This is a genomic window from Streptomyces rubellomurinus (genome assembly GCF_000961885.1).
Taxonomy (GTDB): domain Bacteria; phylum Actinomycetota; class Actinomycetes; order Streptomycetales; family Streptomycetaceae; genus Kitasatospora; species Kitasatospora rubellomurina.
Map to the genome: position 1 here is coordinate 1 of NZ_JZKH01000055.1, position 52,160 is coordinate 52,160.

The following is a 52,160-nucleotide window of genomic DNA, read 5'->3' on the forward strand; positions in this document are numbered from 1 at the left end:
GACCCCGACCGCCCCGGCCGGGCCACGCTCGCCAACGGCACCACCCCCGCGGTCGGCATGGCCGCCGGGGTGCTGGCCGCCACCGCCCTCGTGCAGTACGCCCCCGCCCCCACCCGCACCGTCTACCTGCTGCTCCTCCTCCTCTTCACCGCGCAGGCCGCCGCAGTCCTGCTCACCCCCGAGACCGCCCGCCCCCACCCCGGCGCATGGCGCTCGCTGCGCCCCGCGATCGCCGTCGCCCCCGCCTCCCGGCCGGCCCTCGCCCTCGCCACGCCCGGCATCGCCGCCGCCTGGGCCCTGGGCGGCTTCTACTCCTCCCTCGGCCCCTCGCTCGCCCGACTCATCGACCCGCACACCGCCCCCGCCACCGGCGGCCTGGTCTTCTTCACCCTGACCGCCGCGGCCGGCCTCGCCGGCCACACCGCCCGGGCGCTGCCCGCCCGCACCGTGAGCCTCGCCGGCACCGCGCTCCTGGTCCCGGGAGCCCTGCTGACCCTGAGCGCCCCCCACCTGCACAGCCTGTCCGCGCTGTTCGCCGGCACCGCCCTGGCGGGCGCGGGCTTCGGCGCCGTCACCCAGGCAGCCCTGCGCCTGCTGCTGCCCCCGGCCGCCCCCGGCGAACGCGCCGGCACCCTCGCCGCCTACTACGTCCTCAGCTACCTGGCCATGAGCATCCCCGCGGTCCTCGCCGGCCTGCTGACCAACCTGTACGGCCTGTGGACCGCCGTCACGCTCCACGCCGCGACCGTCGTCCTACTGGCCCTGACCGGCCTCGCCCGCACCGCGCGGCAGCCGCGCACCGCCTGACCGGGCCCCGCCGCCCCGCCCCGAAACCGCCCCGCTGCGCACCGGCCACCGCCCCGCACCGGCCACCGCCCCGCACCGCCGAAAGGACCCACCGATGAGCACCGCCACGCCCCGCCCGGCCACCCCCTCCACGACCACGGGATGGAGCCTCGGCGACATCACCGTGCGCCGCATCGACGAGATCGAACTGCCCCGGGAGACCGGCCCCTGGCTGCTGCCGGCCGCCACCAAGGACGTCCTGGACGAGGCCGCCTGGCTGCGCCCCGACTTCGCCGACGCGGACGTCCCGCGGCTCGCGAGCCACAGCTTCGCGGTCGAGGCCGGCGGTCTGCGGATCCTCGTCGACACCGGCATCGGCAACGGCAAGAACCGCGCCAACCCGGCCTGGAACGCCCTGGACACCGACTTCCCGCAGCGGCTGACGGCGGCCGGCTTCCCTCCCGAATCCGTGGACCTGGTGATCACCACACACCTGCACACCGACCACGTCGGCTGGAACACCCGCCTCGTCGGCGAGGACTGGGTCCCCACCTTCCCCCACGCCCGCTACCTCACCAGCCGCACCGAGTGGGACCACTGGGCCGGCACCGACCTGGACGAAGCCCGCGCCCAGATGTTCCGCGACTCCGTCCACCCCGTCCGCGACGCCGGACAGTACGACCCCGTGGCCGTGCCCGAGCAGGGGCACGAGGTGGCGCCGGGCGTCCTCCTGGTCCCGGCCCCGGGCCACACCCCGGGGCAGGTCGCCGTGGAACTGCGCGGCAGCCACCGCCGGGCGCTGATCACCGGCGACAGCATCCACCACCCCGTCCAGCTGTCCCACCCCCACGTGCACAGCTGCGTCGACACCGACCCGGCCCAGGCCGTGCGCACCCGCGCCCGGCTGCTCGAAGCCCTGGCGGACACCGACGCCCTCCTCCTGGGCACCCACTTCCCGCAGCCCACGGCCGGCACCGTCCGCCGCGAGAACGGCCACTACCGGCTGCTCGCCGAGCCGGGCACCGACCTGCCGCCCACCGCGGCCTGACCACGCGGCCCGATCACGCGGCCCGATCACGCGACCGGCGCCGCCCGGCCGCCCCCCGCGGGCCCGCCGAGCAGCCGCGGCGCCTGCGGCCACCTCAAGCAGACCCCCGGCCCTTACGGCCTCGGCTCCTGCGCCACTCCACCCTCGACCGAGAAGGAGAACCTCCATGCCCACCGCCGAACTCACACCACCGGAGGCCGCCCGCTGGGCCGCCCGCGCCGGACTCGTGCTGCCCGCCGAGCGCCACGCCGCGGTCGCCGCGGTCGCCAACCACATCCACAGCGTCGTCGCGGTCCTGCGCGAGCTGGACTTCGCGGACGTCCCGCCCGCCGCCGCCTACCGCGCCGGACAGGAGGAACACCATGCGGCCGCATGAGCTGTCCCTCGCCGCCGCCGCCGACGCGATCCGCGCCCGGCGACTGTCCCCCGTCGAACTGGTCGACTCCGTCCTCGACCGCCTCGACCGGGTGGAACCGCACCTCGGCGCCTACGTCACGGTCACCGCCCAGCAGGCGCGCCGGGCCGCACGCGAAGCCGAACACGAAGCGGCCCACGGCCGTTACCGGGGACCGCTGCACGGTATCCCGATGGCACTCAAGGACCTGATCGACGTCAGCGGGATGGCCACCACGGCCAGCTCCCGGGTCCGCGCCGGCCACCGCGCGACAGCCGACAGCACCGTCGCCACGCGCCTGAACGCAGCCGGCGCCATCCTGCTCGGCAAGACCCACACCCACGAGTTCGCGTTCGGCCTGACCACCCCGCAGACCCGCAACGCCTGGGCCCGCGACCGGGTCGCCGGCGGCTCCAGCGGCGGCTCCGCGGTCGCCGTCGCATCGGGCACCGCGACCTTCGCCCTGGGCACCGACACCGGCGGGTCGATCCGGGTGCCCGCCGCGCTCAACGGGGTCGTCGGCCTCAAACCGACCTACGGCCTCGTCCCCCGCCACGGCGTCACCTCCCTGTCCTGGTCGCTCGACCACGTCGGTCCGATCACCCGCACCGTCGAGGACGCCGCCCTGGTCCTGACCGCGCTGGCCGGACACGATCCGCGCGACCCCGCCTCGCTGCCCCAGCCCGCCACGCACTACCGGCCCGGTACCGGCACGGACCTGACGGGGCTGCGCATCGGCCTGCCGCGCAGCTACTACTTCGACCACGTCCACCCGCAGGTGGAGGCCGCCGTTCGGCACGCCATCGGACAGCTGGAAGCCCTGGGCGCACGCCTCGTCGACGTCGACATCCCGATGACCCGCTACATCCAGGCCACCCAGTGGGGCCTGATGGTGCCGGAGGCCGGCGCCTACCACGAGGGCAGCCTGCGCACGGTCCCCGAGCTGTACCGGGACGACGTCCGCGTCCTCCTGGAAGCCGGCGAACTGATGACCGCCGGGGACTACCTGCGCGCCCAACGCTCCCGCACACTCATGCGCGCCCAGTGGGCACGGATGCTGGAGGAGGTCGACGTGATCGCCGCCCCGAGCGTCCCGACGACCGCGGTCGGGGCCGGCGAGGAGACGCTCACCTGGCCCGACGGCACAGTCGAGAGCGTCTCCGACGCCTACGTGCGCCTCTGCGCCCCCGCCAACATCACCGGGGTGCCCGCCCTGACCGTCCCGGTCGGCCACGACCCGGCGGGCCTGCCGATCGGCATGCAACTGCTCGGCCGCCCCCTCGGCGAGCCCGTCCTCCTACGGGTCGGCCACGCCTACGAGCAGACGCAGCCCGCCCGGGCACTCGCCCGCGCGGCCTGACGAACGCCCCGGGCGGCGGGCCCCCGCCGGCTTCGCCACCCGGGGCGGGGCGGCACCCGACCCGAGCGCCCGGTCGGCTGCCGCGCCCACGCCGCAGCCCCTCGGCTTCGCCATCCACGTTCGCCATCCACACCGCGACGATGCCGGCGGCCGACGTCTCTGGTACCGGTAATGGGGACGGCACCGCACCCGAGACGCAACGCACCCCCGGCGCACGGGAAGGCCGGGCATGCCCGGCCCTCCCGTCCGCTTCCCGCACGAGAAGGAGGAACGCCCCCGTATGAGGAAAGCCCTGAACGACCTCGACGCCCGGCTGTTCGTCACCGTGGCCTCCCGCCGCCTGCGCGGCACCGACCCGTGGCTCTCCCGCCTCAGCCGCGCCGCCGACCACGGGAAGCTGTGGATGGGCGGCGCGGCACTGCTGGGCGCCACCGGCAACCGCACCGCACGGCGGGCCGCCCTGCGCGCGACCGGCTCCCTCCTGCTCGCCTCCGCCCTCGCCAACATCGCCGCCAAGGGCCTCACCCGCCGGCCCCGCCCCGCCCTCGACCCCGTGCCCGTCGTGCGGCGCCTGCTCAAACAGCCCGTCACCAGTTCCTTCCCCTCCGGGCACTCGGCCTCCGCCGCGGCCTTCGTCACCGCCCTCGCCGTCGAATCACCGCTGCTGGGCGCCATCGCCGCTCCCGTGGCCGCCGCGGTGATGGCCTCACGCGTCTACGTCGGCGTCCACTACCCCGGCGACGTCCTGGCCGGAGCCGCCCTCGGCGCGGGGACGGCCGCGCTCACCCTGCGCTGGTGGCCCCGCCGCAGCGACCACCCGGCCGACACCGCCGCCCCCGCCGTCCGGGCCCCCGCACTGCCCACCGGCGCCGGCCTGCACATCGTGGTCAACGGCGCCTCCGGCGCCACCCCCCTCACAGCCCCCGACAGCCGCGGGCGCTCCGTCGAGGAGGAACTGCGCCGGGAACTGCCCGACGCCGACATCCGGCTGTGCGAGGACGGCGACGACCTGGCCGCGCTGCTGGAACGGGCCGCGGCCCTCGCTAAGCAGTCCGGCGGGGCCCTGGGAATCTGCGGCGGAGACGGCAGCGTCAACCTGGCCGCAACCGTCGCCGTCCGGGAACACCTTCCGCTGGCGGTCTTCCCCGGCGGCACACTGAACCACTTCGCCGTCGACCTGGGCACCCACAGCCTGCGCTCCACCGCCGACGCCGTCAAAGCCGGTACCGCCCGCGCCGTCGACATCGCCTCGGCCACCGGCGACCACGGGCAGCGGCACGTGTTCCTCAACACCTTCAGCATCGGGATCTACCCCGAACTCGTCCGGGCCCGCGAACACCTGGAGGACCGCCTGGGCAAGTGGCCCGCCCTCGCCGTCGCCCTCGTCCGCGTCCTGGCCCGCGCCGAACCCGTACGGCTGACCGTCTCCGGCGTCCCCCGGACCCTGTGGATGCTCTTCGCCGGCAACGGCACCTACGACCCGCCCGGCTTCGCCCCCACCCACCGCACCAGCCTGGACGGCGGCCGGCTCGACATCCGCGCCGTCGACGGCAGCCACCCCTTCGCCCGCACCCGCCTCCTGTTCGCCTTCCTCACCGGCACCCTCGCCACCTCCCGCGTCTACCGCGAGGCACGCCTGTCCGCCCTCGACCTCACCGACCTCCACGAGGTCCGCCACCTCGCCGTCGACGGCGAAGCCGTCCCCGCCCCCGACCGGCTGCGCCTGTCCAAGGCCACCGCCGCACTGACCGTCTACCGGCCCGAACACCCCGCCATCCCCTGAACACCCCGCCCCCCGGCGCGAGCGCCGGGGGGCTCGGGGGGCCACGGCGTCGTCGCCGGCGCGGACACCGGGCCCCCAGGTCCCCAGGCCCCCAGGTCCCCAGGCCCCCAGGCCCCCAGGCCCCCACGTCCTCAGGTCCGCGACGGCCGGTCGTCGCCGGACCCCGCACGACGGCGCGAGCGGCGCCGGCGCAGATACCGCACGAGGAACGCGACGGCCACCAGAACAACCACCGTCACCGCCGTGACCCGCCCGACGGTGCCCTCCACCCTGGTGTAGACGGCTCCGGCGAAGTAGCCCAGAAGGGTGAAGCCGACACCCCAGGCCGCACCGCCGAGGGCGTTGTAGAGCAGGAAACGCCGGTACGCCATGCGGGAGACACCCGCCAGGGACGGCACCAGGGGACGGAAGAAGGCGACGAACCGGCCGAAGAAGACGGCGGCCGGCCCGCGCCGGCGGATCAGCTCGCGGGCCTTGTCCACCCGCTCGCGGTGGCGCCGCAGCGGGCGGGTGCGCAGGAGCGCCGGGCCGAGGTGGCGGCCGATCTCGTAGCCGGCGGAGTCCCCGAGGACGGCCGCGCAGACCACCACCAGGACCATCCAGCCGACCGAGACCCTGCCCTGGTCGGCGAGGAAGCCGCCGAGGACGGCGGCCGTCTCGCCCGGGATGAAGAAGCTGAAGAACAGGGCGTCCTCGGCCAGGACCATGGCACCGACGACCGCGTACACGACCGGGCCGGACAGGCCGTCCAGCCAGTCGATGATCGAGTGCATCGGCCACACCTCGTCGGGGATCGGAGCCCCTTCCCGCCCAATGTAACGCCCGCCCCCGGCCCCCGGCCCCGCGTCCTCCCCGCCCCGGGCCCCGGCCCCGCGACGGTGGCCTTCCCCCAGCCCAGGGGACGGGCAGCCGGCCGCACGCCGCGCTACGGCCGGTGACGGGACAACGTGCGGCACCCGGTGCAGCGCCGCGCTGCTGGACCTCGTCCTTAGCGTCGACCGGGAGGAGTTCGTCCTGGTGGAGAGCGACCCCGCGAACGGACTCCCCATCGGCATCCAGTTCGCCGCGGGGTACGGGCGCGAGGACCTGCCCTTCCGGCTCGCCGGGCAACTGGAGCAGGCGGCCCCGGCACCGGGTGACGTCCTCGGGACGACGGAGCCTGACGCCTCGTCAGACGGCGCGCGTGACGCGTCGTCAGGCGGCGCGACTCCGTGCGCCGGCGGGCATCCGCCAGTGCGCGCAGCGGCAACCACCGTGACCACGAAGGACGAGACTCCTCACACGAATCACGCGAACGCCACGTACGGAACGCCGGACGTCGCAGGTAAACGGCAGGGAGATCGTTGTGTCTTTGGTTCGTCAGCGTATGGCCCGCGGCTGGCGCGCGATGCTGGCCGCGCTCGCCGGGGTGGTCCTGGTACTGGCCGGCACACCCGGTCCGGCGCAGGCCGCGGAGACGGAGTGGATCAGTCTCGACGGAAATCAGTCACGGGTGCTGTCGGCGGTGTACTCGGTGACGATCAACGGTGCCACGTACGACGTCGCCCGGGGCACGGACAGCAACATCTGGTTCCGCTACAACGGCGGGAGCTGGCACCCGCTCGGCGGAAACAACGCCTCCCGCACCACCTCGCCGCCGCGCATCGTCGAGTTCCCCCCGGGGCGCGCGATGGTCGTCATCCGAGGCACGGACGGGGAGATCTGGTACAGCCAGGCGAACAACGGGTCCCTGAACTTCTGGACGGACTGGGTGCGGCTCCCCGCCGGTGCCAACGCGATCGGCAGCCCGATCCTCACCATCAGCTCGGCCACCCGGGACCTCATGATCGAGGCACCGAACACCTACCGGCGCATCAACACCACCTTCCTGAGGAACTACAACGGAACACTGACCTCCAGCGGCTGGCGGGTGGACTCGCACGCGCTCCTCGGCACCAACGCCACGGACATCGAGGGCGACAGCCAGATCGCCGTCTACGGCACCGAGTACTACCGATCGGTGCTGCGCAGCTTCTTCACGGGCACCGACCACCACGTGTGGCGCGAGACGACGGATCCCACGACCGGCGCGGTCCTGGACCTGTCCGAGGTGAACGGCGGCGGCGAGTGCGCCAGCGGCGTGGGGGCGGCGCGGCTCGGGAACCAGTCCACCGTGGTCGGCCCCGGTCAGCCGGGCTACGCCGAGCAGCAGCGCGTCATGATCTCCTGCATCGGAAACGACGGATACGTGTGGGAGACCACGTCGAGCGACGGCGGCCGCACCTTCGACGGCTGGCGCCGCCCGGCCGGTTCCCCGGCCCCGTCCGCCTCGACACCGGCGGTGTTCCCGACACCCCTGGGGAACACCTCGTGGACGATCACGATCAGGTGGAACGGCGCCAGGAGCGGCCTGTTCCCCGACAACGCGGTGATCTCGAAGCGCATCTGGTAGACCCGCCGGCCGCAAGCGGACGAGACCCGGCGCGCCCTGCCCCCAACGCACGCCGGAGGGCGTGAACCGCCGAGCCTGCTCAGGGCGGGCTGCCGACAGCCCGCCCTGCCGCCGCCCGTCCTCGGCCGTGCCGGGCGAACACCGCCGCCTCGACGCCGTCGAGCTATTCCGGGGCCCGCTGCGCCCGGTCGTCGCCGCCCAGGCTCTCCAGCAGGGCGCGGGCCCGTTCCTGCGGGTGCTGTTCCGCAGCGACGGCCCCGGCACCGACTCCTGTGTGTGGGCGGGTCAGCCCGCTGCCCCCACCGTCGGCCGGACGGCGACCGCATCGATCTCGAAGAGCATCCCCGGCAGGGCGAGCGAGGCGACCCCGCTGAGCGTCTGCGCGGGCAGCCGGTCGCCCCAGGCCCCTGCCAGGGCCTTGCCGAGGACGGCCAGCTTCTCCGGGTCGTGGTCGACGATGTACGAGCCGAGCCGGACCACGTGCTCGAAGCCGAGGCCGACCCCGGCGAGGGCGGTGCGCAGGTTGGCGAGGGCGAGCTCCACCTGGGCGGCGAAGTCGCCGGGCACGACGTGCCCGCTGGCGTCGGAGGCGTACTGGCCGCCGATGAACACCGGTTCGCCGGGCGCGGAGGCGGCGTGGCTGTAGCCGAACGGCGTCGGGTCGTGCAGGCCGGGCGGGTTGGTGATGGTGCGGGTGTCGGTCATGGGGTTCCTTCCCTGGTGTCGGGCCGGGCTCGGTGCCGGGCGGTCTACGGCTCGGACCGGGCGGCTTTTGCCCGGGCGTCGCGCCAACTCGGCGACTCCAGGAAGTGGTTGTCGAAGAGGTCCTGCTTGGCGAGCAGTTCCTCGACCGTCGCCTCGCCCGCGCGGATCCGCTCCAGTAGGCGGAAGTAGTCGAAGCGCTCCACCCCGGGGGTGATCACGATCAGCAGGTCCGTCCCGGAGTCCGGCGCCGCCGCGAAGGCGTGCGGCAGATGGGGCGGCACCACCACGAGGTCGCCGCTCCGGGCGGTGACCACCTCGGTCCCGACCAGCACCTGGGCCGAGCCGTCGACGACGAAGAACAGCTCCGAGGACCCCCCGTGGTAGTGCGGAGTGGCGCCGTCCTTGCCGCGCCCCAGCGTGACGCGCAGGGTGCTCAGGGCGCCTCCCGTGGCGCTGGAGTCCGCCAACAGCCGCCCCTCGCCGCCGAGCATCCGGATGGTCTCGGCTTCGTCGCCCCGTACCACCACGGCTTCCGGTCCGATCAACGTCATTGCCCTCTCCCCGCAGCGAGCGATCCGATAGTTCCCTGCCTGATAGTACTGCGTCTAACTATCTCCCATCGAATAATATGCCCCCATGGATCACGTGGACGTCATGCTCGACCAGTGGAGGCGGGAGCGCCCGGACCTCGACCTGGCGGCGGTCGGCACCATCGGCCGCCTCGGCCGCTTCGCGCTGCTCGCGGGCCGGGTCATCGAAGAGGTGTTCAAACAACACGGCCTCCAGCGCGGCGAGTTCGACGTTCTCGCCACCCTGCGCCGCTCCGGCGCGCCGTACGAACTGATGCCCTCCGAACTCGCCGCGCTGCTGCTGATGTCGCGGGCCGGCATGACCAGCCGGATCGACCGGCTGGAGTCGGCGGGCCTGGTGGAACGCAGCACCGACCCGGCGGACCGGCGCAGCGTCCGCATCGCCCTCACCGCGGCCGGACGCGCCCTCGTGGACGCCGCCTTCACCGACCACGCGGCCAACGAGACCGCGCTGCTCTCCGGCCTCTCGGGCGAGGAACGGGCCACCCTGGACGGGCTCCTGCGCAAACTGCTCGCCGACGTCGAGGGCGCGGAGAACCCCGCGCCCTGACAGCCCGCCCGACGCCACGCCCGAGGTGCGCGACGCCGGCGAGGCCGTGAAGGCGGAGGCGAGCTGTAGTTCGCGAACGGCGGCCCGCGGGCCGGTCGAGTCACGTTGAGTAGTGTGACGTGGCAGGCCAACTGTCGGCCAGCCCTTCGTCGCTCGGGCCCGTGCTGCACGGCCACGCCTCCCTTCCCGCCTGCTGCTGCCCGGCTGCTACCGCCCGGGCGCCGAGGCCTTCATCACGTGGGGCTACCCGGACGAGGAGACCCACCGGCCAATCATGACGTGCTCCGGCCAATTCCTGGTCGAGCGTCCGCCATCCGCGTAAACCGTGCGGCACACGCCCTCCATCGCTGCCAGAGTGCGGTTCTGATCGAACATCAGGCGTGATTCGGGGGAAACATGACGCACCACCAGGGGGCGGAAGGCAACAGGCTTCGGGACGGTCAGGACGGCGACCCGGTCAGGCGAACCCGCCTCAGCCGTCAGACAGGCCTGCGGATCACCGAGCTCGCCTGCCATGACGATCACCAGTCATTCAGGCAGGCGACGACCGGCACGCCCGATGACGCAGTACTGATCGTCTCGCTCGTCCGCTCGGGGGGTTTCCTGCTGCGCACGGCCGGGAGTGAGGACTTCATCGACCCGACGATGGGCTTCATGGTGGCTCAGGGCGGCGAGATGTCCATCGCCCACCTGCCCGGCATCCGCGATCTCAGCACCGTCCTGGAGTACCGCCAGGACATCCACGGCGAGTGTCCGGCGGCGGGCGCCGCGGGTGTCCTTCGGATCACCGCCCGCGTCGATGTCGCCCATCGAAGCCTGGTGGCCGCCTGCAGGGCGGGAACGGACGCGTTCGAGGTGGCCGAGCGAGTTCACAGCCTGATGGCCCGACTCGCCGGAGCCCGCTCACCCGCCCACGGCGGCCGCAAGGCATCCACCGCGGCAGCGCACCGCAGACTCGTCAGTCGGGTCTGCGCCGCGCTGACGGACGGTCCGCCCACTCTGGGGCTGGAGGAGCTGAGTCGGGAGGCCGGATGCTCGCCCTTTCATCTGAGCCGGGTCTTCCGGTCGGTCACCGGCCATACCCTCACCGGCTACCGCAATCAGCTGCGGGTGCGCGCGGTGACGGAGGAACTCGCCGCAGGACAGCCGCTGCGGGAGCTGGCGGCGAAGTACGGCTTCGCCGACCAGGCGCACATGACCCGCGTGTTCCGGCGCAGTGTCGGCGAACTGCCGGGAGCCGTGCGGGCCCTGCTGCAGCGGCCGCATCCCGCGGGCAAGGAGTGAGCAGGACCGTTCGACGCCCGCGACCACCGCGCCCCGAGGCCGGCTGCGCATCGGTCGGCCATGACCAGGTGCCCAGGCCGCCCTCGGTGGACACGGCGGCGCGGCAGGCCCGCCCGACGAAGTGCCTGGACGGGCCTGCCGCGCAGCTCGGATCCCGGGGTGCTGTTCAGTGCTGAGTGATCGATGCACAGTCCGGGACGTTGTTCAGGTGCGCGTCACCGCGGAGGTAGATGTTCGAGATCCATCCGGAGTTCTCGCCGAGGATGACGTACGTCCACCAGTTGTTGCTGCCGTAGACCGGGTCGGTGACGGTCTCGCCCGTAGCCTGGCAGACCGAGTTGAGCGTCTGCGCCGGAAGGGTCATGGTGCTCCCGTCCCGCCAGGGGCAGTTGCGGATGTGCACGGTGGTCCAGACGGACACCTGCGAGGTGACGTCGCTCGGGGACGCCGACTTCATCGCCCTCGACGGCAACCGGCGTCTGAGGGCGGCCCAGCGGGCCGGACTGCCTACCCTGCGCGTCGACCTCAACGACGAGCTCGCAGCTACGGCGTCCGACTTGGTCGAAGCGGCGCTCGTTGCCAACGTCCACCGCGAGGACGTCGCCCCGTTCGAGGAAGCCCAGGCCATCGAGCAGCTCGTCAACGAGGTGTACGGCGGTAACCAGGCAGCCGTTGCGCGGAAGCTCGGCAAGTCCGCCGCATGGGTCGGTCAGCGGCTGGCGCTCCTCCACCTCGCTCCTGAACTCCAGGAACTCGCGAGTGCAGGAGACCTCGCGATCGAGGACGCGCGGAAGATCGGTGCCGAGGCGAGGGCTGGGAAACTCGCGCCCGGCGACCAGATGGCGCGGGCGCAGCAGGCGCAGGCGGCCGCGGCAGACAAGCAAGCGGCGAAGGCGGCGGCCAAGGCCGGGCGTGGGAAGGGTGCCCAGGCCTCCTCGCAGGACGGGGAAGCGCCGAGCAGCGTAAACGGCGTTTACCCTCCGGCCCAGACGGAACAGCGCTCGAACAGCGAGCAGGCGCAGCGCTCGGGTGTAAACGGCGTTTACTCCCCTGCCCTGCCGGAGCAGCCGAAGGCCAGCGATGGTCAGAGGCCTGGCGTGGTCACAGTGCGGCTTCTTCCAGCGGACCCCAGGGAGAGCGCGACGGCGATTCTTGCTGCGATGGACCACCGCCAGGCCGTTCAGCTGGCGTCGGAGCTGCTTGAGCTCCTGAAGCGTGAGGCCGAGCCCCAGGCCGTGTGAACCGGCCTGCGCCCGCTGGCTCGCCCGGTCCTGGGCGCAGGTCGGCGGTGTGCGAGGAGGGCTAGAGGATCCCCCCTGGCGATCCAGGCCGTGGCGGATCCCGAGGCGTCGGCTCGGTGGTGGGGTGAGGTCCTGGACGTTCCCGTGAAGCTGGACGTCAGCGACACCGGGGCCGTCTACGCCTGGGTGGAGATCGGCGGGGTCGGGGTCGGATTCCACCCCGCCGACGACGAGCGCAACCCCCGGGCGGCAGTCCGGTCGTGTACTGGGCGGTGGACGATGTCGATCAGGTCCGCGAGCTGCTGCTGGCAGCCGGCTGCGAGCACCATCGTGGCCCGCTGACCATCGAGTCCGGGCGTCGCGTCGCCCAGCTGATCGACCCCTTCGGCGTCGTGATCGGGATCGACGGCTTGTAGCAGCATGGGCAACGCCGGTGCCCTGCTGGACCCTGGTGGCCAGAGGGGCACCGGCGTTCGGCGTTCACCAGCCCAGACCGTATCTCCAATTCGGCCGCCGCCGCGTACGCGCGACGGCGGTCTTCGGCAAGCGGGCGGTCTTTACGCGGTAAAGACCGCCCATCGACGCGTGAGCGACGTCGGGGAGCTGCTGTCACATGCTGAGGGCTTCGGCGCCCTCCGGGTGCCTTGCGCCGGCAGCCTTGTCGAGGACGGCGGTAACCTCACGGACCAGGTCCTGCAGATGCGTCGGAAGGTAGTCGAGGGCGTCAGGATCCCCGGGGTTGTGGAACAGCGCGGCCAGCACCACCTCGGCCCGGTCACGCGTGGCCTGCTCCAGTTCACCTCTGCCGATAGCCCTGCCCACGACGCCCCACACATCGTCGTGGCCGGAAGACGACGAGCCGGTCAGGCCGTCGTACAGCTCCTGAGCGTCTTCGCTGATCAGCTTCGGAACCTGACCGGGCTCCACCTGGAGGTATCGAGCGATCATCTCGGTGGAGTAGCCGATGGCCTGCATCCGCAGCGCCATGGCGCCGCGGAACAAGTCACCGTACTGAAGCAGGTCTGTCCACGCATACCCGACGAGCCGGTGCCACTCCTGCACGCTGTTGCCGGAGCCCGTGGCCGCGTATCGGCCTTCCTCCATGGAGCGGTGCAGGAACTTCATCGCCTTGACGACGTGGTAGTCGAGGGCCGAGGTCAGGAACGTAGGGACGGGCTGCCCGTCTTGGCTGGGAATCATGGCTGTGAAGGTAGAGACCCTTGCGACGGAACACCTTCAGGCGCAGCCCGTTTTCCCCCAGATAGGTGATCGGCATCTTGCCTGGCCGCAGTCCCGCTGCGCTCAACGTCCGATCGCGGAACAACTTCAGCCGACCGGGACAGGCCTCCGAGGGCCTGCCTCGACACCTGCCCGCCTCGATTGCGGCCCCAATGCAGCAGGCGCGTCTTCGACCGGACGGTTGGGCGCGGCGGTTTGACCACCCCCAGCGCGGTGTCCTTGAATCTGATCGGGCCAGTGAGCGCCCGGCCGCGCAGCCGCCGACTTCCCCCGAGTCCTGCTGCCGAGGACCGGCCCTAAGCTCACCTTCGACGATGGTCGTTTGACGTCACGCGATCCGTAGTGCCGGAACTCGGGGGTGATACCGGCACGGGAATGTGACCATGACCGAGCACCCCTCCGACCTGGCCCTCACAGCCGAGCGCCGCCTCCTCACCGGCGAGTCCCACCGGTCGCTGCTGGCGATGATGGAAGCCGGCCACGACGTGCAGTCGATTCCAGAGGCCAGCCGGGAGCAGGCCGACCTCGAGGCCGGGATTTTCTTGAAGACCTGCAAGATCGGCGGCCTGTCCGCCCACCCCGCCGGCATCCTCAAGGTCCAGCCGAAGAGCACCACACAGCTGACGATCCGACTCCTGGACGAGCCCTACGTCATCCACCACTGGGCCGACCACCTCCTGCCCGAGCGGCACTCCCGTGTCACCGGCTACCCCGAAGACCAGATCGGCGGGCTTCCCGGCCTCCGCTACCGCGTCGGGCCAAGAGCCATCACCCTGTACCGCCCCGGCCACGACGCCGAAGTTCGGCTCACCGGCTTCAACACCCGATGGTGGACCCGCATCTCCGCCAACGCACAGTCGCGGCGCGACATCCTCGCCACCGAATCGGACTGGACCGACCTCGAGAAAGCAGCCCACACCTCCTCACAGAAGTACAGCGCCGACGACGCCCGACTCGCATCCCCGCTGCTGCGCCGGATCCGGGCGACCGCAGGCCCAGGGGAGATCAACGCCACCGATGCCTGGACCAGCGGGCACAGCCTGCGGGTCGAAACGACGGACGGCCCGGCGTGCGACCAACTCGTCGAGGTGTTCAATCGAAGCCTCGGGTGGCAGCTGGAGCGGGGCTGGTGCGGCTGCAGGTCCAGTCGACGGGACGGGTGCTGCCTCAACTTCAAGGTGCCCGAGACTGGGCAAGAGATCGACTACTCCAACCTCCGATGGGGCCGAAGCGCAGATCCGAGGCGCCTTGCCCATGTCGCCGAACTCAACAGCCTGGCCTTCGCGTAGCCCTTCGTGGGCGGGTGGTGGCGAGCGAGGGGTACAGCCGCCGGCTCCTGGACGATTGGCGCTCGGGAGACCAACAGCGCCTGGACGCGGTGGGTGCGCAGTCGCGGGCATACGCAGAGGGCTGGCGCTGGCTCGGTGAGGCGGCGCCCGAGAAGGTCGGGCGACTGCGGAGCCTGGAGGACAACGAGGGATGAGCTGCGGCCGGTACCGCGCCGCCCCGGGACCCGGCGCTATAGCTGGGCCCCGGCGGAAACAGGGAAGGCCAGCCCAAAGGGCCATGACGTGGTCTTGGCAGCGTCTTCGGTCCGTTGTCCCTCAACCCTGCCTGGTTCACGGCGAAGGGCTTCGAGAGGTCTTCGGGCCCTTCACCGCGGGAACGCCTGGCACCGGACGGCCGTGGCGCGTTCGGGGGATCAGCCGAGGGGGACGCGGGCGGCGGTCTCCCACTCGTACATCCGCCGGTCGCGGCCGAGGACGATGAGTTCGGCGGCGGTGATGCGGGCGGTGGCGGGGTGGGTGGTGACGCTGGCGAGGGCGTCGGCGGCGGGTCGGGCGGGGCCGGCGGCGTTGGAGTAGGCGACGGAGACGTGCGGCCTGAAGCCGGCGGCGTTCTCGGGGACGGTCGGCCAGACGTCGGCGATCGCGGCTCGGATGGCCGTGCGAACGGCGTGGACGGGCTCGGCCGGGGTGACGGTCAGGAGCAGGGCCTCGGGGGTGACGATCGCGGGCCCGAGCGCGAGGTCGAAGGCGGGGATCTTCGCGAGGTGGCGACCGGCGGCGTCGGCGATGGCGCGGGCGTCGTCCTCGCTCACCTCGGTGGTCGGGCCGAGGCCCTGCATCGTGAGGTGGAGCCAGCGGTCAGGGACGAGGTCGAGGCTGGGCACGTCGTCGAGGGCGTGGCGGTAGTCGGCGGCGAGGCGGTGCAGGTCGTTGGCGCCGTCGAACGTCAGGTGCCAGGTGTACCAGCGGGTACCGGTGGTCCAGCCGGGCCGCCACCACCAGTGGTCGGCCATGTGCGAGGGGGTGTCAGTCATGGTCGCTGATCCAAGCACTGGTCGGGGCGGGAGGGGAGAGGGCGAGGGTGGCCTCGCGGATGGCGGTCTCGACGGCGCCTTGAAGGGTGCGCCCGGCGGCACTGTCGCCCATGGGGGAGGCGGCGGCGTCGCGGGCGAGGTCGCGCAGCCGGCGGTGCAGAGGGGCGGTGCGGTGTTCGGCCGGCAGCGCGAGGACGGGGGCGAGGGCGTAGAGGGCACTTGACGACTCGTCATTCGAGCGGAACGGTGGTGGGCGCAAGGGTCCGCAACCGGCTTGGCACAAGGAGCGGTCATGGCTCTACGGTTCAGGGGCATCGATCCGGACACGCCCAACGGCGGGTCTCCGACCGTGTGGTTGGAGGACGAGAAGGCGGAGATCGTCATTCAGGGCTGGCTGCCCGACATGGAGATGTACCGCGTGATCAGCGAGACCGAGTGGGTGGAGGGCCACGCCACCGGCGTCCCGGACCACGAGGGCGTCGTCCGGATCCCGGTCCGGATGATCCCGTTCCTGCGAAAGGTGTGCGATGAAGCCGAGCGTGCCGGACTTTGGCGCCCTGCTGAGGAGTGCTGAGCGCTCAGCCTGTCATCTGGAGATGCGCGACTCCTACATGGACGACCCGGTGTTCGCCGACTGGCGTGCCGGTCTTCCGGTCGACCGGCCCGAGGCGTACGACTTGCCTGAGGAGTACACCGACTGGGCCGCCCTGGTACGGGAGACGGTCGGCCGTGGGGTGGTGATGCGCCGGGCGAGGATCGTCTCGGAACCGGTGACCGCCTACATCCGGTGGGAGCACGCGATCACCGAACGGCACAACGTCGCGCTCGGCGAGCAGGTCCGCTGGCTGCCCCGCTCGAAGGCCTCCGACCTCCCGCTGCCGGGCAACGACCTGTGGCTGGTCGACGACCGCCTGGTCCTGTTCCACTGGTTCACTGGTGACGGCGAGTGGGCCGGCCACGAGACCACCGAGGACCCGGCCGTCGTGAAGATGGTGACCACCGCCTTCGAGGCGGTCTGGGACCGCGCGATCCCGCACGCCCGGTACGCCGTCTGACCAACCCGTCCACCACCACCCGCCGGACAGCCAGCACCATGTCGTCATCCCCGTCGTCCAGCGTCATCGAGGCGCGCAAGGCCCTCGCAGGCCGCCTGGTCGGCCTGCGCAAGGACGCAGGCCTGACCGGCGACGAGCTCTCCGCCCGCTGCGGGTGGCACCCGGCGAAGACCTCCCGGATCCAGAGCGGCAAATCCGCTCCCTCCGAGGACGACCTGCGCACCTGGTGTACCGCCTGCGGCGCCGGCGACCAGGCCCCGGAGCTCATCGCCGCAGCCCGCGCGGTCGACTCCATGTACACCGAGTGGCGCCGCATGGAGCGCACCGGGCTGCGCGCCGCCCAGGAATCCGTCGCGGCTCTCTATCGCCGTACCGGCTTGTTCCGGGTCTATGCCAGCCGCGTCATCCCCGGCATGGTGCAGATCCCCCGAGTACACCACCGCCGTCCTGCGCTCGATCCAGCGCGCACGCGTCGAGGTAGACGACGTCGACGACGCAGTCGAGGCCCGCTTGGAACGCCAGCGGATGCTCTTCTCCGGCCGCCACCGCTTCGGGCTGCTCATCGAGGAGTGGGTGCTGCGTGCCGCGGTATGCGATGAGGAGACGATGGCGGCCCAGCTCGGCCACCTGATCGCCGTCTCCTCCAGCCCTTTCGTCAGCGTCGGCGTCATCCCCACCAGGTCGTCGCGGGCGCACCTTCCGGTGGAGGACTTCTACACGTTCGACGAGGCCGAGGTGGCCGTCGAGCTGACCTCCGGCTACCTGCGGATCACCCAACCGCGCGAGATCGCCGACTACCTGCGCACCTTCACCGCTCTGGCCTCCATGGCCGTCCACGGAGCGGAAGCCCGTCAGCTGATCGCCGCCGCGATCACCGCTCTCGGGTGACAACGTGCAAGATGGCGCAACCTCGTTGGAGGCTGTGACAGCCGGCCCCTACCGTCGTCTCGTCGCCCGCCGCTGACCGGCCGGACAATCCGACCCTTTCACGGATGGGGCGGCGCCACCATCGCGGCCTCGTGTCCGGCTCCCCCGTGCCGACACGAGGCCGCATCCCCCGGCACCGGCAGGGAGCAGCCCGTGACGAGCGCAGCGCACCGCCCCAGCCCGCCGCCGCTGGTGCCGGTCCGACCGGCTGCGGCGGTCGGCTACGTCTGCGCAGACCCGGACCCCGCCTCCGCCGAGCTGTTCGCGGCCTGGTGCGCGCGCCGAGCGAAGGCCGATGGCTGGACGCTCGATGCGATGGTCGTCGACACCGACGAGATGCAGCCGCTGGCGGAGCGACCCGGCTGGCGGCACGTCACCGGCCTGGCCGCCGCCGGCGGCATCGGCGCGGTCGTCACGGTCACCCGGCCGATGATCGGGCCCACCGCGCGCGACCGGGTACGCGCGAGCGACGCGCTGGCCGAGCACGGCGTCGCCCCGGTCACCACCGGCAGCGCCGCCCGAACCGCTCACGGACGGGACGGCGCGCGGTGAGCGCCGGCTGGCCAGGGGAGCGCCCCGGCGCGGTCTACCGCCTGGTTGCCTGCGCGACCGATCCCGACCCCGCCGAGCGCACGGCCTGTATCCCGCCGGCGCGAAGGGCGATCCGGCTCGCCGCCGCGCGCTGGGGCGTGGGGATGGCGTGCTGGACGACCTGGCTGCCGTCGCCGGCGACCTGCTCGCCAACGCCACCCAGCACGCGGGCCCCGCGCGGCGAAGTGTCGTCGACTTTCCGTTGAGATCCTGTTGATCTCCACGCGGAATGCTCTGTCCGTGAGCCCGGGACAGAAACGGGCCGACGATGAGAGAGGAGCACTCCGCCATGGCGCGCTACGGCATCCTCTAGGCACGGGATCCCTTGACGAGGGACAGGTTGCCAGGTGCCCCCGACCGGTCCGGTCGGGGGCACCTGGCGTTCCGGGCCAGGCGGGTTCATTCGTCCTCGGCCGCCCGGCGCCTGCCGGCCCGGGCCGCTGCGGCGGGCGCGGCGGCACCGGCCAGGGCGAACACCCCGGCCAGGACGATCCAGCCCGCCCGGCCCGCGTCGACCGTGGCAAGGGTCACCACCGAGGGCCCGAGAGTCAGCGCGGCGGTGAGCGCGGTCTCGGACAGCCCCAGGTACTGGCCCCGCACCCGGGCGGGTGCCAGCGTCATAGTCAGCTCGTTCTCCGCCGGCATGACGCACAGTTCGGCCGCGACCCCGGCCACCACCCCCGCCGCGAGCAGCACCACGGCGCCGGCCACCGAGCGTCCCGAGGCCAGCATCACCAGCAGCAGGAACACCCCGTTGAGAGCCCCGCCCACGGCCATCGCCCGCCCCGCCTTCCTCGGGGTGTCGATCAGCCGCCCCGCCCGGGTGAGCAGCAGGCCCACGGTGAGGACGTTCGTGATGCCGAAGGCGCCGATCAGCCAGGTGGGGGCCTGGGTGTGCTGGGAGATCCAGAGCGGGAGGGCGACGGTGGTGACGCATTCGGCCATGGCCATGGTCGCGTAGAGCCCGCAGATCGCCATGTACGGCAGGTCGGAGAAGACCAGCCAGCGTGAGGGAGCCGTTCCGGCCGCAGTGGCGGGCGAGGCGTCGCGGGCGGCCGGGCCGGGTACGGCCTCGGCGGGGACCGCGAGGATCAGCAGTCCCTGCCCGGCGGTGCACAGGCAGGCGGCGGCGATGGCGGCGCGGTAGACGGTCGGGGAGTCGTAGGCGATGACCAGGCTGCTGGCGCCCATCCCCGCGAGCATCGCGAGGTTGGCGCGGGCGGACACCTTGGCGCGGAACTCGGCGGCCCGCTCGCCGCCGATCCCAGCCACGGTGACCTGGCGCATCGTCCGGGCGAGCATCTGGAACCCGGCCGAGACGGTCAGGACCACGACCAACAGGGCGAAGGAGCGGACCACCGTCAGCAGGCTCTCCGCGGCCGCCAGGAGCAGGTAGCTGACGCCGGCGCCGATGCGCGCGGGGATCCGGGTGTCGGCGAGGCGCCCGATCGGCACGCCGAGGAGCGCCGCCGCCAGGCCCGCCAGAGTCAGCGTCAGGCCGATCCTGGTGGCGGACAGGTGCAGGAAGTCGCTGTAGTACAGGACGGTGATGGTGCTCAGCAGGCCGTATCCGGCGTTGCCTACCATCGAGGAGGCGAGGACACGCCGTTCGGCGGAGCGGTCACCGGCTGCCGAGGCGCGGGCAGGGGCCGGTCCCGGTCCTGCCAGGATGTGGGTTGTCGAGGGGTGCGGGGTCGGTGCGGTGAGGTCGGTCGAGGTCATGACGGCAGACTGCCTGGCCGGTGTTTATTCCTGATCAATGTCTGTTCAATACCATCACCGCCACGTGGGTGGGGGGTTAGTCCGCCGGCTTGCTCTGGGGGCGACTGCGCTACGTGCCCGGAATTTCCGCCCACGTACAATGCGACGACATTTTTGCCGTACGGGGGCCGGACTGTGCTGAGAATCCAACTGCTGGGTGACGTGCGCGCCTGGGCCGGCGAGCGGGAGCTGGTGCTCGGCGGGCCGCAGCCGCAGGCCGTGCTGGCCATGCTGGCCCTGCGTTCCCCGCAGTCCGTCCTGGTCGAGGAGCTCGCCGCGGGCGTCTGCGGGGAGGACGCCCCGGTACAGGCTGTTCGTATGATGCGCACCTACATCGGCCGGCTGCGCAAGGAACTCGACCCCTGCCGCGGCAGCCGAGCGGACTCCTCCGTACTGAGCAGCGTCACCGGCGGCTACCGGCTGGACCTCTCCTCCGCTGCTCTCGATGCGGCCGAGTTCGAGGAATTGGCGGGCTCCGCACGGAATCTCGCCCCGGAGGCGGCGCGCGAGACGCTCGGCCGTGCCCTCGCGCTCTGGCGCGGAGAGCCGCTCGCCGGACTTCCCGGCCCCTACGCGACAGCCCAGCGCCGGCGGCTCGAGGAGGCCCGCACCGACGCGGCCGAGCAGGCCGTTGCCTGCGACCTCGCACTCGGCGAACCCGCCCGGGCCGCCGCGAGCCTCACCGCCCTGGTCGCGGAGCACCCCCTGCGCGAACGCCTCCACGAACTCCTGATGCTGGCCCTCTACCGGTGCGGCCGCCCCACCGACGCCCTCCACGCCTACACCGACCTCCGGCAGACCCTGATCGAGGAACTCGGCGTCGAACCCGGACCACGCCTCCAGCACCTCCACCAGCAGATCCTGCGCTCCGACCCCGACCTCCAGCCCGGCCCGCTCGAGCAGAGACCGGCGCCCACCGCCGCTCCCGTCCCGGCGCAGCTTCCCGCCCCGCCCCCCGACTTCACCGGCCGCTCCCGCGAACGCGCCACCGTGATCGCCGCCCTCCGCAGCACCGGACGCGGCACCCCGGTCGTGGTGATCTCCGGTATGGGCGGTGCGGGCAAGACCGCCCTGGCCCTGGCCGCCGCGCACCACCTCGTCCCCGATCTCCCGCACGGGCACCTCTACGCCGACCTGCGCGGCGCCGGCGACACCCCCGCCGACCCCTCCGACGTCCTCGCCGCCTTCCTGCTCGCCCTGGGCCACCCGCCCGACACCATCCCCACCGCCCTGGACGAACGCGCCGCCGCCTACCGCTCCCTGCTCGCCGGCCGGCACCTGGTCATCCTGCTGGACAACGCGGCCGACAGCGCCCAGGTACGCCCGCTGCTCCCGGGCAGCGGCCGCACTGCGGTCGTCGTCACCTCCCGGCGCCCGCTCGGCGGCCTGCCCGCCACCGAACGGGTCGAGGTCCAGCCGCTTCCGGCCGAGGACGCGGCGGCGTTCGTCGCCCGGGTGATCGGGCCCGACCGGGCCGAGCGGGAGAGCGCCGACGTGGCCGGGCTGGCCGCGGCCTGCGCCTACCACCCCCTCTCCCTGCGGATCGCCGCCGCGCGCCTGGCCGCCCGCCCGCGCTGGCGGGTGGCGGACCTCGTCGGCCGGCTCACCGGCCCCGAGGGTCCGGTGATGGGCGAGCTCGTCGTGGACGACCTACGGATCACCACCTGCTTCGAGCTCGGCCGCACCCAGCTGACACCGGCTCAGGAGCGGGCCTTCCGGCTGCTCGCCGTGCTCGACGCCCCGCGCGTGAGCGTCCGCCTGGCCGCCGCGGCCCTCGACACCACCACCGCCCAAGCGGAGGACCTCTGCGAGCAGCTCGTCGATGCCGCCATGCTCGAAGCCCCGGCTCCTGGGGCGTACCGCTTCCACGACCTGGTCCGAGCCTACGCCCGGGCTCTTCCCTCCACCGGCCGGGCCGAGGAGGGGACGGCTGCCCTGCGCCGTGCCACGATCGAGCTGAGCCTGCTGTTCGCCGCCGCCCACCGAGCCGTGCTTCCGAACGACATCGTCGACCGGCTGGTCGACCCGGCGCAGGCGGGCGGCCCGGCGCACCTGCTGCGCGCCGAGTTCCCTGACCGGGCCGCAGCCGTGACCTGGACCTTGGCGGAGTTCGAGAACGCCGCCGCGATCACCGCCCAGAGCAGGACCGCCCTCGACCCGGCCGTCTTCCGCGCCGCCTGCATGACCCTCCTGATGCTCACCGACTTCACGGTCTACGGCATCAGCAACGACCGTATGCGCCACCTCGCAGACCGCCTGCTCACCAGCCCGGCCGCCCAGCGAGCCGACCACGACGAACTCGCCGTCCTCCATCTCACCGCCGGTATGGCGGCAGTGGACATGGTGGAACTCGACTTGGCGACGCCGTACCTCGACCGGGCGATCGCCCTGTCTGATGACAACTCCCCGATCGTCTCCCGTGCCCTGGAACGGCGTGCACAGACTCATCGCTACCGCCGCGAATTCACCGACGCCGAACACCTCGCCGACCGCAGCCTCGAGGTCGCCCGGCGCCTCGGCTGCGTCCAGGACACTGTCTGGGCCCTTGTCGGCCGGGGCCGGTCCCGAGCGGCCCTGGGCCGAACCGCAGAAGGCATCGCCGACCTCACCGAGGCCATCAGCATCTCCGAGACCCTCCGGGATCTGCCGCTGGAGGGCACCGCCCGCCATGAGCTCGGCCGGGCCCTGCTGGATTCAGGTCGGCCCGAGGCCGCCATCCCTCACTTCGAACGCGGCATCAGGATCCTACGCTCGAGCGGCCTGGTCCAGAGCGAGATCATCTCCCTCAACCACTCCGCCCGCGCCCATCTGGCCACCGGGAACCCCACCCAGGCCATCGCCTGCGCCACCCAGGCGTTCGCCCTCGTCCAGTCGCTGAGCCCACAGTCCTTCGCCCACGCCCGCTACCACGACATCCTCGGCCGCGCCCTGCTCGCCCTTGGCGAACCCGAGCAGGCAACCCCCCATCTCCGGCACGCCATCGCGGTCTACCGCACCTCCGGTGTCCCCGACGCCGACATCCTTACTGACCTGCTCCCCCACCTCGGCAACGACCAATCGAAGGCACCCATCGCCGCGTTGGCATTCCATTGACCTCCCATCGACCGCCGCCGACGAGCGCGAGCGCCGCGCCGCCGGGAAGGGGCTGGACCAGCCAGGTCTCCCGGTCGAACAGGTCCGCATGGCCGCCCGGGCGGCCGCCTCGCCGGGCCCGCGGCCTGGCCTGGGCACATGACCGACAACCAGCTGGGTGGGTTCCTGCGGGCCCGCCGTGCGGCCGTGCAGCCGCACGAGGTCGGGACGCCGAGCCATGGCGTGCGCAGGGTCGCCGGCTGCGCCGCGAAGAGGTCGCCGTACCGGCGGAGGTGAACGCGGGCTACTGCACCCGGCTGGAACAGGGCCGCGAACGCCACCCGTCCGCGCAGGTCGTGGATGCGCTCGGCCGCGCTATCGCTGGACACCGGCGCCGCCTCCAACTCATCTCGTAGCACTGCCAGTTCGTCCGGAGCCACACCTATGGCGAATGGCCGAACCGCCGACCTGCCCAGGCCCCGCGCAACACGTGACAAGGCACTCCTAGCCGTTGCGTGGGGCCTCCGGCAGGTGGAAGCCGACCTCGGCGCCGCCGGAGGGGGCTGCGGTGGCGAACACGGAGCCGTGGTCGGCGGCGACCAGGTCGTGGACGATGGCCAGGCCCAGCCCCGAGCCCGGGGTGGACTGGGTGCCGACCGCGCGGTAGAAGCGCTCGAAGACGGCCCGCCGGTCGGCGGGGGCGATGCCGGGCCCGTGGTCGCGCACGGCCAGCCGGGCGCCGGTGACGCGGATCTCCACCGGGGTGCCGTCCGGGCTGAACTTGACGGCGTTGCCGACCAGGTTGTCCACGCAGCGCTGCAGTGCGCGAGGGCGGGCCAGCACCGGCACCGGGCCTTCGGCGGTGACGGTGATCTCGCGGCCGGTGCGGCGGCGGAAGCGGCGGGCGCTGTCCCCGGCGACGGTCGGCAGGTCGACCGGCTCCGGATCCTCCGCGGTCCACTGGTCGGTGGCCAACTCGACCAGCTCGCCGACGAGTTCGTCCAGCGCGACGGTCTCGGTGACCAGGGTGCCGAGGATCTGCTCCTCGTCCTCGGGGGCGAGCCGGCCGCGGGCCCGCTGGAGGAGCTCGGCGCAGCCGCGCACTGAGGTGAGCGGGGTGCGCAGCTCGTGGCTGGCGTCCTGTACCAGGCGCTGCTGCTGTTCCCGGGAGCGGCGCAGCGCGCCGACCATCGACTCGAAGGCGCGGGTGAGGCGGCCGACTTCGTCCCGCCCTGCGGCGGGCAGCGGGGTGGCCAGGTCGCGGGTGGTGGTGATGTGCTCGGCGGTGTGGGCCAGCCGCCGAACCGGGCGCAGGATGCGGCCCAGCACGAGCCAGCTGAGCAGCGCGGAGCCGGCGGCCGCGGCGGCGCTGGTCCAGGTGACGCGGCGCAGGAAGGCGTCGTCGACGGCCTCCGCCCCGGCGTAGGTCTGGCCGACCATCACCGCGCCGCGCCCGTCGGGGCGGGCCCTGGTGAGCACGCCGTACGGGGTGCCGGCGAGCTCGGTGTCCTCCTGGTGGGCGCCCCGCCCGGCGCGGGCCACCTCCCGGGCCCGCTCGGAGACCGGCAGCGCCGCCGCGCCCGGGGTGAGCGGGCGGGCGGTGCCGTCGGGGTCCAGCAGCTGTTCGACGGTGTCGGGCCGGGCGGTGGGGGCGCGGCCGAGGTCCAGGGCGGTGAGCACGGTGTCGGCCCGGTCCGCCAGGCTCCGGTCGAGCTGCTCGGCGACCAGGGTGCTGACGCCACGGTAGGCGGCGACGACCGGCACGGCGATCGCCAGCAGGACGGAGGCGAGGACGACCAGGCCGATCCTGGCGCGCAGCATCAGGAAGTCCTCGCGGTGTAGCCGACGTTGCGCACGGTGTGGATCAACCGAGGTGCGCCGTGCTCCTCGGTCTTGCGGCGCAGGTAGCCGACGTAGACGTCGAGCGAGCGCGAGTCGGTGTCGAAGTCGTAGCCCCAGATCCGTTCGTAGATCTGGTGGCGGGTCAGCACGGTGCCCTGGTTGCGCAGCAGCAGTTCCAGCAGGTCGAACTCGGTCTTGGTGAGGTCGAGCGGGCGCCCGCCGCGGTGCGCCCGGCGGGCGGCCGGGTCGAGGGCGAGGTCGTCCAGGCCGAGGTCGGCGCTCTCGGTGCCGATCGGCTCGGTGCGGCGCAGCAGGGCTCGTATCCGGGCCAGGAGTTCCTCGGTGGCGAAGGGCTTGGCGAGGTAGTCGTCGGCGCCCGCGTCCAGCCCGGCGACCCGGTCGCCGAGCTGGTGGCGGGCGGTGAGGACGAGGACGGGCAGCCGGTCGCCGCGCCGGCGCAGCATCCGGCAGAGCGCGAGGCCGTCGAGCCGGGGCATGACCACGTCCACCACCGCGAGGTCGGGGCGCCGGTGCTCCAGGAGTTCCAGGGCCTCCTGGCCGTCGGCTGTGGTGAGCACCCGGTAGCCCTCGAAGCGGAGCAGGTGTTCAAGGGTGCTGCGGACACCGGGGTCGTCCTCGACGACCAGGACGGTGCGCCGGGCGGCGGTGGGATCTGTCATGGTGTCATTTTCGCTGGTGGCGGGCGTGGTCATGCCGGGCGGGGGCGGCTCGTCAGTGGGGTCAGTGGGTTCAGCGCGGGACGGGGACAACACGGACCGGCGGGACCTGCACCAGGCAGGAGGTGTCGCCGACCCGGCCGGTGCGGATGAAGTGGCCGGAGATCGCCACGGCGCAGCCGGTGGACTCCATCTCCGGGAGGTGTCCGCTGTTGGGCACCGAGACGAACGAGCTGTGCCTGAACTGGGCCGCCGACTGGCGGGAGTTGGCCTCGGGGGTGTTGGTGTCGAGGTCCCCGGAGAGCACCAGGACGGGCACGTCGGGCAGGTGCCTCAGCTCGGTCGGCTGCGGGCGGGCGGTGCCCCGGCGCGGCCAGTCCAGGCAGTTGTCCCCGCCGTCGGTCTGGCCCTCGGCCCACCCCTTGGCGCTGAAGGCCCCGAAGTCGGCCGGGTCGGTGGCCGCCAGGGCGGCGCGGTACTGGCGGCGGCGCTCGGCCGGCGGGGCGTCCGGGTCCCAGGCGCGGACGTAGTCGTTGCAGGTGACGGCCAGGAACGAGGCCTGGTCCTCGGTGCCGGTGCCCTCGACCTCGCCACGCACCAGCTCGGCCAGCGCTCGCTCGTCGCCCGCGGCGAGGGCGTGCAGGGCGGCGGGCAGGGCGCCGAGCAGCCCCGGCTCCCCGGGGTACAGGCCGATGCCGCGGGTGGCGGGCTCGTACATCAGGTTGGCGAGCTTGTCCTCGGTGAACAGCACGGTGCGCCGCTCGCCGCCGACCGTGGCGGTGACCTTCAGCGGTCGGGCGCGCAGCCGCTCGGTGACGGCGGCGAGGTCGTGCACGACGGTGTCCGGCGCGCAGGACCCGCTGCGCTCGCAGATCCGGCGCAGCGTCAGCGAGACCTGCTGGGCGCCGGGCCGGGCCAGGCTGTCGAAGGCGACGGGGTAGGCGCCGGACAGCACCATCTTCTCGACCCGCTCGGGGTGGCGGTCGGCGTAGACCGGCATCAGGTAGGTGCCGTACGACAGGCCGTAGAGGACCAGCTTGGGGGCGCCGAGGCGCTCGCGGGCGGCGTCGAGGTCGTCTGCGGTGGCGGCGCTGGTGTAGGCGCGGGCGCGCGGACCGAGCTCCTCGGCGCAGCCGGCGACGAGTTCGCGCTGCTCGGCCCGCGGGGCCCAGCGGTACTCGGCCTCGGTGACGTCGCAGGGCAGCCGGCCGGAGCGGCCGGTGCCGCGCGGGTCCAGAAGCAGCAGGTCGTAGTCGTCCAGCACCCCCTGGAGCGCTGTGGCCACCTGCCCGGCGCGGTCGATCAGGGTCTCGCCGGGGCCGCCGGGGTTGAGTGCGACGGTGCCCAGGGCCGGGCCGGGGCGGCTGTGGCGCACCACCGCGTGGCTGACACCGATGGTGCCCAGGCCGGGCTGGTCGGCGACCAGCGGGCGGCGCATCGTGCTGCAGTCGACCTGGTGCCCGGGGACGGTCGGGCACCAGGCGGGCTTGCCCTCGGCGCCGGCGGGCGTGGCCTGGGCGGGGGCGAGGGCGGTGAGCGGGAGCACCGTGGCGAGGACGGCCAGCGCGGCGGCGGCCAGGGCGCCGCCGCGGGACCGGCTCGGTGCGGGGTCGGTGGTCGGGTCGGTGGTCGCGTCGGTGTTGGTGTTCGTGGCCATCGTTCGTGCCTCCTGGCGTCCTGCGGTCGTTGTGGGGATGACCTTGCCGGGGGTCCGTCAGGCGTTCGGCAGAGCGATGACAAAGGCGTGTAAGAACATTCCCGGGCGGTGGCGCCCGCGTGTGACAGCGGATGTCGGGGGTGATGTCGGGGCGCTTGTCGCAGACGCGCGGTACGTTCCCGGCATGGCAGCCCGAATCGACCTGACCCTGGACTGCGCGGACGCGACGCTCCTGGCCGCCTCCTGGAGGACGGCCCTGGGGTACGTGGACGAGCCGCCGCCCGCCCCGTTCCGGACGCGCGAGGAGTGGCTCGCGCAGTTCGACCTGCCGCAGGACGACTCGGCGTACGGCGGCGCCTGGCTCTGCGACCCGGCGGGGGCCGGGCCCCGGCTGTCCATCCTCGAGGTCCCCGAGCCGAAGAGCGCGAAGAACCGGCTGCACATGGACATCCGGGTGCCGGGTCACGGCAGTCCGGCCGATCGCTGGGCGCGGATCACGGCGGAGGCCGCGCGGCTGGTGGCGGCGGGCGGGCGGGTGCTGGCGGAGTTCGACGGACACCACGCGGTGATGGCCGACCCGGAGGGCAACGAGTTCTGCGTGGCCGCCGGCCCGCCGACGGCCTGATCGGGGGACACCGCGGGCCGGGCTGATCATCGGCCCGGCCCGCGGGAGTCGGGGCAGCGGCTCAGGCCTTGATGGTGAGCCAGGCGCCGAGGCCGTTGCAGCCGCGGGCGTCGTAGCTGGTGCTGCGGTAGCCCGCCGGGATCGGCGAGTACGGGCAGGTCCAGATGCCGTTGCGGACCTGCTCGTGGAACCAGGCGCCGACGCCGCTGCAGCCCTGCGGGTTGTAGTTGGTCAGCACGTAGCCGGAGACGATCGGCGAGCCGGAGCAGGTCCACAGCCGGTTCTGGGCGGGCTGCTGGAACCACGCGCCGTGGTTGTTGCAGCCGCCCGCGTCGTACATGGTGATGACGTAGCCGCTCGGGACGGGCGCCCCGGAGCAGCTCCAGCCGCCGGTGGCGGAGGCGGTACCGGCCGCGGCGGTGCCGGTGAGGGCGGCCGCGACCACGGCGACCGTGGCGGCCGCCCGTCCCATGCGGGTGGCCAGTTGGCGGAGGATCCTGGTCATGGCGTCACCGGTCCGATCGGTCGTCCCCGCGCCGCTGTCGGGGCGGCACGGGAAGGGGGGAACTGCGGGGATGCGCCGCACCCTAGCGGCGGTGATCAGTTCCCTGATAGATCAGGATCTCAGAATCTTCACAACTGACCGAAAACGATCCATCGGGTCGCTGTGTGCACGGGCTGCGTGTGACTGCGATCGATAGATTGCGAGTGCGAGCTGTAGTGTGCGAGCGACGGTCCGGGCGTCGGTCGAGTCCCTGTGACCCAGCGCGCCAACTGTCGGGTCAGCACCGGATCTGTCGTCCACCTACAGCCCCGCCGAAGCGCGACGTTGAGCCGTGACACGCTAGTTGGAACCTGGTCACGAGAGTTGGAACAAGTGCGGCCGGCGCCGACGCGGACGTGGTTGATGAAGAACCTGGAGCCGTCGTGGAGGTCGATCGTCGCTCCTGCCCGAGGCGGGCCTGGCCCGCGGCACCGTCATCGAGACCGGTGACACCGGACTGCTCCTGGCGCCGGCCGCCGGGCCGCTGGCCGCCGACCCCGCCTGCTGGGCCGCCGCCGTCGACCTGCCCGACCTCGGCCCCGCGGCCGCTGCCGGCTACGGCCTGCCGCCGGAACGCCTCGTCGCCGACCACGTCGGTGATCAACACCCATGGAGGTCAGAGCCTGAAGCGGCCGGCTCACCTCCGGTCAGACATGGACGATGCGTTCGAGGCCATCCACTCGGTGCTGAACATCCAGGACGGCCCTCAGCGCGAGCCGGAGGCCGACTGAACGTCTGCGGCCTTGGGCGGTTGCCCGCCCAAGGCCGCAGACCGGCCCCCGCAGTACCCGTTCACGTCGCCCAGGGCGAGCGCGTGCCGCCCGGGCACGAAGCGGTCGTGGTGGACCCCCTGCCGGTGGTCTACCTCGGCCACACGGCCGCCCCCTGCTGGAGGCGGCCCAGGCCGAGGACGAGGCCCGGTGGCCGGCGACAGTCGCCCGAGAGCGGGAGCAGTCCGAGCGGACCAGCACCGCGAGGGTGGCGCTGGCGCCGGCACAGGAGATCGTGGAGGAGCCCGGATCGTCCTGACCCGTTCCGCTGCCGACCGCGGAGCAGGACGCGGTCATCGACCTGGCAGGCGCCGGTGACGAGATCGCCGAACTGTGGCACGGCGACCCGGCAAAGGCCGCCGTCCTGGTGCGCGAGCTGGCGGCGTGCGGGGAGTTCACGGCGGCCGAAGTCCTGAACGCCGCGGTCGATACGGCCACCGGTGCCGCTCTGCTGGCGCCGAACGAAGCAGGCACGGCGCCTGATCCGAGCATGATGGCCGAGCAGCGCCTGGCAGCCGTCCCGTACGTGGTGCTCGCCGTGGTCCTGGCATCCGCTGACCTCGACTGAGCAACTGGCCGGGTAACGCGAAAAGTGTGGCCATCTACCGTGCTGCGCGCCGACTGCGTCGGTGGTTGTCCGCTGCGTGGTGGCCCGGCGGCCCCGCTTCGCCGCGCCACCGGCCGGGAGGGGGGAGGAGGAGGGCGGCCGGGGCGGCTGGCGGCAGGCCGCCCGCGGCTCTCGCTCGCCGCCTACAGCTCCGTCCACCCGCCCGCCCGTTGCCGCCGAGCGGGTGCCAGATGGGGGCGGACGGGCCGCGCTGGATGAGGTCCTCGATCCGGGCGGCGCCGGCTGGGACGGCGGCAGCAACTCGGCGACGGCCGGGTTCTCCTCGGCGGCCAGGCGCAGGTCCGCCACCGCGCCGCATACTCCGGCTGCCGCCGTGCCGACCAGGACCACCAACAGCCGCGGGAAGGAGCGCCAGCGTCGCTCCCATGCCCGACCCGACCCGCCCTCGCCCGCGATCCGGCCGACGTCGAGCAGGTGCTCGCGACCGTGCCGCCCCGCTGACTTCCGTTCACCCGGCCCCGGCGCGGCCAGGAGGCGGGTCTCGGGGAAGGCCGCGGTGATGGCGGAGCCGGGCCGAGGGTGAGATGCCGGGCCTTCGCCAGGTCGGCCTGGGGCAGGCGCACGAACTCGCCAGGGCACCGGTGTGTCCGCCGGACTGCGGCTGCAGCCTGGGGATTCATGGACTTCCCTCGGACAGCCGTGGTTGGGAAGATCTTGGTCATGGCACTGCTGGTTCCCAGGACACCCGAGCGTCCGATCACCGCGGAGGACCTCGTCGGCGAGTTCGAGACACACGTCACCGTCGAGTGCGAGGGCGATGGGGCGGTGCGCAGGCTGGAACGGTGGGCAGCGGACAGAGGCGTCGGCTTCGTGCACATCGTGCTCGCGAGGGGGCGGATGACCTCGCAACCGATGGTGACGCTCCGTGGGACGGGCGCCTTGCCGGAGCAGCGGCTGGCGGCGCTGGCGGCGGCAGACGAGCTCCGAGCGTCGGGCTTTGAGCCGGTTCGTGTGAAGATCGAGGCGGCGCCCTGGACGCTCGGAGTGCCGCAATCGGATGTGCAGGCGGCACGACTCGGCCCGGAGGTTCACTTCGAGCACCACATCAAGGTGCTCGTGCCGCCGGATTTCGACCACGCGGCCATGGCAGCCCTGGTCAGCGGCCATGGCGCCCATGTGTCGTGGAACGCGCGGCGAGTTATGGACGACGGTCGGCAGCAGCGGTTCGTGACCCAGCGCTGTTATGGCGTTGGTCTGCACGCGGCCGGCGAGCGGCTGGAACGGTTGGTCGGCGCGGTGTCCGGCGCTGGGTACGAGATCGCCTCCGTGGAGCGGGAGTTCGTGGTGTACGACAGCAACATCTCCGTCGACGACGGGTGGATAGGGGAGGGGCCGCAGACATGACCGCGACATGGGAGTCCTTCGGTTGGCAGGCCTCCGAGGTGCCGAGGACCGAGCTGGACAACAGCCGGCGTGCGGGTCTCGGGGTGCCGCTGACGCTCCGTCCGGTGCGGGAGGAGGGAGTGGTGCAGCGGCCGATCTTCGATCCGGCGCTCAAACAGTATTCCAACGCCTACCGCGCCGCTGACCCCCGGTTCGCCGACGCGGCGGCGGGCGCCGCCTGGTACGCCGCCCGGCGGACGGCGCTGGATCTGGTACTGACGGCCATCGCGAGATCCGAGTGGGCCGACTGCCTGGTGCTGCGCGGCAGTGTGCTGCTCAAAGGGTGGTTCGGCGACGACGCCCGGGAGCCGGGAGACCTGGACTTCGTCGTCGTACCCCAGGATTGGCGGATCGAGGAGGAGCGGACCACGGCGATGCTGGACGGCATCGCGCTCGCGGCCCAGCAGACCGCCGGCGCGGGCCCGGTGAGATTCGAGGCCGCCGATGCGCTCAGCGAGGACATCTGGACCTACGAGCGGGTCCCGGGCCGGCGCCTGGTCCTGCCGTGGACGGCAGACGGCACGCCAGGCGGAGTGGTGCAACTCGACTTCGTGTTCAACGAGCGGCTGCCGCTCGCACCCGAGCCGTTCCCGCTCTGCGCCGACGCGACGCTGAACGCGGCCACCCCGGAGCTCTCGCTGGCCTGGAAGATCATGTGGCTGGTCACCGACATGCACCCGCAGGGCAAGGATCTCTACGACGCGGTGCTGCTCGCCGAATCCTGCCGCCTGCGGTACGAGGTGCTGCGCGACGCCTTCCTCGCCGCCGAGCCACACTACGCCCTGCACCCCGTGCGGCCCGCCACCATCACCGACCTGGCGGACAGCGTGGAATGGGAGCACTTCGCGCAGGAGTACCCCGACATCCCCGGTACGGACACGGAGTATGTCCAGCGCCTGGCAGCCGCCCTCGCCCAGACGTTCCACGGCACCGAGGAAGCCGACGCCCGGGAGCTGGGCCAGTGGTGGTCGCAACCATGGGTCGCGCACTACCGCGAACTGCTCGAGCGCGCCGATATGCCCACCGTGCAGCGGGCGATGGCCGCAGCCGGCACGCCGCTGCTCGTGGCCGTCGTGCTCACCGGGGAACTACTCGGACGCGAGCGGAACAGCCTCCAGGACCTCGCCCCTGTAGTCCTCGCGGATCCCGCATGGGCCGGCTGGGCCGACTACCTCAACCGGGGACGCAACCGTGAGCGCCTCGACGACCAGTTGAAGGAGCTGTGACGCTCAGCCGCTGATGACGCCGTCAAGGGGACAGCACAAGGGGCCGGTGCCGGCGACGAGGACCCACAGGAAGTCGGTAACGTCGGCCGCGACGACGCCGGTCTCGCCCCCGGATCCCATGAAGACGACCAACTGGTCGGCGAGTGAGCGGTCTCGGTGGCGGCGAACACCAACGCCTCGGTGTCCGAGGCCCGTTCGTGATCTGACCGGCTCGGAAGGCGGAATGGCTTCTGCCCGTGTTGCGGCCGCCGCCTGGCCCGGACGGTTACGGGCTTGCCAGGCGGCCTGGCCGCCGCAGAAGGCCGTCAAGTTGCCCCTGCCGGGCCTGGCCGTCACCGCTTCTTGATCCGCTGTCGATCGCGTGCTCAACCGGACGGCGTGATGGGGGACCGCAGGCCGAGCCACTGTTCGGCCTCCCAGGCCTCGAACCGCTCCACCTCGGTGAAGCCCAGCTTCGCGGCGAGACGCATCGAGGCGGCGTTGGCGCTCTGGGTGGCGAGCACCACTGGCTCGCCGGGAAGCGCACCGGCGAGCCAGTCCAGTGCCGCCACGCACGCCTCGGTGGCGTACCCGAATCCCCATGCCCTCGGAAGGAACAGGTAGCCGAGACTGACCTTCCCCGCGACGGCCCGGCGACGGTCCCCCGGTGACCTCCTGAGCAGGATCTGGCCGATCATCGACCCCTCGAGCTCAACGACGAAGCTCCCGGGCCACCGCTCGGGCACCTCGGGCATCTCGCGCTCGAGCTCGTCACGCGCCTGGGCGCCGCCGAGGTAGGTGTGTACCTCCGGCGAGGCGAGCAGCTCGATGAACGCCGTACGGTCCCGGGTCTCGGGCTCACGGAGCACGAGCCGCCCGGTCGTGATCGGGGCGGGTGGCCAGCGGACGGGATGCAGTGTGGTCTCGTCCGGCATGGAGCAGCTCCTGATCCTCTCGGCCACATGGTTCGATCTCGTATGGCCATTGCGGGCAACGACGTCTGACGTTGCTACACGTCGAGACGCGCTCCGACGAGATGCCAGTTGCACGCACCCGGAAAGATCCGGCTGCTGCACGCCAAGCTCTACCCGGCGAGGGGCCGCCGGGTATGACCTGTCGGTGTTGTCGGCCGTGGAATGCCCACAAACGCCAAGTTGTCTGGACCTTTGGTCGAACCTGTTGGGCGTGACGTCGGGGTGGTGTGGTGTGGTTCTGATGACTGTGTGTGGTGATTTGTGGGGCCGGGTCGGGCCGCTCGGGGGACAGCGGGGTGTTGTCTGGCGTGAATTCGGGGGTAAATTCCGCCGGTTATTTCCTTCGATTGTTTTGGCGGATTGGTTGCTGGTGGTGGTTTGAATGTGGACCAGATTTGCGATGGCTGGGGTCGGTTTTCGGTTTCGCAGGGGTGGAGTCGCCGGGGCGCCGCGCCGTCCGGGCCTGCTGCGCCCGGCTTGGTCGCTGCCGCCCAGGCCGGGGCTGTTGCCGCTGGTGGCCGGCTGTGCCCGTGCCCGCCTCGCTGCGCCGTCGTTCCAGGCCTGCTGTGCCCTGGTCGGTGCTGTGTCGCCGTCCGGGGCGGTGCGCGGGCCGGGGCGGCCGTCCCGGGCTCCTCTGCGCCGTCGTCGCCGCCCCCGCCGTCCCGCTGGGCCTTCGGAGGCCTCGCCGCGCGCCCGCCGTCCGGGCTGCGCCGCGGTCCAGACCGTGCCCGTCCGCTGCGCCCCTCGCCGGACGGCTGGGTGGCCGTCAGGCCGCCCTGGTGGTGGTCCGGGAGACCGTCCCGGTGCCCGCCCGGGCGGGCACCGGCGGGGTCAGGGCTGTGCCGTTGCCGCGTGCCCCGGCCGTCGTCCGGCCGGGTCCGCTCGCTCCTGTTGGCGTCGGTCGGGCTGGGACGCCTGTGGGGGAGGCGGGTCAGCGGCCGGCGAGGTGACGGGAGGTGAGTTCGACGTCTTGGAGCTGGGCGGTGGTCAGGCGTCGGGCTTCCCAGATGACCATGGCCAGGTCCGCGGTCCGGGAGTGGAGTGGTGGCAGGTCGTCGGGTAGGCGGATGCCGCCGAGCGCCGCGAGGTCGGGGGCGGGGATGCCGAGCACGCCGGCGAAGCCGACTACCAGCTCGGGGGCCGTTTCGACGGTGCTGCGGCCGATGCCGCCGATGGTGGACGGAGACAGGTAGATCCGTCCGTCGGTGACCGCGTACAGGGCCCTGGCCGTGCTCGGCCAGGTGAGGTTCCGGCTGTGAGCGAGCTCCAGGAGCACCGCGCCGAAGCCTGGCCCGTACCGGTGGTACGGTCGGTCGACCCCGCCACGCCCCTCGCGCCGCACCAGGGGCTGCGCCCGGATCGCGTCCAGCAGCGGTCGCCGGTTCTCGGCGGGCATGACCATCGTGTTGTAGATGACCGAGTCGACCGACCAGTTCGGGTTGCGGGTGATCGGAGTCAGGTCGTCGGGCACCGGTTGCCCGGCGAGAACGAACAGGTCGGCGGCGTGCAAGCCGAGGACCGGTCCGAGGTCTCTGAGCAGCCGTCCGGTGGGCGGCTGCCCGCAGAGCACGGCTTGCAGCTCCGCCGGGTCGGTGCCGGCCCTTGCCGCGAGCGTGGCCAAGTCGATTGCCCGGAGGCTCGCCAGGTGTGCCAGCAGCGCGCCGAACCCCAGGAGGCCTGTCATGTCGTCAGCCTATCGATGGCCGACAGCCGCGAGATGCCGGGGCAGAGGCAGAGGACACCGCCCGGACGACGCCCGCCCGCAGACGGCCGTCCACGACGTGTCCTTGTCCCGGCCGTGCAGTGCGACGCGGGGCGCGTTGCGGGTCTGACCAGGCGTTATGTGGCTGGGAGCGGGGGCGGGGGGGGCTGCGTAGGTGAGAACGAAGAGCGATTGTTGGTGAGAGCTGGCAGCGCGAGGTGTTGCGATCGCCGCTCGGTGCTGGTGAGAAGTAAGAACGGTTGTCTGAGTTCGAGTCTGTGACTGACAGTCAGGACAGCCCGATCGGGGCGGGTGTCAGCGGCTGACCGTCCAGCTCGTGGCAGTCCTCCTCGTCCCACCACAGCTCGCCCTGCGCGGTGAGGTAAGGGTGCAGTCCGCGGACACCTCCACCGCAGTGGAACGCTCGCGCGACGGCGTGAAGTAGTTCTGCCAGGCCGGGCCAGGAGTCGGTGAAGTCGCCCCCGCCGCCGTGGCCGGCCCAGCCGAGTCGCCCCTCGTTCGGGCCGGGACGCTGGTCGATCACCTGTGCCCCGCCGTCGGCGCTCTCGGCCCAGGGCACCCAGAGCGGGTGCCACCAGGGTTCGTCGTCCCAGGGGCGGGTGGTCAGACCGTCGGTCTCGGTCGCGATGTCCATGCAGGTTTGCCAGCGGTCCACGATGGCGCTCACCGACAGAGGAGACTGCTCGGGCAGGAGGGTCACCCAGGTGCTCAGGCCGTTGTGGCACCGCAGGGAATCAGCGAGATCGCCGGGCAACAGGATGCCGAGAGTCTGTTCCGCGGCAACGCCAGGCCGGCGGGCGTGTGCGTCGCCAGCCAGGAATCGATCCGGCGCCATGACTCAGACGGGGGCAATATCTGCTGGGGCATGGCGTCATCCTGCCGCACACGTCCGTCAAGATGGGCGGGGGCCTGACCAGGTGGGGGCGAGGTTAGCCGACCGCCTGCTGCTGTTCGGCTCGGGCGCGGGTACTGGCGAGTCGGTAGGAGTCGGTGCCGGTCTCGATGATCGTGCCGTTGAAGGTGAGGCGGTCGACGATGGCCGCGCAGAGGCGGGGATCGGTGAAGGTCTTGGTCCAGCCATCTGGGGCTGGCACTTGTTCCCTCACACGAGTTGCCGCTGCCACCAGGCCGTTTCCTCCTCCTGCGGTCCTCGTTGGTTCTCGCGGTAGTGCCAAGGTTTTCCAGGTGCTGCCTTAACGGTTCAGGTGCGAGGAAGGTGTGCCGGTGGCCGAGGCGAGGCTGAAGGTCATCGCAGGCGGTGGCGTCCCGCAGGGTCCGCTGGTCACGGACCCGTGGCAGTTCCAGACGGTGTGTGTCGACGCGTTCGTTGCCTCGTGGCGGGCTCGCGGGTTCAGCCCGGTGACGATCGACAACGACATCGGTCTGCTGGAGCGGACGCTCGTCGCGTTGGGGCGGCCAGCGTGGGAGGTGACGCCCGAGGACATCGACCGCGTCGTCGGCGACCTTGCGGTCAAGGGCCGGGCGACGTCGACTCGCCGCGAGTATGTACAGATCTTCAAGGGGTTCCACCGGTTCCTCCAGGCCCGCAAAGCGGCTGAGATTGAGGCTGCGTTCGGGGTCCGACTGGTCTGCCCTGTCGATGAGTTCAACGCCTCCCGGCATGTCGGTGATGACTCCCCGGCCCTGCTGCCGCCACCGACCCCGGAGCGTGTGACCGAATTCTTCGACTTTATGAAGCGCCGGATCGCGACTGCCAGGAAGTACGGACCCGCCGCCCGCGACTACGCGCTGTTCCGGACGCTGTATCACGCCGGGCTCCGCTCCGAGGAGGCCTCGCTGCTGGAGAAGCCGGACCTGCACTTCACCCGCGGCCCGTTCGGCAAGCTCCACGTCCGCTTCGGCAAGGGCGCCCACACCTCCGGGCCCCGTCCGCGATGGGTGCCGATGCTCGACGGCTTGGACCTCGTGCTGCGATGGTTCCTGAACGACGTGCGGGGCAAGTTCCCCGACTCGCCGGTGCTGTTCGCCGACGAGTCCGGCGGACCGCTGCATCGCGGAACGATCCGCAACCGGCTCCGCTATCTCATGGAACTCGAAGGACGTCCGCCCGCAGAGCGGTTCAGCCCGCATGCGCTTCGGCGGGCCTGCGCGACCCACAACTACGAGCGCGGCGTCGACCTGGTGGCGATCCAGCAAATGCTCGGTCACTGGACGGTCAGCTCGACCATGCGCTATGTCCGGCCCTCCGCGACGTTCATCGAGGACGCCTATCAGCGGGCCGTCGCCAACACCCTGGCCGAGCTCACCGGGAAGGACACCCCAGCATGAAGATCCAATGGCGGCTGCGGATGGCCGCCGCCCAGCGCGAGGTCTGGACCGGGACCGAACTGCGGCGGCTGCTGGCCGAGAAGGCCGGCCTCGAGTTGTCTTCCGCCTCGGTGTCCGCGCTGTTCACCAAGGAGCCCTCGCAGGTGAAGATGACCACCCTGGCCGCGCTGTGCACCGCGCTCGACTGCAGTCCCAACGATCTGATCGAGGTCGACACCACCCCCGTCGAGCGGCCAGTCGCACCACCTCGGGCCGTCGCTGACCTTCCGAAGGCCGCCTCCGCCCACGGCCGTTCCATGCCGCCCCTGTGACCGGCGGTCGTCGCGATGGGCAAGAGGCAACGGGACTGCATCACTTGCGGGGCCCCAGTCGGCTTTCTCGACCGCCAGCACTGCTGCCGGTGCTGGCACCGGATAAGGGAACAGGCAGCGAAGACGGCATGCCCGTCCTGCGGCAAGGACCGCGTGCTCCAAGAGGACACCGGTCGCTGCATCACCTGCTCGCGCGTCTGTGAACAGTGCGGCCATCCGGTTCGCGCGGCCCATGACCGGCTGTGCGGGGTCTGCCGCCGCAAGGCCGAGCGGCTCGCCGCCCAGCAGCCCTGCCCCCGCTGCGGGAAGCCAGGCCATCTGCGCGAGGAGACCGGCTGGTGCGGGCGATGTTCCCACCCCGGCTCACCGAAACGGCCTCCCCGGAGCTGCCGCGAGTGCGGGCAGGTTCGGCGGCATGCCGGGCTGGGACTGTGCTCGGCCTGTTGGCAGAAGCACCCCGGTCGTCCCTTCATCCGAGGCGAACACCTCCGTGACCAGCTCGCCAACCCGCCCACATGGCTGGAGGACTTCGTCGCGCATGTCGCGGCCCGCTTCTGTGTGTCCCGGGCCTGTGGCCTCGTTGCCGACCTCGGTCGCCTCCTGCAGGACGAGCACTCCAACTCGCCCCAGGCCCTGCTGGAGAGGTCCCGTCGCCCCGGACGGTCGATGGGCCCTTTCGCCCGCACCCTCGAGGACTTCTTCACCCAGCGCGGCCTGGCCCTGCCCACCGATCAGGCCGAACGGCTCGCCGCTGGTCGGCGCAAGCGACGCATTGACGCCGTTCCCAAACCCCTCCGGCCGGCCGTCGCCGCCTTCGACATCTCGCGCATGCGGGCCCAGGACCGGGCCCGTCGGGCCGGCACCCGACCCCGCAGCCATCACACCCTGGAAACCGCCCTGAGCATCCTCCGGGACCTGGCCCGGTTCCTCGCCGAACACCGCGGCAAGGACGACTGGGCCCTCACAGACGTGCACGACATCGAGGCCTTCCTGGGAATCCTGCCCAAGGCCCGCCAGCGCCGACTGGTCGTCCTGCGACAGTTCTTCCGCTTCGCGCGCTCGCAGCACATCGTCCTCGTGGACCCGACCCGCGGGCTGACCGCGAAGCAGGCAGGCGGCTTCCGCGGACGCACCCTCACCCTCGACCAGCAGCGCGACCTCTTCCGTCGCTGGACCTGCGACGACGATGTCCACCCGCACGAAGCCCTACTCGGCATCCTCGCCCTGCTGCACGGGGCCTCCAGCTCCGAGGTCCGCATGCTGCAGATCACCGACGTCAACCAACGCACCCAGACCGTCCGGCTCGGCAAACGCCCGCACCCCGTCCCGATGGATCCCGCCTCCTGGACGGTGCTGCAGCGGTGCCTCGCCCATCGAGAAGGATGGCCAACGGACAATCCTCACGTCATGGTCACCAAAGGGACGAAGGCCGGACGAGGACCGGCTTCAACTGCCTACCTTTCCCACGTACTTGACGACTGCGGATACCCGGCCCGGATGATCCGCAGCACCCGCCTGGTCGACCTCGTGAACACGATGGACCCCAAGCTCGTCGCCGCCGCCTTCGGCATGGACCCCGAAGCCACCATGATCTACCTCGCCGACCACGTTGAGGCCGGACGCCTGCCCACCAGCAGGTGATCAGTCTCCGGAGGAACCCCAGAAGGCAATCTCGTCCGGAATTTCGTCCTTGTAGAGGAGCATGCAGCACCCGCTCCACCGCGGGGCCTGATCCAACGCGTCCAGGGTCACGGAATCCATGCCATCGAAGTTCGCGCGGCTCGGCTTGTCGGTGCCGAAGCCCGCCTGGATGACGGACGCGGCCAACTGGCGTATGGTCCCGAAGTCATGCTCCTCGTCGGCAGAGATCACCCGGCCGACATCCAACACCGAATGGGTGCCGTTCGTGCCCAGGAACTCCCAGTACAGCTCGTTCTCGAACAGCTCGTCGACTGAGGCGGGCGCGGGCATGCCCCACTCCGTGGGGCTGAAGTAGTCGCCGGAGGCGAACTCCGCCGCTCGCAAAGCCTGCAACGCGCTGCCGAGGTCCTCCTGGTACGGCACGACATATCTCCAGCCCGATGCACCCACGTGTCGTCTCCCTCCTGCGGTACTGATCCTCATGCGACGCAAGGATGCTAGCCGCGTGTACTGACACCGCGATCTTGGCCCGTGAACCCGATGACTTTCGGCGCTGCCTGGCACAAGTTCGCCGGAACATGTGCGCTTTGGCGAACGACTCGTTCGAGGCGATGGCCACGCTGTTCTTCTCCTCCCGTTCGGTCAGCACCTGGAAGAGCAATTCGGCGCCGCGGCTGTCGAGTTCCATGTAGCCCAGCTCATCGATGCAGAGAAGGTCGACACGACCGTAGCGGGCGATGGTCTTGGCCAGTTGCTTCTCGTCGGCAGCCTCGACCAGCTCGTTGACGAGCTTGGTGGCCAGCACGTACTTGACCCGGAAGCCGGCCATCGCGGCTTCGGTGCCGAGGGCGATCAGCAGGTGGGACTTGCCGGTGCCGGAGTCGCCGATCAGGCAGAGCGGCAGGCTCCTCTTGATCCACTCGCAGGCCGCGAGGGTGTGGATCGTCGCCGGGTCGATGTTCGGGTTCGCGTCGAAGTCGAACTTCCGCAGGGACTTGTCCCGGGGGAAGCCGGCGGCCTTGATCCGGCGCTCGGAGCGGCGCCGGGCCCGGTCGTCGCACTCGGACATCAGCAGCTCCGAGAGGAAGCCGAGGTAGGACATCTGCACGCGGCGGCGCTCTCGGCGAGCTCGGGGAACTGGGCTCGGATAGTGGGCAGCCTCAGCATCCCCCAGGCCTGGTCGATGGCGGCGGTGGCGGCCTGCTCGGTGATTCCTCGCCGGCGGGGAAAGGTCATGGCGTTCTCCTTCAAGGGGTGGGACGGCTCGGTCGGCGGTGTCGTAGCAGCTGGTCGTAGTGGGCCACCGATGGCAGCGGCCTCGTGTCGGGCGGGAGCTGGGCCAGGCGCCGCTCGGTGAGCGAGGTCACCGTCGCCCGGTCCGTGGCGGGAGGCTCCGGTTCTGCGGGAGTCCTTGTGTCGGCCTCGGCAGCCTTGCGGGCCTCCAGCGCGACCGCGTCGGCGGTCAGCGCGCCTGATCGGAGGGCGGCGGCGAGGCCGGCGACGAGATGCTCGTGGGGCAGGTGCCGGCCCAACAGCAGGACCTCGATCAGCGCGCGGGTGCCCTCGCGCTCGCCGTGGGCCTTGCAGGCGGCCGCCCACCAGGCGTCGTGAACCGGGGTGAAACGGCCGGCCGAGCGGGCCTGGTCGAGCGCGGGCGCCCCGGGCAGAGCGCCGGGCTTGCGCACCAAGGCCTCCAGGTAGTGGTCCAAGTCGAGCCGCGCGCCGCCCTTGGCGATCAGCCGCTCGTGCCGGGCAACTTCCTCCCGGCCGTCGTAGACGACCAGTTCGGAGGCGTGCAGCATGACCCGGACGGTCCGGCCGATCAGCCGCACCGGCACCGAGTAGCGGTTGTTGCGGATACCGATCTGGCTGTAGCGGTCGACCCTCGGGGTGAACAGCCGTCCCGCCTCGAACGGCTCGTCCGGCAGCGGCGCCAGCAGCGGCCGCTCGGCGGCGAAGTACTCGCCGATGGTGCGGGGACGGGAGCGGATCCGACTGGCCTCGTCCTCCTCGTCCCACCGGTCGATCATCGCGTTCAGCTCGGCCAGCGTCGCAACGTCGGGGACGGGGACGAGGTGGTTGCGGCAGAACCATCCGATCTGCCCCTCGACACCGCCCTTCTCGTGGGCACCGCCGATGCCGGGCCGGCAGTACAGGACGTCCAGGCCGATCTTCCGCGAGTTCAGAGATTCTGAAGTATCGGCCAGGCGAACCCACGGAAGCCCGGGCGGTATTGCCGCATGGAGAGACCGAGTTCGGCCTAGAAGCAGTCCGGACTGGTGGGTCGGCTCAGCGTCGTGCGGAGAACGGCATGGCGTCGGCCCATTCCCAGAACGCTCGGCCCTCCGTCACCTCGCGTTCCATGATCGAGAACAGTCGGGAGGCATCCGTATCGGGCGGGATGTCGACGGCGACGTGACGGTCGCCGCTCCACTCGCTCAGCAGTCCCGCCGTACCGATCTCGTTCTTGATGCGATCGACTGCCCCGTTCAGTTGTGCCGGGGCCAGGCCCAGGACGAAGAGCAACCGCAGAACACGGTGGGAGGAGAGGGCGACCACCTCAGCGACCTCGTCAGCGTCCGACAGAACGACCTGGTCGCCGAAGGCCAGCCCGTAGGTGCGAAACGGGATGCAGGCGATCGAGAAGGTCTCGTCGTCGAGAGGCTTCAGCCACAGCTGCTCCTTCTGCCCGTCCAGCCCGAAGGGCGCCAGATCGGCATGGGCGATGTAGTTGCTCTGAGCGCGCCCGACCGGGTCGTCGTGGACGATGAACTCGATCACATGCTCTCCCTGGCTGATGTCGCTGCGATGACATGATGCCGCGCCGACTCGGTCGTGTTGCCGGCGGGGCGTCGAAGTGGCTGCTCAGGGCTTCCTTCAGCTCTGCTCTGCGGCGGACTTGGCGGCTGCGGTGGTGTAGCGGAGGCTGGCCTTGGCGCTGAGGGCGAAGACGTGGGCGAGGTGGAGCGGGTCGGCTCCGGTGGCGGCGGCTTCTTCGAGGATTCGGTCCTGTCGGAGCCGGTCCAGGCTGACAGGGAGCCGATTGACCAGGCGGTCGAGCCAGAAGGTGCCGACGGCTGTCGTGGTGGTGGCCGTGTTGCGGCTGACCAGAAGGTGGGGGTTGGTGCTGTTGGGCCAGCGTCGGCGCCGGTGGGCCAGGTAGTCGGTGATCGCTTCGGCGGTGTAGTCGTCCAGCGGGCGATTGCTTCCTGCCGGATCCAGGCGCCGGCCGGGCAGGTCGACCTGGTCCAGCTGAAGCGCGCGGATGCGGCGGCCGGGCAACGCGTCACCGGGCTGGGCCCGCGCGACTTCCACAAGCTGATCACGATGCTCCGCCGCGAGGGCGCCGACACGGTACGCGAAGGCCGACCGTGGAGCCTGCCGCTGGAGGACCGGGTCCTGCTGGTCGCGGCCTAATGGCGCACGAACCTGACACTGCGGCAGCTCGCACCGCTCTTCGGGGTGTCCAAGTCGGCGACGGCGTACCGGCTGTGACCGGCACCAGCACGATGGCCGTGCCGGTCCGGGTGCGGGTGTGCGCGGTGCTGCTCCACGACGGCCGCCTCTGCCTGATCCGGCGACAGCGAGAAGCCGGCCTCCAGCACTCGCTGCCCGGCGGCGTCGCCGAGACCGGCGAAGACCCGGTCGACGCGCGACCTGGCGGTGCTGCCCGACCCGCCGGTGCTGCGTTTCGTCCAGGACCAGGAGACTGAGCGGCCGGGCGAGACGGAGCCGTTCCGGCGCCGGCACCTGGTCTATGTTGCCCACCTTCCCGACCACCTGGTCGCGGCTGTCGCGGCCGCTGAGCAGGACGCTCCGGACCAGGCGCCGGTGGTGTGGGTGCCGGTGGCCGACGCGGCTGGCCTCCACCTGTACCCGGACGTCGGCGCCGTCCTCGACCAGGCCATCCAGCCCGACACCACCGTGGGCGGCCCGGTGCTGCTCCCGGCGATGACCGGAGTGTCCTACCAGTGGCGCTGACCGGCAGGGTGTGATGTTCGGGGAACCGGCCGTGCCGGCGGGTGCGGCGCGCCATAGTGCGTGGGTGACCGCGACTCCCGCCAGCCTGGACCTGCCCGCCCGCCGACGCCGCCACGCCCGGCTGATCGCCGCCCTGACCACCACGGTCGGCGCCTGCGCCTCGGCGGCGCAGGCGCTGTACCAGCCGGTCGCCGACGCCTCGCCCGGGCCGAGGACGACGCCCGCTGGCCGGCCGCCGTCGCACGGGAGCGCGAACAGGCCCATCGGACGGGCGCCGCGCGGGGCAGGTCTACGGGCCTCCCCCCGGGGAAAGGCACGCCCCCTACCCAGCCATCCTGAGACTCCGTAGCCTGCGCAGGCCCGGCGGCTTCCAGCCGGGTGCCGGTGATAACGGGGGAACTGAAATCATGTCGGATCTCGAACGGGCAGCCGCAGAGCACTTGCGCCAGCAGCGGGAGCTGAGTGCAAGGGAGACAGCCTCCGCCGAGGCAGCCGAGCAGGCCCGCGCCAGGGAGCAGCAGCTCCTGCGCGACCGCGCCGCGGAGTTCTTCGCTTTCGCCCGCCGCCATGGCGCGCCTCTGCTGTGCCGGTACATCGCCTTTGAAGGAGATCAGTCCCCGAGCTGGTACGAGCGGAAGGGCGAGCTATGTGTCGTAGCGAAAGCTTGGAATCACGGCATGGGGTCTTTCACCAGCAGTGTTTGGCGGTGGGCGGTCACTGAGGACGGCACGGTCTTCCCGGAACCGTGGGAGGCATCCATCGTGCGGCCGAAGGACGTCCGCGACGAGCTCTACTTCCTCGAGCGTCCCAGCTACTACCCCCAGCAGCCCCACCTCGGCCTTGCGGACCACTTCGCGCCTGCGGCGGCAGCGCTCCTGGAGCCCTTGCCGATCGGCAACGGATTTCGGACCGGCGTCCAGACCAACGGCTGGATCGGCTACCGCTGGAGCTGAGCCCCAGCCAGGAGACCACGCGGCGGAATCCGCTGACCTCGGCTGAGCGACAGGCCGCCCGCGGCCCTCCGCTCGCCGCTCACAGCTCCGTCCACCCGCACGCCCGCCCGCCGCTGCTGAGCGGGTGCCAGATGGGTGCGGACGGGCCGCGCTGGATGAGGTCCTCGATCCGGGCGGCGCCGGCCGGGACGGAGGTGAGCATCTCGGCGACGGCCGGGTTCTCCTCGGCGGCGAGGCGCAGGTCCGCCACCGCGCCGCGCACCTGGGCGGCCGTCGTGCCGACCAGGACCACCAGCAGCTCCGGGGTGGGGAGGAGGTCGAGCGGGCCGCAGGCCTCGCCGCGCTCCCGGCGTCGGCCACGAAGGCGGCGTGGATCCGGCCGACGTCGAGCAGGTGCTCGCGCCCGTGCCGCACGGCGAGCCGCTCGTCGTGCCGTTCGCGCCCCGGCCGTCCCGGCCGCCGCTGTCGGGAGTGCGGACCGTTGTGCAGGGCCGCGAATCAGGTGGCTTGCGCGTATCGCGAACGTGGTGCCTGCCCCGCTGGCGCGGGCCGTGGCCGGTCTGCGCGGCGGCTGGCCTGTACGGGCGCAGGATCGGCCGGTGACCCCAGCGGGCGCTGGCGCGGGGAGCCCACGGCCAGCGCCCGGCACAGACGGCTACTACGTGAAGCCGTCAGGCATGTGAAAGGGCGCGCCCGCACCGGATCTCCGGTACGGGCGCGCCCTGCTGCTGCGCCGGGGCTTGCCTGATGGCCTCGGCTACTTGACCCCGGCATCCGCGCACGCCTGCGCGTACTGCTGGGTGCAGATGTCGGACGCCTTGTAGAGCCCGCCGCCGACGACCGTGGCCTCCACCTTCGGCTTGGTCACCACGATCGGGGTGAGCAGCAGCGAGGGGATGTGCAGCCCGCCGCTGTCGGTGACCGAGGTCGCGGTGGCGCTGATGTCCAGGCCCTCGGCCAGCTGGACGGCGATGCTGCCGGCCGCGTCCGTCTCGGGCTTGTACGGCTTGTAGATGGTATACGCCTGCTCGCCAGTGAGCACCCGGCGGATCGCCTCGATGGAGGCGTCCTGGCCGCCCACCGGCACGTTCTTGATGCCTGCGGCCTTCAGGGCGTCGATGACCGCGGCGGCCATGCCGTCGTTCGCGGCGTAGACGGCCTGGATGCCGTCCTTCCCCAGGCTCTGGATGGCCTCGTTCATCTTCGCCGTGGCCACGTCCGGCTTCCACTCGCCGGACTGCTCGTAGGCGATCTTCTTGACCTTGCCGTCCAGCGCCTGGTGCGCACCCGCCTGGAACTGCGCCGCGTTGGGGTCGGACTCGGCGCCATTGATCATCACGACGTTGGCCGAGGAGGCCTTCGGGCCGAGCGCGTCGAGCAGGGACTGGCCCTGGAGCCGACCGGTCTGCTGGTTGTCGAAGGAGACGTACGCGGCGACCTTGCCCTGGGCCAGCCGGTCGTAGGCGACGACCTTCACGCCCTTGGCGTTGGCGGCGTCGACCCACGGGGCGGTGAGCTTGGCGTCGACCGGGTCGAGCAGGATGACCTTCACGCCCTTGGCGACCATGTCGTCGAACTGCTTCTTCTGGGCGGTCGCGTCGCCGCCCGCGTTGGCGTAGCTGATCGTGCACTTCACGCAGAGGCCGGTCACCGTCTGCGTGATCAGCGGCTTGTCGAACGCGTCGTAGCGGGTCGAGGAGGCGCTCTCCGGAAGTAGCAGACCGATGCCCTCGCTGCCTCCGTCGGCCGCCGGCGTCTGGGGCGCCGCGGTCTGGCCGCAGGCGGTGAGGGTGAGTGCGAGCGACGCGGCGGCCGTGCCCGTGGCCGCGAGACGCAGGGGTCTGATCATGATCGGTGGTGCCTCCTGTGCTGCGCCGCGAACAGTGCGGCAGGGGAGGGATTCAAGCCCCACCGGGCGAATGCGTCAATAAGCGGAGGAGGCTTCGTTGTGCCCCTGCTCGATTCGTTACGGAATGAACAGGACTTTCACACTTTCGAAGATCGAATCGGTGGTCGGTATTGATAATTCAGAGGACTTATTAATCAGCGAACGGGGGCGCGGTGGACCGGGGGATCCGCGCCGGCCCACCGGAGTCTCAGCCGGCGATCGAGTAGCTGTCGCCGTAGACCTTCCAGCGCAGCGGCGGATTGAGGTCGAAGTTCCCCGCGTCGAGGAAGACCATCTGCTCGGTGCCGACCCGACTGGTGTCGCGGTGGGCCTCCTCCTTCATGACCACCTTGCGGGCCTCCAGGAAGGCCTTGATGTAGGTGGCCTCGTCGCCGCCCGCTCGTCGCTGCTGGGTGGCCCGAACTCGATGTCGCCATGGAAAGGCGTTTCTGCGTCCGGCCTGATCCCGACAATGGTGTCCCGCGCCGGCTAGCCAGCCCTGGCCCGGTTCCATCGGGCCGGGACCGGACCAGCTATGGGATGGGCCGGCACGCCCCCGCCGCCGACGCCGTCGCCCTCACCGTCCGCGTCGACCGCGGCGATGCCAACGACATCGACCACTGGCTCATCGGCCTGCGCTGCGACGCCCACCGCACCCGCCTCGACAAATCCGAAGCCATCCGCGAACTGCTGCGCCTGGCCCGCGAGCACGAACCGACCCGCCGGGCCCTGCTCAAGCGTCTGACCTGAGCGCCGGGCGGTCGCCGCCATGGCGCTCCGGCGGACACCTGATGTCTTTATCCCACTGGCCCGGCCTCGGAAGTACGACACGTGAGCGTTGGTGGTCTCCAGCGGCAGGCCTGTCTCGTCCGAGAACAACGTGCCCGCGGTCGCCCGCTCCTTCACGTAGGCATCGCGTTGCGCCTTTACCTCGGTTCGCATGGCCGCCGCCACCTGCTGCTCGAAGGTCGGTGACAGGGGGACGTTCAGGTGCCCCTCGCGGGCCCGGTATTGGGCGGTGGCGAGGTTGCGCTGCTCCTTCTCCGTGTGGCTCACCTTCCCGGCCGGCTTTTCCTCGGCGGGGCAGAGGCTCCAGCCCAAGGTCGTGCTCCAACGCCCGCTGCTGCCCGGGGCCGGGCTTGTCCCCGCCGACCTGCTGCACGCGGCCCCGCCCAGCGAGGTCCTCGCCCTGGTCGACGACGCCGCCCGGCTCGGCACCGGCGAGCGTCCGGCCGTCGGGTGTTCTCCGGAGTGGGCCCGGATCTATGACCCGCCGTCGCTGACCTGCGCTCATGGGATAGGGGATCCCGCAATGGTTAGGCCGTCTCGGAGAACGACCCGAAGACCCTGGTTACGTGGTTGTCGAGCTGCTCGCCGAACGCCGCCGCTGAGTCGATGGCGGAGGTGGGGAGGGTGCCGGCGTCGTCGAGGCCCGCGAAGTAGTCCACGTCGGTCCAGCCGCCGCGGAACAGCACGACGGACAACTCGCCCCCCAGGCCGGTGATGACGACTCCGAGGGAGTCCGGGTCCACCACCGCGGTGCGGTCCAGCTCGAGCTGCTGCGGCCACTCCTGTTCCTCGTCGCGCCAGGTGACCGGCTCGACCGTCAGCCCGGCCTCCTCCCAGCGACTCCTCCGTCGTTCCACCTCGAGGACGGCCTGGTCGAGATCGATAACTCGCTCCATGGGCCGATCATCCCGCACGACCCGTCCGGGCCCCAGACCGGCGGCGTGAACGACCAAGGTGGTCCGGCTGCTCCGGGCGGGCTGCCCTGACGTCCCAGGACCCGCCGGGTGGGTGCCGACGCCTCACGGCCGCGCTGTGCTGTGGCTGCGTCGCGTTGCCGTCCGGGTGTCGGCCGCCGTCTCAGCCCTCCGGGGCTGCCGTCGCCGTTGCCGTTGCCGTTGCCGTGCGGGCCGTCGTGGTGCCGCTGCCCCGCCCGGACGCCCCCAGCCCACCCAGTGGCACGCCGGACAGGCCGCTGACACCATCGTCGCGGTGCGCCGACGGTTCCTCACGAAGTGACCGAGATGGGCAGGACGTTGCTCGCCCCGTGCCCGCTCACCAGCAGGACGTTATACGCGCCGGCGCCGGGCAGTGCCGGCATGGTGAAGGTGAGCGAGGCGAACGACTTGGCTGTGATCGTCCCGACGATGTTGGCGAGGGAGCCGATGTAGACCACGGTCGCCTCGTCGAGGTTCTTTCCCGCGGCCGTGATCGAATCGCCTCCCGCCGCGTGGGCGGTGTCCGGTGTGAGGGAGAACAGGACGGGGGCGGAGCTGGTGACGGCGCCCCGCTGGGTCCAGTGCCCGCTCATCGAGTTGGCCAGGGAGTAGTAGAGGGTGAGGATCCGTCCCCGGGGGACGGAGACGCTGCCGCCCGGCTCGCAGTCGAGGACGAGGCCGGTCGGCAGGACGGTGCCGTCCGGCCTGGGCCTGCCGTCGTGGAAGGTCAGCGGGTGCTCGCTGATGTTGCAGACCGCGATCTCCTGCCCGTCGGCGCCCGCGGAGAAGGTGGGCGTGGCGGTGATGTCCGCCGCCGAGTCGATCGTGCCGCGGTCCGCCAGGAAGTTGAGGTTTCGTCCTGTCACCTCGACCGTCGTGGTCCAGGGGCTCCGGTCGATGGTCACTGCCGCGCCCCCGCTGGGCATCGTGAGGGTGCCCGTGTTCGTGAAGTTGCTGCCCCGCACGGCGGCGATGCCGCTCGTGGTCCTCAAGCCGACCGGCTGCAGGCCAATGGCGCCGTCCGAGGGCACGAAGTCGGCCGCCATGCCGATGATCCCGTAGTTGCGGTCGGAGACCTCGTTCAGGACGAGACGGAAACCGGGCGGGTGTCCGAGCCACATCGGCTGGTCGATTGTGATGCCCCGGGCCTCGCCGATGAAGATGCACCCGCCGCGGAAGACGCCTTCGAAGTAGGCGTGCGAGATCGTCGTGTTGAGCCCCAGGCCGTCCGACGGCGACAGCGTGCCGACCACGATGCCGGCGAAGCCGCACCTGAAGAACTCCTGGTTCTCGAGCAGGGGGCCGTACTTGGCGCGGCTCACGACGCCGCTGCCGGCACACGAGGTGAAGTGCCCGGTGTCCATGCGCGTGCGGCTGCAGTCCAGTTGGATCGCGAGGTCCGCGCCCGCCCCGTCGAGCGCGTCGCTCCAGCCGTCGCCGACCCCGATGGCGAACGGCTGTCCCGACAGGTCCCGGGCCGGCGGGTGGAGTCCCTGGACGGTGATCTGGTCCGGACCGTCGATGCCGACGATCTCCAGTCTTTCCAGTGTGTCGTCGTCGGTGGCGCCGATGACGATGAAGTCCCCGGGCCGGGCCGGGATTTTGGTGAAGTCCGTGCCCGCCCCGAACACCGTCGGCACACCGGCCCGGCAGGACACCAATCCGTCGACCGGCGTGACGAGCCGCAGGTTGTCGTACCGGAGGGCGAGCGAGGGCGAGCAGTACATCGTCCCGCACTGCAGGGCCCACACTTCCCGCGCGTACATGTTGTCGTTATTCGCGACCAACTTGTTGTTGTGCGTGACCAGGCCCTCGTCGGTCAGTCCTCCCACCAGCCGGTAGCCGTCCTTGACCGTCTCGCCGACCCACACGTCGTCGAGGTGCAGCCGGCCCGCCCCGTGGAGGTGGAGTCCGTGGTCGGCGACGCCGCCCCCGTTGAGGCTGATGCCGCTCAGCGTGACGTAGCCCGCGGTGATCGACAGGATGGATCGCATGCCGGCCCCGGCCGCCGTGATCTGGCTGCCCCCGCCCGAAGGGCCCGTCGTTCCCCTGCCCCGGATCGAGAGCCCGGTGTCCGAAGCCTCGGCGAGGTGGGCCTCGACGGCGATCTCGGCGGTCGTCCGGTAGGTCCCGCCGGGGAGGTGGACGCTACCGGTGGTCACCCTGGCCGCGCGGATCGTGGCGACCAGCGGTTCAGTGTCGTCGGCGGTGCCGTCACCGGCTGCACCGAACCACTCGGGGTTCAGCTCCGTGGCGTCACGCCGCCGTATCCAGCGCCCCGACACGTGCGCGGAGCGGGCGCAGGGGAACGACAGGCCGCCGTCGCCCACCGACCCGCTGCTCGTGTACGAGCCGCTCGGAGCCACGGGAAGGCTGAGGACGTCCGGCGCCGCAACCCCGACGGGCAGGTATCGGCCGTCCAGCGCGAACCCACCTGTCCCGTCCACCCCCGCCACCACCGCACGCCCGCCCGGCGCGAGCCCGTGCGGCCCGGACGTGGTCACGGTGACGCTCGACGCCATGCCGCCTCCCGCGTACGCGGCGTTCCCCCGGGACCCGAGCAGCGCGAAGGACTGCGGATCGTGCGGGTCGACCGCGATCATCCACGGGCCGTTGGCGTTGGTGTTCCCGAGGACATTTTGTACGAGAACGACCTGGCCGGTGACGAACTGGTGCCCGGGTGCCGTGACGACGATCGGCCCAGGGGCGGCCGGGTCGAAGCCGGCCCCCGTGATCTCGACCGAGGCGACCGTGGCCCCCGTGATGTGCGTGGCGTCGAAGAAGAAGGTCCCACCGCCGCCGTCCTGGCCCGAGGTGTAGCCCGCCACTTCAACGGCGTCCCCGGCCTGCGGCGACCGGATCGCCTGCATGGCAGCAACGGTGGAAGCACTGGAAACAGTCACGACAGACACCACCCGGGTCCGGCGACCGGGCGTCATCGGCAGCGCGGCGCCGCCTGGTTCGGAAGGAAGGCCCCACCCGCTCCTTCGAGCATACGCGGGCACCGCCCCACCACGCGCCCCGGCCCGCCCGACGCCTGCACCTCGGGCGGGCCAGGGTCCACAGGGTAGACCCCGGAGGTCGGGGTGTCGGTGTTGATGGTCGAGGTGGACCGCTCGACCATGGCGCCGGCCGACGTCGCCGCGAAGTTCACCGCCTACCGCGAGCTGTTCCGCACCAGGGTCCGGGACAACGATCTGGTCCTCGCCGACCGCGGGCCGGCTGACCGCATGGTGCACTGGTGGCGCCGTACCTGGCCCGGTCACACCCGCGGCGGGTACCCGCCCGTTGCGCTGGTCGTCACCGGCGCCGGACCGGTTGCGCTGGAGGGCCGGCAGCAGGCCGTCGCGGACCTGTCCGCCGACTGCTGGCGCGGCCGGTGGTGCCGGGAGGTCCGCGACTACAACGGCGACGGGTGGCGTGGGTACGACGACGCCGTACCGGTCGTCGCGACCACGCTGGAGCTGCTGGCCGAGCACGGGCCGCTCGGGCCGGTGTGGTGGCGCTTCGGCCGCTCGGGCCGGCACTCCCTCACCGAGGCGCTGGAGAACCCGAACAACCGGGCCGCCTACGACCTGCGCCAGGCCGCCCGCGAGGACGAGCAGCAACGGGTCCACCAGGAGCTGATGGACTCCCTGGTCTGCATCGACTGCGGCGACGTTCCCGAGCAGGAGAGCACCTGGGAGTACGGCCCCGGGGGACAGGTCGAGTGGACCCGCCGCCCCGGCGGCCGCTGCCGGCCCTGCCACCAGGACCGGAAGGAGCGCCTGGAACGGGAGGCCGAAGAACAACTGGAGGCCGCCCGCGCAGCGAACGCCGGGCTGCGCCCGTGCTGGACGTGCCGGGGCTCGATCGGGGGGAAGGAGGACTCGAAGCTGGAGCTGCGGGAGAAGGCCCGGCCGGACCGGCTGGAGTGCCCCGAGTGCGTACAGGCCCGCGCCGCAAAGGACTTGGGCCCGCTGATGCTGCCGGTCCCGACCAAGCACGAGCTGGTGGCCGCGCTGGTCTCCACTCCAGACGATCCGTGGTGGGAGGACCGCGTGCTGCACGCCAGGCTCTACCCGGCGAGGGTCAGTCGGGTGTGACCTGTTGGTGTTGGTGGGCGTGGAATGGCCTCGGGGGGCCGGGTTGTCTGGACCTTTGGTTGTGCTGTCGGGGGTGGGGGCGGGTGGGTGTTCGGGGCGGGGTTGATGACTGTGTGTGAT

General features: G+C 71.9%; 50 protein-coding genes and 6 pseudogenes. 30 read left to right on the forward strand and 26 right to left on the reverse strand.

The window, feature by feature from the left end; translation table 11 throughout:
• The 5 genes from VM95_RS24045 to VM95_RS24065 all read left to right on the forward strand — a co-directional run.
• Positions 1–807 (forward strand): MFS transporter (locus VM95_RS24045; RefSeq protein WP_045700156.1); only part of this gene is annotated, 807 nt, incomplete at its 5' end.
• Positions 808–901: 94 nt separating this feature from the next.
• Positions 902–1,834 (forward strand): MBL fold metallo-hydrolase, encoded by a 933-nt coding sequence (locus VM95_RS24050; protein ID WP_045700157.1) that lies wholly within the window; start codon positions 902–904, stop codon positions 1,832–1,834.
• A 166-nt stretch (positions 1,835–2,000) separates the two neighbouring features.
• A complete protein-coding gene (locus VM95_RS24055; protein WP_045700158.1) occupies positions 2,001–2,210 on the forward strand; it encodes a hypothetical protein in 210 nt (69 codons plus the stop codon).
• A complete protein-coding gene (locus VM95_RS24060; protein ID WP_045700159.1) occupies positions 2,197–3,588 on the forward strand; it encodes an amidase in 1,392 nt (463 codons plus the stop codon). The genes VM95_RS24055 and VM95_RS24060 overlap by 14 nt, the downstream gene beginning before the upstream one ends.
• Before the next feature lie 280 nt (positions 3,589–3,868).
• The gene (locus VM95_RS24065; RefSeq protein WP_045700160.1) at positions 3,869–5,371 is read left to right on the forward strand and encodes a bifunctional phosphatase PAP2/diacylglycerol kinase family protein; all 1,503 of its coding nucleotides are present in this window, start codon (positions 3,869–3,871) and stop codon (positions 5,369–5,371) included.
• Between the two features lie 131 nt (positions 5,372–5,502).
• Here VM95_RS24065 and VM95_RS24070 read toward each other — a convergent pair whose 3' ends face one another.
• Complete coding sequence (locus tag VM95_RS24070) at positions 5,503–6,144, reverse strand: DedA family protein (RefSeq protein ID WP_045700161.1); 642 nt, start codon at positions 6,142–6,144, stop codon at positions 5,503–5,505.
• Between the two features lie 578 nt (positions 6,145–6,722).
• Between VM95_RS24070 and VM95_RS24075 the strand changes: the two genes are divergently transcribed.
• A complete protein-coding gene (locus VM95_RS24075; RefSeq protein WP_157882182.1) occupies positions 6,723–7,802 on the forward strand; it encodes a PLL family lectin in 1,080 nt (359 codons plus the stop codon).
• A 285-nt stretch (positions 7,803–8,087) separates the two neighbouring features.
• Here VM95_RS24075 and VM95_RS24080 read toward each other — a convergent pair whose 3' ends face one another.
• Positions 8,088–8,507: a RidA family protein gene (locus tag VM95_RS24080; RefSeq protein ID WP_045700163.1), complete on the reverse strand. Its 420-nt coding sequence runs from the start codon at positions 8,505–8,507 to the stop codon at positions 8,088–8,090.
• Positions 8,508–8,551: 44 nt separating this feature from the next.
• Complete coding sequence (locus VM95_RS24085) at positions 8,552–9,058, reverse strand: cupin domain-containing protein (RefSeq protein WP_045700164.1); 507 nt, start codon at positions 9,056–9,058, stop codon at positions 8,552–8,554.
• A gap of 85 nt (positions 9,059–9,143) precedes the next feature.
• On the opposite strand from VM95_RS24085, the gene VM95_RS24090 reads away from it, so the two are divergent.
• Positions 9,144–9,647, forward strand: a complete 504-nt coding sequence (locus VM95_RS24090) for a MarR family winged helix-turn-helix transcriptional regulator (protein WP_045700165.1) — start codon at positions 9,144–9,146, stop codon at positions 9,645–9,647.
• Positions 9,648–10,043: 396 nt separating this feature from the next.
• Positions 10,044–10,931 carry an AraC family transcriptional regulator gene (locus VM95_RS39025; protein ID WP_052706670.1) on the forward strand — a complete coding sequence of 296 codons (888 nt, stop codon included), beginning with the start codon at positions 10,044–10,046 and terminating at the stop codon, positions 10,929–10,931.
• A gap of 166 nt (positions 10,932–11,097) precedes the next feature.
• Here VM95_RS39025 and VM95_RS24100 read toward each other — a convergent pair whose 3' ends face one another.
• Positions 11,098–11,352, reverse strand: coding sequence for a hypothetical protein (locus VM95_RS24100; RefSeq protein ID WP_052706671.1), 255 nt, complete (start codon positions 11,350–11,352; stop codon positions 11,098–11,100).
• Between VM95_RS24100 and VM95_RS39030 the strand changes: the two genes are divergently transcribed.
• Both VM95_RS39030 and VM95_RS44615 read left to right on the forward strand, forming a co-directional pair.
• Positions 11,336–12,172 (forward strand): ParB/RepB/Spo0J family partition protein, encoded by an 837-nt coding sequence (locus tag VM95_RS39030; protein WP_157882183.1) that lies wholly within the window; start codon positions 11,336–11,338, stop codon positions 12,170–12,172. The genes VM95_RS24100 and VM95_RS39030 overlap by 17 nt on opposite strands.
• A gap of 272 nt (positions 12,173–12,444) precedes the next feature.
• Positions 12,445–12,588, forward strand: a complete 144-nt coding sequence (locus tag VM95_RS44615; protein ID WP_244178924.1) for a VOC family protein — start codon at positions 12,445–12,447, stop codon at positions 12,586–12,588.
• A gap of 193 nt (positions 12,589–12,781) precedes the next feature.
• Here VM95_RS44615 and VM95_RS24115 read toward each other — a convergent pair whose 3' ends face one another.
• Positions 12,782–13,372 carry a hypothetical protein gene (locus VM95_RS24115; RefSeq protein ID WP_045700166.1) on the reverse strand — a complete coding sequence of 197 codons (591 nt, stop codon included), beginning with the start codon at positions 13,370–13,372 and terminating at the stop codon, positions 12,782–12,784.
• Positions 13,373–13,794: 422 nt separating this feature from the next.
• Between VM95_RS24115 and VM95_RS24120 the strand changes: the two genes are divergently transcribed.
• The gene (locus tag VM95_RS24120) at positions 13,795–14,700 is read left to right on the forward strand and encodes a hypothetical protein (protein WP_045700167.1); all 906 of its coding nucleotides are present in this window, start codon (positions 13,795–13,797) and stop codon (positions 14,698–14,700) included.
• Between the two features lie 413 nt (positions 14,701–15,113).
• Here the strand turns inward: VM95_RS24120 and VM95_RS24130 are convergent, their stop codons facing one another.
• Together VM95_RS24130 and VM95_RS42720 are read right to left on the reverse strand one after the other, a co-directional pair.
• Positions 15,114–15,734 carry a 2'-5' RNA ligase family protein gene (locus VM95_RS24130; protein WP_244178925.1) on the reverse strand — a complete coding sequence of 207 codons (621 nt, stop codon included), beginning with the start codon at positions 15,732–15,734 and terminating at the stop codon, positions 15,114–15,116.
• Entirely contained in the window at positions 15,727–15,993 is a 267-nt protein-coding gene (locus VM95_RS42720; protein ID WP_157882184.1) for a hypothetical protein, read from the reverse strand. Before VM95_RS42720 ends, VM95_RS24130 begins: the two co-directional genes overlap by 8 nt.
• Positions 15,994–16,026: 33 nt before the next feature.
• On the opposite strand from VM95_RS42720, the gene VM95_RS24140 reads away from it, so the two are divergent.
• The 5 genes and pseudogenes from VM95_RS24140 (at position 16,027) to VM95_RS24155 (ending at position 18,268) form a co-directional block, all read left to right on the forward strand.
• Entirely contained in the window at positions 16,027–16,308 is a 282-nt protein-coding gene (locus VM95_RS24140; RefSeq protein ID WP_045700171.1) for a hypothetical protein, read from the forward strand.
• Positions 16,262–16,789 (forward strand): DUF6879 family protein, encoded by a 528-nt coding sequence (locus tag VM95_RS24145; RefSeq protein ID WP_063773552.1) that lies wholly within the window; start codon positions 16,262–16,264, stop codon positions 16,787–16,789. The genes VM95_RS24140 and VM95_RS24145 overlap by 47 nt, the downstream gene beginning before the upstream one ends.
• 38 nt (positions 16,790–16,827) lie before the next feature.
• A pseudogene (locus VM95_RS45685) lies at positions 16,828–16,983 on the forward strand (transcriptional regulator); the annotation flags it as partial.
• Positions 16,984–17,179: 196 nt separating this feature from the next.
• Positions 17,180–17,677 carry a Scr1 family TA system antitoxin-like transcriptional regulator gene (locus VM95_RS45690; RefSeq protein ID WP_425265350.1) on the forward strand — a complete coding sequence of 166 codons (498 nt, stop codon included), beginning with the start codon at positions 17,180–17,182 and terminating at the stop codon, positions 17,675–17,677.
• A gap of 192 nt (positions 17,678–17,869) precedes the next feature.
• Positions 17,870–18,268, forward strand: a complete 399-nt coding sequence (locus tag VM95_RS24155) for a hypothetical protein (RefSeq protein WP_157882185.1) — start codon at positions 17,870–17,872, stop codon at positions 18,266–18,268.
• A gap of 438 nt (positions 18,269–18,706) precedes the next feature.
• On the opposite strand, the gene VM95_RS39035 is transcribed toward VM95_RS24155, so the two are convergent.
• Positions 18,707–20,029, reverse strand: coding sequence for an MFS transporter (locus tag VM95_RS39035; RefSeq protein ID WP_078860452.1), 1,323 nt, complete (start codon positions 20,027–20,029; stop codon positions 18,707–18,709).
• Positions 20,030–20,203: 174 nt separating this feature from the next.
• On the opposite strand from VM95_RS39035, the gene VM95_RS24165 reads away from it, so the two are divergent.
• The gene (locus VM95_RS24165) at positions 20,204–23,161 is read left to right on the forward strand and encodes an AfsR/SARP family transcriptional regulator (RefSeq protein WP_157882186.1); all 2,958 of its coding nucleotides are present in this window, start codon (positions 20,204–20,206) and stop codon (positions 23,159–23,161) included.
• Between the two features lie 138 nt (positions 23,162–23,299).
• A pseudogene (locus VM95_RS44620) lies at positions 23,300–23,520 on the forward strand (helix-turn-helix domain-containing protein); the annotation flags it as partial.
• A gap of 124 nt (positions 23,521–23,644) precedes the next feature.
• Here the strand turns inward: VM95_RS44620 and VM95_RS24170 are convergent.
• The 3 genes from VM95_RS24170 to VM95_RS24180 all read right to left on the reverse strand — a co-directional run bounded on the left by VM95_RS24170 (position 23,645) and on the right by VM95_RS24180 (position 27,316).
• Positions 23,645–24,961 carry a sensor histidine kinase gene (locus tag VM95_RS24170; RefSeq protein ID WP_045700175.1) on the reverse strand — a complete coding sequence of 439 codons (1,317 nt, stop codon included), beginning with the start codon at positions 24,959–24,961 and terminating at the stop codon, positions 23,645–23,647.
• Positions 24,961–25,662, reverse strand: coding sequence for a response regulator transcription factor (locus tag VM95_RS24175; protein ID WP_045700176.1), 702 nt, complete (start codon positions 25,660–25,662; stop codon positions 24,961–24,963). Before VM95_RS24175 ends, VM95_RS24170 begins: the two co-directional genes overlap by 1 nt.
• Positions 25,663–25,732: 70 nt before the next feature.
• Positions 25,733–27,316 carry an alpha/beta fold hydrolase gene (locus VM95_RS24180; RefSeq protein WP_078860454.1) on the reverse strand — a complete coding sequence of 528 codons (1,584 nt, stop codon included), beginning with the start codon at positions 27,314–27,316 and terminating at the stop codon, positions 25,733–25,735.
• A 184-nt stretch (positions 27,317–27,500) separates the two neighbouring features.
• Between VM95_RS24180 and VM95_RS24185 the strand changes: the two genes are divergently transcribed.
• Complete coding sequence (locus VM95_RS24185; RefSeq protein ID WP_045700177.1) at positions 27,501–27,941, forward strand: VOC family protein; 441 nt, start codon at positions 27,501–27,503, stop codon at positions 27,939–27,941.
• 61 nt (positions 27,942–28,002) lie between these two features.
• On the opposite strand, the gene VM95_RS24190 is transcribed toward VM95_RS24185, so the two are convergent.
• Positions 28,003–28,446, reverse strand: coding sequence for a hypothetical protein (locus tag VM95_RS24190; protein WP_045700178.1), 444 nt, complete (start codon positions 28,444–28,446; stop codon positions 28,003–28,005).
• A 1,176-nt stretch (positions 28,447–29,622) separates the two neighbouring features.
• Here VM95_RS24190 and VM95_RS39040 point away from each other — a divergent pair.
• The 3 genes from VM95_RS39040 (at position 29,623) to VM95_RS24205 (ending at position 32,492) form a co-directional block, all read left to right on the forward strand.
• A complete protein-coding gene (locus VM95_RS39040) occupies positions 29,623–29,823 on the forward strand; it encodes a hypothetical protein (protein ID WP_052707537.1) in 201 nt (66 codons plus the stop codon).
• Between the two features lie 720 nt (positions 29,824–30,543).
• Positions 30,544–31,227: a hypothetical protein gene (locus tag VM95_RS24200; protein ID WP_052707542.1), complete on the forward strand. Its 684-nt coding sequence runs from the start codon at positions 30,544–30,546 to the stop codon at positions 31,225–31,227.
• Positions 31,224–32,492, forward strand: a complete 1,269-nt coding sequence (locus VM95_RS24205) for a nucleotidyl transferase AbiEii/AbiGii toxin family protein (protein ID WP_063773553.1) — start codon at positions 31,224–31,226, stop codon at positions 32,490–32,492. The genes VM95_RS24200 and VM95_RS24205 overlap by 4 nt, the downstream gene beginning before the upstream one ends.
• Positions 32,493–32,857: 365 nt before the next feature.
• On the opposite strand, the gene VM95_RS24210 is transcribed toward VM95_RS24205, so the two are convergent.
• From VM95_RS24210 to VM95_RS40585, 4 genes and pseudogenes are all read right to left on the reverse strand, one after another.
• Entirely contained in the window at positions 32,858–33,406 is a 549-nt protein-coding gene (locus VM95_RS24210) for a GNAT family N-acetyltransferase (RefSeq protein ID WP_045700199.1), read from the reverse strand.
• A gap of 970 nt (positions 33,407–34,376) precedes the next feature.
• A complete protein-coding gene (locus VM95_RS42725) occupies positions 34,377–35,129 on the reverse strand; it encodes a hypothetical protein (RefSeq protein ID WP_052707538.1) in 753 nt (250 codons plus the stop codon).
• A gap of 307 nt (positions 35,130–35,436) precedes the next feature.
• The gene (locus VM95_RS24220; protein WP_341846029.1) at positions 35,437–36,003 is read right to left on the reverse strand and encodes an SMI1/KNR4 family protein; all 567 of its coding nucleotides are present in this window, start codon (positions 36,001–36,003) and stop codon (positions 35,437–35,439) included.
• A gap of 94 nt (positions 36,004–36,097) precedes the next feature.
• Positions 36,098–36,247 (reverse strand): annotated as a pseudogene (locus VM95_RS40585) (ATP-binding protein); the annotation flags it as partial.
• 145 nt (positions 36,248–36,392) lie between these two features.
• Between VM95_RS40585 and VM95_RS24225 the strand changes: the two are divergent.
• The 3 genes from VM95_RS24225 to VM95_RS24235 all read left to right on the forward strand — a co-directional run bounded on the left by VM95_RS24225 (position 36,393) and on the right by VM95_RS24235 (position 39,409).
• Positions 36,393–37,457, forward strand: a complete 1,065-nt coding sequence (locus VM95_RS24225; RefSeq protein WP_045700179.1) for a tyrosine-type recombinase/integrase — start codon at positions 36,393–36,395, stop codon at positions 37,455–37,457.
• Positions 37,454–37,768: a helix-turn-helix domain-containing protein gene (locus VM95_RS24230; protein WP_045700180.1), complete on the forward strand. Its 315-nt coding sequence runs from the start codon at positions 37,454–37,456 to the stop codon at positions 37,766–37,768. The genes VM95_RS24225 and VM95_RS24230 overlap by 4 nt, the downstream gene beginning before the upstream one ends.
• A gap of 153 nt (positions 37,769–37,921) precedes the next feature.
• Positions 37,922–39,409 carry a site-specific integrase gene (locus VM95_RS24235; protein WP_208615526.1) on the forward strand — a complete coding sequence of 496 codons (1,488 nt, stop codon included), beginning with the start codon at positions 37,922–37,924 and terminating at the stop codon, positions 39,407–39,409.
• Here the strand turns inward: VM95_RS24235 and VM95_RS44630 are convergent, their stop codons facing one another.
• The 5 genes and pseudogenes from VM95_RS44630 to VM95_RS43365 all read right to left on the reverse strand — a co-directional run bounded on the left by VM95_RS44630 (position 39,410) and on the right by VM95_RS43365 (position 42,724).
• Positions 39,410–39,640, reverse strand: a complete 231-nt coding sequence (locus tag VM95_RS44630) for a hypothetical protein (RefSeq protein WP_244178927.1) — start codon at positions 39,638–39,640, stop codon at positions 39,410–39,412.
• A gap of 328 nt (positions 39,641–39,968) precedes the next feature.
• Positions 39,969–40,645, reverse strand: a pseudogene (gene istB, locus VM95_RS40590) (IS21-like element helper ATPase IstB); the annotation flags it as partial.
• 11 nt (positions 40,646–40,656) lie between these two features.
• Positions 40,657–41,439: a Mu transposase domain-containing protein gene (locus VM95_RS24250; protein WP_244178928.1), complete on the reverse strand. Its 783-nt coding sequence runs from the start codon at positions 41,437–41,439 to the stop codon at positions 40,657–40,659.
• A gap of 259 nt (positions 41,440–41,698) precedes the next feature.
• Positions 41,699–42,190, reverse strand: a complete 492-nt coding sequence (locus VM95_RS24255; RefSeq protein ID WP_045700185.1) for a DUF4265 domain-containing protein — start codon at positions 42,188–42,190, stop codon at positions 41,699–41,701.
• 96 nt (positions 42,191–42,286) lie between these two features.
• Entirely contained in the window at positions 42,287–42,724 is a 438-nt protein-coding gene (locus tag VM95_RS43365) for a hypothetical protein (RefSeq protein WP_063773554.1), read from the reverse strand.
• Between VM95_RS43365 and VM95_RS40595 the strand changes: the two are divergent.
• The 3 genes and pseudogenes from VM95_RS40595 to VM95_RS24270 all read left to right on the forward strand — a co-directional run.
• A pseudogene (locus VM95_RS40595) lies at positions 42,653–42,886 on the forward strand (helix-turn-helix domain-containing protein); the annotation flags it as partial. The gene VM95_RS43365 and the pseudogene VM95_RS40595 overlap by 72 nt on opposite strands.
• Positions 42,887–43,072: 186 nt before the next feature.
• A complete protein-coding gene (locus tag VM95_RS24265) occupies positions 43,073–43,390 on the forward strand; it encodes a hypothetical protein (protein WP_052707540.1) in 318 nt (105 codons plus the stop codon).
• A gap of 407 nt (positions 43,391–43,797) precedes the next feature.
• Positions 43,798–44,343: a hypothetical protein gene (locus tag VM95_RS24270; protein WP_045700186.1), complete on the forward strand. Its 546-nt coding sequence runs from the start codon at positions 43,798–43,800 to the stop codon at positions 44,341–44,343.
• A gap of 79 nt (positions 44,344–44,422) precedes the next feature.
• Here the strand turns inward: VM95_RS24270 and VM95_RS24275 are convergent, their stop codons facing one another.
• The 3 genes and pseudogenes from VM95_RS24275 to VM95_RS45295 form a co-directional block, all read right to left on the reverse strand.
• Positions 44,423–44,635: a hypothetical protein gene (locus VM95_RS24275; RefSeq protein WP_045700187.1), complete on the reverse strand. Its 213-nt coding sequence runs from the start codon at positions 44,633–44,635 to the stop codon at positions 44,423–44,425.
• Positions 44,636–45,100: 465 nt separating this feature from the next.
• Positions 45,101–46,192, reverse strand: coding sequence for a sugar ABC transporter substrate-binding protein (locus tag VM95_RS24280; protein WP_045700188.1), 1,092 nt, complete (start codon positions 46,190–46,192; stop codon positions 45,101–45,103).
• A gap of 247 nt (positions 46,193–46,439) precedes the next feature.
• Positions 46,440–46,658 (reverse strand): annotated as a pseudogene (locus VM95_RS45295) (chitosanase); the annotation flags it as partial.
• A 113-nt stretch (positions 46,659–46,771) separates the two neighbouring features.
• Here VM95_RS45295 and VM95_RS24285 point away from each other — a divergent pair.
• Positions 46,772–46,981: a hypothetical protein gene (locus VM95_RS24285; protein WP_045700189.1), complete on the forward strand. Its 210-nt coding sequence runs from the start codon at positions 46,772–46,774 to the stop codon at positions 46,979–46,981.
• Positions 46,982–47,547: 566 nt separating this feature from the next.
• Here the strand turns inward: VM95_RS24285 and VM95_RS24290 are convergent.
• Positions 47,548–47,916 carry a hypothetical protein gene (locus tag VM95_RS24290; protein WP_045700190.1) on the reverse strand — a complete coding sequence of 123 codons (369 nt, stop codon included), beginning with the start codon at positions 47,914–47,916 and terminating at the stop codon, positions 47,548–47,550.
• A 329-nt stretch (positions 47,917–48,245) separates the two neighbouring features.
• Positions 48,246–50,825, reverse strand: a complete 2,580-nt coding sequence (locus VM95_RS24295) for an IPT/TIG domain-containing protein (protein ID WP_045700191.1) — start codon at positions 50,823–50,825, stop codon at positions 48,246–48,248.
• A gap of 216 nt (positions 50,826–51,041) precedes the next feature.
• Between VM95_RS24295 and VM95_RS39045 the strand changes: the two genes are divergently transcribed.
• Positions 51,042–52,040 carry a hypothetical protein gene (locus VM95_RS39045; RefSeq protein WP_052707541.1) on the forward strand — a complete coding sequence of 333 codons (999 nt, stop codon included), beginning with the start codon at positions 51,042–51,044 and terminating at the stop codon, positions 52,038–52,040.
• The last annotated feature ends 120 nt before the right edge of the window (positions 52,041–52,160 follow it).

Excerpts from the sequence above, each read along its gene's own strand:
- VM95_RS24050 (WP_045700157.1), top strand. The coding sequence starts at position 902 with ATGAGCACCGCCACGCCCCGCCCGGCCACCCCCTCCACGACCACGGGA.
- VM95_RS24055 (WP_045700158.1), top strand. The coding sequence starts at position 2,001 with ATGCCCACCGCCGAACTCACACCACCGGAGGCCGCCCGCTGGGCCGCC.
- VM95_RS24060 (WP_045700159.1), top strand. The coding sequence starts at position 2,197 with ATGCGGCCGCATGAGCTGTCCCTCGCCGCCGCCGCCGACGCGATCCGC.
- VM95_RS24065 (WP_045700160.1), top strand. The coding sequence starts at position 3,869 with ATGAGGAAAGCCCTGAACGACCTCGACGCCCGGCTGTTCGTCACCGTG.
- VM95_RS24070 (WP_045700161.1), bottom strand. The coding sequence starts at position 6,144 with ATGCACTCGATCATCGACTGGCTGGACGGCCTGTCCGGCCCGGTCGTG.
- VM95_RS24080 (WP_045700163.1), bottom strand. The coding sequence starts at position 8,507 with ATGACCGACACCCGCACCATCACCAACCCGCCCGGCCTGCACGACCCG.
- VM95_RS24085 (WP_045700164.1), bottom strand. The coding sequence starts at position 9,058 with ATGACGTTGATCGGACCGGAAGCCGTGGTGGTACGGGGCGACGAAGCC.
- VM95_RS24090 (WP_045700165.1), top strand. The coding sequence starts at position 9,144 with ATGGATCACGTGGACGTCATGCTCGACCAGTGGAGGCGGGAGCGCCCG.
- VM95_RS39025 (WP_052706670.1), top strand. The coding sequence starts at position 10,044 with ATGACGCACCACCAGGGGGCGGAAGGCAACAGGCTTCGGGACGGTCAG.
- VM95_RS24115 (WP_045700166.1), bottom strand. The coding sequence starts at position 13,372 with ATGATTCCCAGCCAAGACGGGCAGCCCGTCCCTACGTTCCTGACCTCG.
- VM95_RS24120 (WP_045700167.1), top strand. The coding sequence starts at position 13,795 with ATGACCGAGCACCCCTCCGACCTGGCCCTCACAGCCGAGCGCCGCCTC.
- VM95_RS24130 (WP_244178925.1), bottom strand. The coding sequence starts at position 15,734 with ATGACTGACACCCCCTCGCACATGGCCGACCACTGGTGGTGGCGGCCC.
- VM95_RS24140 (WP_045700171.1), top strand. The coding sequence starts at position 16,027 with ATGGCTCTACGGTTCAGGGGCATCGATCCGGACACGCCCAACGGCGGG.
- VM95_RS24145 (WP_063773552.1), top strand. The coding sequence starts at position 16,262 with ATGAAGCCGAGCGTGCCGGACTTTGGCGCCCTGCTGAGGAGTGCTGAG.
- VM95_RS45690 (WP_425265350.1), top strand. The coding sequence starts at position 17,180 with ATGCCAGCCGCGTCATCCCCGGCATGGTGCAGATCCCCCGAGTACACC.
- VM95_RS39035 (WP_078860452.1), bottom strand. The coding sequence starts at position 20,029 with ATGACCTCGACCGACCTCACCGCACCGACCCCGCACCCCTCGACAACC.
- VM95_RS24170 (WP_045700175.1), bottom strand. The coding sequence starts at position 24,961 with ATGCTGCGCGCCAGGATCGGCCTGGTCGTCCTCGCCTCCGTCCTGCTG.
- VM95_RS24175 (WP_045700176.1), bottom strand. The coding sequence starts at position 25,662 with ATGACAGATCCCACCGCCGCCCGGCGCACCGTCCTGGTCGTCGAGGAC.
- VM95_RS24180 (WP_078860454.1), bottom strand. The coding sequence starts at position 27,316 with ATGGCCACGAACACCAACACCGACGCGACCACCGACCCGACCACCGAC.
- VM95_RS24185 (WP_045700177.1), top strand. The coding sequence starts at position 27,501 with ATGGCAGCCCGAATCGACCTGACCCTGGACTGCGCGGACGCGACGCTC.
- VM95_RS24190 (WP_045700178.1), bottom strand. The coding sequence starts at position 28,446 with ATGACCAGGATCCTCCGCCAACTGGCCACCCGCATGGGACGGGCGGCC.
- VM95_RS24200 (WP_052707542.1), top strand. The coding sequence starts at position 30,544 with ATGGCACTGCTGGTTCCCAGGACACCCGAGCGTCCGATCACCGCGGAG.
- VM95_RS24205 (WP_063773553.1), top strand. The coding sequence starts at position 31,224 with ATGACCGCGACATGGGAGTCCTTCGGTTGGCAGGCCTCCGAGGTGCCG.
- VM95_RS24210 (WP_045700199.1), bottom strand. The coding sequence starts at position 33,406 with ATGCCGGACGAGACCACACTGCATCCCGTCCGCTGGCCACCCGCCCCG.
- VM95_RS42725 (WP_052707538.1), bottom strand. The coding sequence starts at position 35,129 with ATGACAGGCCTCCTGGGGTTCGGCGCGCTGCTGGCACACCTGGCGAGC.
- VM95_RS24220 (WP_341846029.1), bottom strand. The coding sequence starts at position 36,003 with ATGGCGCCGGATCGATTCCTGGCTGGCGACGCACACGCCCGCCGGCCT.
- VM95_RS24230 (WP_045700180.1), top strand. The coding sequence starts at position 37,454 with ATGAAGATCCAATGGCGGCTGCGGATGGCCGCCGCCCAGCGCGAGGTC.
- VM95_RS24250 (WP_244178928.1), bottom strand. The coding sequence starts at position 41,439 with ATGATCGACCGGTGGGACGAGGAGGACGAGGCCAGTCGGATCCGCTCC.
- VM95_RS24270 (WP_045700186.1), top strand. The coding sequence starts at position 43,798 with ATGTCGGATCTCGAACGGGCAGCCGCAGAGCACTTGCGCCAGCAGCGG.
- VM95_RS24280 (WP_045700188.1), bottom strand. The coding sequence starts at position 46,192 with ATGATCAGACCCCTGCGTCTCGCGGCCACGGGCACGGCCGCCGCGTCG.
- VM95_RS24285 (WP_045700189.1), top strand. The coding sequence starts at position 46,772 with ATGGGCCGGCACGCCCCCGCCGCCGACGCCGTCGCCCTCACCGTCCGC.
- VM95_RS24290 (WP_045700190.1), bottom strand. The coding sequence starts at position 47,916 with ATGGAGCGAGTTATCGATCTCGACCAGGCCGTCCTCGAGGTGGAACGA.
- VM95_RS24295 (WP_045700191.1), bottom strand. The coding sequence starts at position 50,825 with ATGCAGGCGATCCGGTCGCCGCAGGCCGGGGACGCCGTTGAAGTGGCG.